The sequence below is a fragment of the Pseudoalteromonas sp. G5_S1_54_S4 genome (assembly GCF_054968565.1).
This window is the reverse complement of sequence record NZ_JBQKUL010000006.1, coordinates 1-57,671: the sequence shown is the minus strand read 5'-3', so window position 1 is coordinate 57,671 and position 57,671 is coordinate 1. Positions and strand designations below refer to the sequence as shown.

Sequence of the window (57,671 nt, the reverse complement as noted above, 5' to 3'; positions counted from 1 at the left end):
TTAAAAATTTAGGAGAGCGCCAGCGTTCATTGCGAGATACAAAAGTATTAAGCCACTCTGCTAGATATTTTATATCGGCATTCACACCAAAAAATAACTCTTTTTGTTTATCCTTTGCTAGAAGGTTACCATCTTTATCTTCAACGACACGCGAATAACCCGTGTTTACAGGGTTTACGTAAACGATGTCGGCTACGTCTAAAACCGAGTAAGGGTTATCTTTAACACCGTAAGGTTGAATAGGGTAGCCTTCGTCGTCAATTTTTAAAACGCGTGGGCCGGTGTATGCTAAATGCATCCAAACTGACGCTGAGCCTGGGCCACCATTGAATGAAATAAGTAATGGGCGCTTTGTTCTATCATCGACCTTATCGCGCGTGTAGTAAGTGTATTGAAGGGTTGCGATAGCATCTCCCTTGTCATCCCATACCGGTTGTGTGCCAGTTGCTACTGTGTAAGAAAATCGTTCATTATTTATTTTTGCTTTGTGCTGGGTAACCACTTTACTGTCAATATCAATGCGACGTTGATTATCGGCAAACGAGGCGCTACTTAGGGTGAGCGCAATAGCGGCAATGGGTAAAAATAGACTTCGACTAAATTTCATAAGTGACCCTTTTTATTTTATGTACTGCAGTTATAGCGATATTTGAGTAAAAAACAAAAGTAATGAGACTAGCTGCCGATAATAATCGTTGAGTTTATGTAATTAAGATTAATCTGATCACAGCAAACAGGCGAAATATGCTTTATGTGTATACCGCACTGTAAGTTTAAGGCGATTAAAAAATTTAATTATTAATTAAGTTTTTAAGTAGTTGGTCGCTTTACTTGTTTCTATATGGATGATTGAAAGTGATTTCTTTTTAGGTTTATAACCTTAAAGAGTGAGCGCAAATAAAAGGGAGTTTATGCAACGGGTTTTAATTGTTGAAGATAATATAAGAGTACAGCAGGTACTCAAACATATTGCTGCTCAATACCTTGATGTTTTGGTTGATTTTGCCTCGTCACTTACTCAATGCAAACAACTCCTGAGCCAAACAAGTTATTCACTCGCCTTAGTTGATTTGCCACTTAGTGGACAAACCGATATGGATGTTGCTCGCTATATTTTATCGCAAGGTATCCCTACGCTATTAATGACAACGCAATTAGAAGAGTCCACGCGCTTAAAAATACTGGAATTAGGGATTATTGATTACATTATTAAAGATAACCGTGATTCTTATCTTTACGCTATTAAATTAGTTGCACAGTTACTGCGTAATCAAGGGCGTAAGGCGCTAATTGTTGATAATTCCTTGTTAAGCAGTAGTTTGATTAAGCAAATGCTCGAAAAACAGTTATTTGATGTTATTACTGCTGATAATAGCGCTCAAGCATTGCATATACTTAACCATAATAGGGCAATTAAGTTAGTCATTACTAATCATAATTTAACTGATATGAATGGGTTTGAATTAATTAGAGCAATTCGAAATGTTAAAAGTCGTGAGCAATTAGCTATTATTGGTCTGGCCGATGTATATAGTTATGGTGTTGCCACGCAGTTTATTAAATCGGGTGCAAATGACTTTTTAACTAAGCCCTTTACTCATGAAGAGTTTCATTTTCGAGTGGTAAAAACTATGGAATCGCTATGGCTGGGTGAAGCTGTAAGAGCTGATTTATCCCTCGACGCGACTGAGTAAGTCATTATGCTTAAAAAATTAATTAGTACTTAGAACGTTGTGCAGCGGGTCACTAGAGATGACGTCTTGCTTTTAACCACCTCGCACCAATGCAGTATTTTGCATAAAAAAAGCGCACCTAAATGGTGCGCTTTTTTGTTTTATATATTATTTATTTTTTTAAGTTTATGTTTTTATTATTAATTTAAAAATGGCACAAAGGTTGGATTGTATAGAGGAAATACAATAACAAGCTAGCGTCCTAAGGGGGCCTTTGTGAAAATGATCAGTGCAATAATAAAGCCATTCAAACTAGATGATGTGCGTGAAGCACTCGCTGATTTAGGCATCGAAGGAATGACAGTGGTTGACGTTAAGGGATTTGGACGTCAAAGAGGGCATACTGAGTTATACCGTGGTGCTGAATATCAGGTTGACTTTATACCTAAAATTAAACTTGAAATTGCTACTCGTAGTGAAAATTGCCAACGCGTTGTAGAAACCATTACCAAAGTCGCTGGAACGGGCAAAATTGGTGACGGCAAAATTTTTGTTTACGACCTAGACCAAATCGTCCGTATTCGTACTGGCGAGCTTGATGATGATGCAATTTAAGGGGGCAACATGGAAAATACAATTATAGAGCTGAAGTTTTCGCTCGATACGTTTTACTTTTTAATGTCTGGCATCTTAGTCATGTGGATGGCAGCCGGTTTTGCAATGTTAGAAGCGGGTTTAGTGCGCTCTAAAAATACCACAGAAATTCTAACTAAAAATATCGCGCTTTATTCTATCGCGTGTACTATGTTTTTGTTGATAGGCTACAACATTATGTACGTAGATAATGTTGAAGGCGGCGTTATTCCTTCGTTTGGTGGGCTAATAGGTAGCCAAGCGGCAGATGCTAATCATTCACTAGAATCTGACTTTTTCTTCCAAGTAGTGTTTGTTGCAACGGCCATGTCTATTGTATCTGGCGCCGTAGCAGAGCGTATGAAGTTATGGGCTTTCTTAGTTTTCACAGTGGTACTAACAGGATTAATTTACCCAATTGAAGGTTACTGGACATGGGGTGGCGGCTTCTTATCTGAATTAGGCTTTGTTGATTTTGCAGGCTCTGCCATTGTACATGCAACGGGTGCGGCTGCAGCGCTTGCGGGTGTAATACTACTGGGTGCACGTAAAGGTAAATATGGTAAAAATGGTGAAATTTACCCAATTCCAGGTTCAAACTTGCCACTTGCTACATTGGGTACGTTTATTTTATGGATGGGTTGGTTTGGCTTTAACGGCGGATCACAGTTATTAATTTCAGATAAAGAAAACGCAACAGCGGTAGGTCAAATATTACTTAATACCAATGCTGCTGCAGCTATGGGGGCAATTTCAGCCTTGTTCTTATGTAAACTGTTATGGGGCAAAGCTGATTTAACCATGGTACTTAATGGTGCACTTGCAGGCTTAGTGGTTATTACTGCAGACCCATTATCACCATCACCATTAATGGCGTGCTTATTTGGCTTACTAGGTGGCTCATTAGTAATACTCAGTATTGTCGCATTGGACAAAGCGAAGATAGATGATCCCGTGGGCGCTATTTCTGTTCACGGTGTGTGTGGCATCCTAGGTATAGTGCTAATACCTGTTACTAATGCTGAGGCTAGCATTGTTAATCAGTTGATTGGCCTACTATGTATTATTGGTTTTGTGTTTATTGCTTCATTCATTGTATGGGCAATCCTCAAGCAAACCATGGGTATTCGTGTTACCGAAGAAGAAGAGTTAAACGGTATGGATCAACACGATTGTGGTATTGATGCTTATCCAGAGTTTGTATCAGTTAGAAGTAATTAATTTAAAGTATTGTGTGTTCAATCAAAGCCCTACTCTGTTAGGGCTTTTTTGATTTCAGGGGAGGTTAATTTTTCAGGTGCTAGAGTAATGTGATAAGCTCCTCGCGTTAAATTAACCTTCGGAATATATTACACTTAAATGGCTGAAAAAAAGAAAACATCGACCAGTAAACCCTCGACTAAGCGCGCTACTAAGTCATCTGCGCGAAAAAGTGCGACTAAAAAAACTTCAAGTACCACAAAACGGCCACTTTTTAAAACGTTGTTTTCTATTTTTTGGAAACTGAGTCTGGCGACGTTTATCGCCATTGCACTTTATTTTATTTACCTTGATGCAAAAATAACTCGCCAGTTTGAAGGTAATAAATGGCAACTTCCGGCACAAGTGTATGCTCGCTCAATGACGTTTTTTCCAGGCCAGTTTTTATCAGAGCAAGAAGTTTTATGGGAGCTTAAGCGCTTAAACTACACGGCGGTTAATCGCTTAAGCCGGACTGGGCAGTATATTAAAACAGCCAATAGTATTAAGATTTTTCGTCGTGACTTTGAATTTTATGATGGTTTAGAGAGCGCTCATGTTATTGAGTTGCGTTTCTCTGGAGAGAAGGTAGCCAGTATTAAAGATAAGTTTGGCCGTCGCTTAAACACTGCCAGATTAGAGCCTGTACAAATAGCCCGTATTGGTAATGACTCAAAACAAGATAGAGAGTTTGTACCATTAGATAAATTTCCTGACATGCTTAAAAATACCTTATTAGTAGTTGAAGACCGCGATTTTTATGATCATCACGGTGTATCGGTATTTTCAATTTTACGCGCTTTGTATACCAATATTCGCGCAGGGCGCACCGTGCAAGGGGGGAGTACATTAACCCAGCAGCTGGCTAAAAATATTTACCTTACCCGTGAGCGTTCGTTAGTCCGTAAAATTAATGAAGCCTTTATTGCGCTTATTCTTGATTACCGTTACTCAAAAGATCAGATTCTCGAAGCCTATTTAAACGAAGTGTACTTAGGTCAGTCATACAACCAAGGGGTACATGGAATGGGGCTGGCCGCCGAGTTTTACTTTGCCAAACCTGTTGATGAACTCGAGTACGACCAAATTGCCTTGCTGGTGGCTATGGTTAAAGGCCCATCTTATTACAATCCTAGACGTTACAAAGAACGTGCGATGGAGCGTCGTGACCTAGTGCTGCGTTTAATGGTCGATAACAAACTTATTTCTACTAAAGAGTATAGAGCCTCGTTAAAGCGCGCAATTGATATTGCACCAATGAAAGCCAGCTTACAAAAGTCTTATCCAGGTTACTTAGAGTTGGTTAATCGCGAGTTGAAACAACTGCTACCTGATCAAGACGTATTGGATGCAGGGGTGCGCGTATTTACCTACTTCGATTTGCAAAAGCAAACAGCAATGGAAGAGTCGATTAAGGCCAGTTTACCTTATTTGGAAAGACGTCCAAATACCAAAGAATTAGAAGCGGCGATGATCTCCGTTAATGTTGAAAAAGCTGGTGTATCAGCGTTAGTGTCTGGGCGCGATGTGCGTTACTCAGGGTTTAACCGGGTGCTTGATACCAAGCGCAATATTGGCTCATTAGTTAAACCGGCAGTGTATTTAAGTGCACTGCAGCTTCCTCATTATAATTTAGCGACATTGCTTGATGATTCACCCGTGCAAGTCACCAACGAAGAAGGAAAAATATGGCAGCCAGAAAACTTTGATCATCAATACCGAGGTGCCGTGCCTCTTTATAAAGCATTCAGCCATAGCATTAATATTCCGGCAGTTAACTTAGGGCTTGATGTTGGGGTTGATAAAGTTGCTAATACACTCAGAGGACTAGGTGCTAAAGGCCATATTAATGAATATCCGTCGCTGCTATTAGGGGCTATTGAAATGTCGAGTTTTGAAGTGGCTCAGCTTTATACCACAATTGCTGCTGATGGCGAATACAGAGAGCTGACGTCTATTTCTGCGTTAACCGACTCTGTTGGTAAAGTACTTTATAAGCATAAAGTGAGTAACGAACAACGATTTGATAAAGATGCCATGTACATGACCAAATACGCTATGAAGCGAGTAACTAAAGATGGCACCGCTAAGCGCTTAAACTTACATTTTCCGTCAATCCAGTTGGCAGGTAAAACAGGCACCAGTAATGAATTACGCGACAGCTGGTTTGCTGGATTTGATCAAAATACAGTGACGGTTGCATGGATAGGCCGTGACGATAATAAAAGCACCGGCTTAACTGGCAGTGTTGGCGCGCTTGAAACCTATATTCGTTATTTAAAACCGCTAAACCCGCAAGCAATTGCCGATACCCGTCCGCCTTCAATTAGGTGGGCATTTGTAAACGAGCAAACTGGGAAGCAAGCACCACCGGGCTGTGGCAAAGTGATTCAACTGCCACTTAGAGCCAGTGAGTTTAAACCAAGACCAGAATGTATTCGTTAAATAGTAAAAACAAAAAAAGCCCGAAAGGGCTTTTTTTATGGATTTCTTTAATAAAGGACTAGTGAAATGCTTTTATTTATTTTTATAGTATAAATATCGTTCACCTGTTATTAGTTTAAAGGAATGGATACTTGTTTGTTTTTTTGTTAATTTTGTTGATATTTTTGTTTGCATTTTTGTTTCATGAGCATATTATAAACATGCCTTTAAGGCATATAATTATAATTTCAAACAGGGATAAATAATGAAATCAATATTTAAGAAAAGTATAACGGCTATTGCCGTATCAGCATCCTTAGGTCTAGCATTACCTGCTGTTGCATCTGATGTAATAGGAACTGTTAATAATATTAATGATAATAGTTCTTACACTGTAAAAGTTAAAAACCCTGCAACTGGTTTAGAGCGTACTCTAAATATCTCTAGTGAAGGTACCTTTCGTTTTGCCTCCCTGCCTACAGGTAGTTACGAGATACAAATATTAAAAGGCGATGCTGTAGTTGCTGAAGACCGCGTTAGAGTATCTTTAGGTGCCAATTCAAAAGCTAATTTTGATCTTAACAGTTTCGACTCTTCGGGCCCAGAGGTAATTCAAGTCGTTGGTGCTCGTATTTCATCAATAGATCTTTCAACAGCAGATTCGGGCCTAGTTATTACAGATGCTGAAATTGACAGAATGCCAATTAATCGTGATTTGACATCAGTTGCATTATTAGCACCTGGCGCAGTAAAAGGCGATAGCGCGTTTGGTAATACAGCATCATTTGGCGGTTCCTCTGTTGCAGAAAATGCGTGTTATATTAATGGATTAGAAGTTACTAATACTCGCCAAGGTTTAGGGTGTGGTGAAGTTCCGTTTGAATTTTATGATCAATTTCAAGTTAAAACAGGTGGTTATTCAGCCAAGTTTGGTCGAGCTACTGGTGGTACTATTAATACAACTACAAAAGGTGGTACTAACGAGTGGGAATTTTCTGCTGTAGTTCAGTACCAACCTGATTCTTTGCAAGAAGAGGGCAGCATTTCTCGTGGCAATAATGGAGCAGGTCAAATTTTCAGAGATGAAAGCTATGACTCTGATAATAAGACTGACGTTACACTTGCCGTTGGTGGCCCACTTATTGAAGACACACTTTTTTTCTATGGTTTAATAAACCCTCGTGATACTGAGTCGTCTTATACTTGGGGTGGAGATGAATTTTCACCGAACGATCAGTACCGAGAAGAATCTGCATCTGGCGGAGATAATTTATTCTGGGGTGGTAAACTCGATTGGGATATTAATGAAAACCATCGCTTAAGCTATTTTGCTTATTCAAATCGTCGTGATATTGAGCGCTCTGTTTATGATTACAACAACGGTGTTATAGGCGACCGCAAAGATGGTGCATTACTTAAGCGTGGTGGCGAAGCGCAAAGCTTGAGTTACACTGGTGTACTAACTGAAGATTTAGTTGTCACAGCAATGGCTGGTACAATTGAGACTGAGTATGAAACGCAATCAGAAAACTTAATTTGCCCAAGTATTACAGATTCTCGTGGTACTTCTAATCCAATCACTGGTTGTGGTGCTGGTGGTAGCTTTGGTGCAAATAATGATGAAAATACTCAGTACCGCCTTGATATTGAGTATGTTTGGCAAGACCATCAGATTAGCTTTGGTATCGATTATCAAGAGCGTGAATCTGAGCGTGTGAGTCGTCCTATCGGTGGCCACAGTTATGATTACCGTACACTAGCGGCTAACGGCAGTTTTCAAGCTGATAATGGCGCATTAACAAACAATACTGGTAATGTATTGCAATACGTTGAAGATCGAGTGTTTGATGGTGGCGGTAGCTTTAAGTCAGAGCTTACGGCTTATTACATAGAAGATAATTGGCAAGTAACAGATGATTTTGCGGTAACTGTTGGCTTACGTATAGATGAGTTTGATAGTTGGGGCACAACAGATAAGCTACTTACAAGCTTCAAAACGGATGTTGCTCCTCGTTTAGGTTTCACGTGGGATCCAACGAGCACTGGCGACACTAAAGTATATGGTACTTATGGACGTTATTACTTACCTGTTGCAAATAACACTATTTTCCGTGCAGCTTCTGGGGTAAGTGATATTACTACTGCTTACACGTATACGGGTGTTGATGCAACGACAGGAGCACCTACAGGTTTGGCTCCTTTGGCGGATACTCTTGGCTCAGGCGGTTTAGCAAACTCACAACAAGTAAGTGGTGTTCCGGTTATCCCAGAAAAAGATATTTTCCAAGCGCAAGAAGCCGAACCATTTTCAAAAGATGAATATATTTTAGGTGTACAGCAAGCACTAAATGATGAGTACACTGTTGGTATTAAAGGTGTTTATCGTGAAGTTGCTACTGCATTAGATGATTACTGTGGTCGTTATGCTTACCCATATTGTGTGATGATTAATCCTGGTTCATCTTCTAGCTGGTATAGTGACGGATATTACTGGAATGGTACTGATTGGGGTGATTCAAGCTTTGATAACGACGGTGTTCCAGATGAAGGTTCACTAACGACTTACTCTGCCGACACTATTGGTTTACCTAAGGCTAATAATGAATATACCGCCGTAGAGTTTAACTTAAATTATCAGGCTGATACGATTCGTTACCAGTTTGGTTATACATGGGCACGAAGTGTTGGTAACTTTGAAGGTGCTGTTAAATCCGATATTGGTCAAGCAGATGCGGGTATTACACAAGACTTCGATTTCCCAGCTGTAATGGATGGCTCTCAAGGTTATCAACCTAATGATCGTCGTCATACATTTAAATTCTTTGGTAGCTGGGAGCTAGTTGAAAACTTAACTGTAGGTTGGAATGCAACATTACAAAGCGGTCGTCCTAAAAGCTTATTCGGCCAAGGTTACCCGTCAAAAGATCCAAATCTAAATGGTGGTTGGGGTGATACTTTCTACATTTATACAAATGAGTGTCCTGATACCAATGGTAATGGTGAATGTGAGCAAGAAGAAAAAATCTATGAAAAGCATGACCGTGGTACAAATGGTCGTACACCATGGACATTTAACTTAGATTTATCAGCTGCATATGACTTTACAGTGTCGGATATTGATATGAGAGCATCAATTAATGTGTTCAACATATTAAATAGCCAGTCAGAAGCTTCTGTAAATGAGCATTACGAGCAAAATGAAGGCGAAGTAAACGCTTACCATGATGCTGCGTATTCTTGGCAAACTCCACGTTATGTTCGTATAGGGTTTGAAGCTCGATTCTAATCAACTGCATAACGATTCAATAGCGTTAAAAAACAAAAAAAGCCCGAAAGGGCTTTTTTTATGGGTAAGCGTTTTTAAAAACTAAACGTTATAGCTTAGCAAAAGCGCGCTCTGCTGCTTCAATCGTTGCTTGAACTTCTTGCTCTGTGTGCGCAGCACACACAAAACCAGCTTCAAACGCTGAAGGCGCTAAATAAACCCCTTCTTCAAGCATTAAGTGGAAGAACTTTTTAAAGCGCTCTAAATCACATTCAGTGGCTTGTTTGTAAGTAGTTACTTTTTCTGCATCGGTGAAGAAAAAGCCATACATACCGCCAGCGTAGTTAGTCGTTAAGGCAATACCTGCTTTTTTAGCTGCGGCTTCAAAGCCTTCACAAATCGCTTTACTAATGGCTTCTAACTTATCATGCACGCCAGGAGCGCTTAGTAGTTCGAGTGATTTTAAGCCTGCTGCCATCGCAATAGGGTTACCTGAAAGTGTACCCGCTTGATAAACAGGGCCTACAGGAGCTATGTAATCCATGATTTCTGTTTTACCACCAAACGCGCCTACTGGCATGCCACCACCAATTACTTTACCTAAACAGGTTAAGTCTGGTTTGATGTTGTAATACGCTTGAGCGCCACCAAGGGCGACACGAAAACCTGTCATTACTTCATCAAAAATAAGCACGGATTGGTATTGATCACATACTTCACGCAGTCCTTCTAAAAAGCCGGGTACTGGTGGAATACAGTTCATGTTACCGGCAACTGGTTCAACAATAATACACGCGATTTCATCGGCGTATTTAGCAAAAATCGCTTTCACTTCTTCAATATTGTTAAACGAAACGGTGAGTGTGTGCTTAGCTAAATCTTCAGGAATACCTGGAGAGTTAGGTACACCCATAGTTAATGCGCCAGAGCCGGCTTTTACTAGTAATGAGTCTGCATGGCCGTGGTAACACCCTTCAAATTTTAAGATTTTGTCACGACCAGTAAAACCACGGGCTAAACGAATTGCACTCATTGTTGCTTCAGTACCAGAGCTTACCATGCGTACTTTTTCGATTGATGGTACTAGCTCTTTTACTTTTTCAGCCATTAAAATTTCAGCTTCAGTAGGCGCTCCGTAGCTTAAACCATTTTCTACCGCGTCATGCACTGCTTGTTTAATTTCAGGGTGATTGTGGCCCATAATCATTGGACCCCAAGAGCCTACATAATCGATGTAACGGTTGCCATCAGCATCAAATGTAAACGCGCCCTGTGCTTTAGTAATAAACAGCGGAGTACCACCTACACCATTAAATGCACGCACTGGCGAATTTACGCCACCAGGAATAGAGTCTTGAGCTCGTTTAAATAAGTCTTGGCTAATTGTCATGAAAAATCCTATTGTTTTATCACTTTAAAATTAAAGCTTAGCTGTCGCGTTTGCGGCTAAACCAAGGAACGTCTACTTCATACTGCTCGACTTTGTTTTCTACGTCGAGGGTTAAAGCAAACAGTGCCATACGAATGAGTACGCCATTTTGTACTTGGCGGAATATCGCTAGATTGTCGTTAGCATTTAAGTCGTTATCAAGTTCGTTTGCCTCTAGGCGACTATCGCGAGGAAGCGGGTGCATTAATACTGAATTAGGTTTGCAATGAGTATTATAAATAGACTGGCTAATTCTAAATCCACCACGATACTTATTAGCTTCTTCTTGTGATGGAAAACGCTCTTCTTGGATACGTGTTTGATAAACGATATCGGCTGCTAAGTTACCTTCCATTTTATCTACCAGTTCAATTTTATGACCGGCATTTTCAACCGCAGATAAAATTGAGTCAGGCATTTGCAAGCCATTAGGGGCAACCATCGAAAACTTAATGTCTTTGTAATGACACAGTAACTTAGAGAGTGAGTGAACAGTACGGCCATATTTTAAATCGCCGACTAGCGCAATATGCATACCATCGATATTTTGATCGAAGCGGTTAAGTTCACGCTCAATAGTTAATAAATCAAGCAATGCTTGGGTAGGGTGCTCATTGGGTCCGTCACCACCGTTTATTACTGGTACGCTGCAACCTGTTGCAAATTCAGCTACCGAGCCTGAGTCAGGATGGCGCATAGCAACTGCATCAGCATACGCTGAAATAACACGTGCGGTATCATAGAGTGATTCGCCCTTAGCAAGCGCAGAGCTTTGCATGCCGGTGGTTTCACGAACTAGTCCACCGAGTAAGTTAAACGCAGTGCCAAAACTAACACGAGTACGTGTACTGGGTTCAAAAAATAGATTTGCTAAAATAGCGCCTTCAAGCACGTTGGTCCGCTTTTGTTTTTTAGCGTATGGCTCCATTTTTTTTGCCACAGCAAATATGCGTTCAATACAGTCTCGGTCGAGTTGATTAACAGAGAGTATATTTTCACCTTGGAAACTGAACATGGGGGTTATTCCTAGTTATTCAAAAAGGCGCGATAATCCACAAAGGAGCACGCAATCGCGCGTATTATACAAACTTAGTATGCGACTTGGCAGCGTAATTTATAAGCCTTTGCTAAAAGCTTGGCTTAATAATCGCCAAAGCGACAATAACGAGTAGCGCTAAAACAGGTAGTTCGTTGAAAATGCGATAAAACCGATCGCTTTTAGTATTTCTATCGTGTTTAAAATCAGCTAACAATTTGAAACAGTAGCCATGATAAATATATAAAATAATCACCAGCACGAGTTTGTAATGCAGCCACATGCTGTAACGAAACCATTCTCGGCCGTATTCAACAATAGTCAATACGCCAAATACTGCGGTAAACACCGCAAAGGGTGTAACAAAATAAAGTAGCCGACGTTCCATTACTTTTAGCATTGAGTTACACGATTTTTCTTCACTCATAGCGTGATAAACAAAAAGTCGAGGTAGGTAAAAAATACCGGCAAACCAAGCAATCATAAAAAATACATGCAAGGTTTTGTAGATTAATAATGCGCTCATATTGTTCTCATTATTGTTAAAGTAGACTGTTACGTATGGTTAAAATATGGTGGATTTGATCCCACCTTAGTAATCCCATAATTTGTTGATTATCTAATAAGTTATATACATAAAGTGCACCACTGCGTTTATCATTCAAAATTTCAAATGCATCTGCAAGGGTGGCTTGGCTGCTAATACCTTGTAAGCTAATGTATTTTATATTGACCGCCTGATCAGACATTAAACTTAAGTCATATTCAGCTAGGCGATAACCATTTTCTTCATCAAATACAATTAATGGTGTTTGACTGTCCATGGCATCTAGACTGTTTTTTATTTGCTCTTTATCGTCGGAGTAGAGCAGTTTAAAGTCTTCATCCATGTCATCCATCACTCCTACTTTCTGTAAGGCTTCAGTGGCGGGAGAGACATGATAGGGAAGCCCTTGAAAGTCTAATTGCTGTAAAAATATGGAGCGGTTACCAAATACCTGTAAAGCTGTAACGTAGGCGGTAGTAATGACGATCATCGCAGGCACAATAATTTCCGGTGACGAGGTCAGCTCCATCACAGTGGTCAGTGCCGCTAAGGGGGAGTGTAGTGTGGCCGCTAATAATCCTGCCATGCCCAGCACCCCGTAAGTGCCGGCTATATCGGTGCCGGGGCTAATAAATTGAGCAAAAAATGCCATTAAAGTACCGGTTAAAACGCCCAGCCCAATAACCGGACCTATCAACCCACCAGGAATACCTAAGCCAATAGCAAATAAGGTGGCTAATAACTTAGCAATTAAAATAGTGGTGAGTAGTTGAATATTTTCAGGTGACTCAACCGCAATAGTGATAGCGCTCATACCCGAGCCCATTGCTTGTGGAACTGCATAGGCAATTAAGCTGGCAATACACCCTGCAATCATTAAACGTGGAAACATACTAAGTGGTTTAAAGGTTTTAATAATTAACATTAAATTCTGATTAAAAGCATAAGCCACCGCGCCTAATCCCATGCCGCATAAAATTAAATAGGGGTAATGCCACCCACTTAAGGGGGCAATGGTTATTAGCGCAAGTTCTGAGCCCTCACCAAATACAAACTGTGTTGCTAATGCGCCGGTAACGGCTGCGAGCATAATCGGCACAAAAATATGCACTTTGTATTCTCTGAGCACCACTTCCATTACAAAAATAACCGCAGCCAGGGGGGTGTTGAACGATGCAGCAATGCCCGCGGCAACACCACAACCACTGAGGGTACGCATAGCGTTGTGGGGTAAGTGTAGTTTATTTGCTAATATGCTTGCCCCCGCTGCTCCCATATGAACTGAGGGGCCTTCGCGGCCAACAGAAAAACCGCTGATCAGTGCCAGCGCGCCGCCTACAAACTGGTTAACCGTATTATAAAGTGGCATTTGCCCGTAATGACGTTTTATTCTGTGTATTACAAAAGGGATACCCAAGCGGTAATGTTTAAAGCCGGTAAAAGCCGCAAATGTGGCTATCAGAAGTGCAGCAATCAAAGGCATTAATACCCGTTCTAGGGTAGGGAGAGTAGTAAAGTCGTCAGGGGTTTCTAAAAATAAGCTTTGAAAAAATAAAATGGTTAGGCGAAACAGTATAATGAAAAATGCAGCAATTAATCCGGCACTTACGCCCAATAAGCATAATTGTACGGATGTTTTTGGTTTTGCTAATCGACGTCTCAGTCGCTCAAGCCACATGCTTTATTTCCCCGTAGCATTTTTAGGCGTCAAGTTTATCAAAATAGTCTAGGGAAGTCCTTGAGATTTTTAACAACCGATTAATTTAAATTAAATTTATAGTATATTGATTCACAGAACAGATTAAACGCGCATTGTTTTAATTAAAGCTTATAAACGCGAGCTTACTATACTTGATTAAAACACTCAGGTATTAGATAATCTGGTGCATTAGTATAAAGGTATTGAGGGTTATAAAATGTCTGAAGAATTACCCATTAAGTTTAGCGACGCAGCCGCTGTGCGTGTTAAACAGTTAATCGACGAAGAAGAAAACCCAGATCTAAAACTGCGTGTTTATGTCACAGGCGGTGGTTGTTCAGGTTTTCAATACGGTTTTACTTTTGATGAAAAAGCGAATCCTGGCGATTTAGAAATTGTTAAAAACGGGGTTACCTTAGTCATTGACCCAATGAGTATCCAGTATTTAGTTGACGGTGAAGTAGACTACACCGAAGGGTTAGAAGGGGCACGCTTTTTTGTCTCTAACCCTAATGCCACAACAACGTGTGGCTGTGGCGCTAGTTTTAGCGTGTAAAGATACCGTTATTTGAAAAAAAACCGCTTAATTAGCGGTTTTTTTATGTGTTTAAAATCATAACTCAGTTGGTCTGTATTCTGTTATTTGCATTATTAACACAAAAAAACCAAGTACGAATGCAGAGAAAGCTAAAATATAGATAAAGCCTTTTTTACCCTGTTTGATTGGAATTGCATAATGGCGCAAAAAAAAGTACCAGCCCAAGCATAAAATAATAGGCAGTAAAAAAAGTAGTCTAAACATGATTTAGCCTTTTTAAGCAAATAATAAGTTAATAATAAACGGCTTATATTTAAATGAAACAAAAAAGTTATAAAATATTTAACCTTATTCAGAGTTAGTAAATATTTGTTGTTAAACTTTAATCGCATAATTACTAATTAATCATTCAGATCAACGATGAATGGTATATAATGTATCCAAGAGTGAAACGGGCAAGGTTTCATTTTTCACAATAATAAAGTGTTAATACATATTTGAGCGTTTTTATTGGTTGAATTGTAAGCGTTTACACTGCGCTTTTGTGAGTGGTTGTAGGTTTACAGTGTTGGCGATTTTAAGCGCTTAGCTATATGTATATTTAAACAACGAGTAGGAGTTGTATATGATGGGTAAAACCGTATCTTCGGAAGAAAATGCAAAATTAACAAAGTGGCTTAAAACTAAGCGCCATGAAAAAGGCTACACCATGCGTAGCTTAGCGCAAATCTTGGGTACGCCACATTCTTTTATTGGCAAAATTGAAAATCAGGAACGTCGTTTAGATGTAATTGAGTTTGTTCGCTACTGTAATGCATTAGAAGTCGACCCTTATGAAGCATTAAGCTTAATTAAAGCTGACTAACGCTTTCTTTTTGGCTGTAATCGTAAAGTTAAATTAGCGTCTACAGCCAATACTAGTGCAGGGATGCATTAGGTATTTTTATGATAATTTTGCTCTAGTGCATATAGCTTGTGCCTAATTAGAAATAAAAACACTAATGAGGGTAAAACCATAAGTGCAGTTAATACAAAGAACAATGACCAATTCCCCATTAGCCAATCATCAATAACCACGCCGCTGTAACTCGATAATAACGTACGCCCTAAATTACCCAATGATGCCAATAGCGCATAATGGGTGGCGCTAAATGCTCTGTCACACAGCATAGATATAAAAGCAACCATTGCCACTAAAGACCAAGCTTGGGTAAAGCCATCAACTACAATTGCCATTGCATATAAGTGCTCTTGTGGACCAGCTAAGGCAATCCAAGAAAACATTAAGTTAGATGCTGCCATGGCTATGCCACTAATAAATAAGCCTTTCACAATGCCATATTTATGGTTAAAAATACTGCCCAAAAAGGCAAATACAATGGTGATTAACCCCGTGCCGAGTTTTGAGTAATTTGCTATTTGCGTATTACTAAAGCCAACTTCTTTATAAAATACAATCGACATCCGCGCTAAAAATGCTTCACCAATCTTAAATAAGAAAATAAACGCCAGCAGCGCCAACGCGGTTTTAACGCCATTTTTAGCAAAAAAGGTTTTAAACGGATCAACCACGGTAACGCCTAGCCATGCAAGCGTTTTTGTCAGTGGTGTTTGTTTAGTGGCGGCGAGTTTTTCAAGATAAACACGTTCTAGTTCGGCATGTACGGCTTCGCGATTTGATTGTGGCTCTTTAGCCCAAAATACACAGCTAATTAATAACAGCATAATCGCGGATAAAAAATAATATACCTGTGGCCAGTCAATATTTGGCATATCAGCCATGTAAAAAGGCACAGCTCCTAATAAAGCATAGCCAGTCCACCAACCTGAGGTGGCCATTGCAGCAGCCGCGGTGGCTTTGTGAGATTCATTTTCACTAAGGGTATCTATTCGAAAGGCGTCAATTGCAATATCTTGCGTGGCAGAGGCTATGGCGATTAATAAGCAAAGTGCGGCGGCAACCGCTAGGTTTGCTTTCAAATCAAGTCCTGCAAGTAGCAATGTGCCAAGCAAAATAAAGCTTTGGCAAAACAGTATCCAACTACGGCGCTGACCAAGCCAATTATATAAAAAGGGCAGTTTAGTGCGGTCGATTAAAGGTGACCATAAAAAGTTGATGCTGTAGGCACCAAACACAATGCCAAATAGGCCAATCATGCTGCGGCTCAAACCTTCATCTTTAAGCCATGCCGACATTACTGAGCCAATTAATACCCACGGAAAGCCACTGCTCATTCCAAATATAAAAACATTAATCAAACGTTTATCTTTAAAATAAGAAAAGTATTCGCTAACAGAAAGTGTGCTATTCATAGGGGCTCATTGGCTTATACAAAGAGCAGCTAAGGCTGCTCTTATTAAAAAAGTTATAAAGGAACTTGCTCAAGCACCTTAATATTTAATATAACGACCGGTTTTTCGGGTACAAAGTTGTAGCCAATTTTGTCATTAAATCCGGTTTTTACAGCCATGATTTTATCGAGTGTTTCATAGCCTTCCATCACACTGCCAAACACTGCAAATCCCCAATCACGGCCAGGGTTTAAATGATCGTTATCATCCATATTAAAAAAGAACTGACGCGTTCCTGAGTGTGGTTCACGGTCTTGATAAGCCATCGCAATGCTATACATATCGTTTGTTAAGCCGTTACCGCTTTCATTAAAAATAGGGTCGTTTTCATGTAGGCCATCGTAATCTTTATCATAACCACCGCCTTGAATTACAAAGTCACGATCATTTTCTACGTCGCGTTCTACACGATGAAACACACTACCTTGATAGCTTTTATCCGACACGTACGTTAAAAAATTATTGACCGTAATAGGAGCTCTTGAGCGGTCTAACTCAACCACAATGCTGCCCAACGATGTCACAATTTCTACCCGAGGAAAAATGTTATCTTTTTGCACAAAACGACCCTCTTGAGCCGCTAAGCTACTAACGCTAAATAATAAGCTTACGCAGATTAAAAAAAGTTGCTTCATTGTTAACCTTCTAAAAATGCAATTAATTCTGGGTCAGATACAATGCGGGTAATTAACTGCTCAGTCAACTTATTGAGCTGACCTTCAACTTTTGCCCTATCGTGACCAAGCGGGCCAGATAAATTAGCATTACCGCTGTAGCGTTTACTAAAATTACTGGTCGGGCGAATCACCCGCACTTCAAATTCAATCTTGGCTTCACTGGTATGGCTCATTAGCGTTTCTGTAACTACCGCTTGCAGCGTGTGAATATCTAACTCAAAACGCAATTGCGCTAAATTAGAAATGCTGGCGCCATTGCGACTCAGCGCACTGTCTAGCGCACTTTTAACCGATTCAGTAATACCCGTACTGGCAATGGTTTTGGTTTTGCTCGATTCAATCAGCTTTAAGGTTGCACTGTCACCACGTAAATCAATCACGCTGGTGTTTAAGCTGCTGTTTATTGAGCTTATTTGACCACTTTTATACACAGGGTTAAGAATAAGCTGATTAGGCTGATTGGCACATCCCGAAAAAACCACTAATGTACAACAGCTCAATAATGCTTTTAAGAGTTTCATTTATAACGTCCCACTATTTTTAGTTGCGCTGAGTACCACAAACTTTTTATTAGAGCCTAATAAAGTACAGTTACCAAACATACGGTTTAGTTTGTCGTGGTAATCTAGATGACGGTTACCAATAATACGCAGCTCGCCACCTTCTTTTAATGTGTCTTTTGCTTGCTTGAACATTTGCCATGCTATGTGGTCGGTAACCGCTTGTGCTTGGTGAAATGGCGGATTACACAATACAATATCAGCGCTTTCACGTTCAAAGTCAGTTAAACAATCATTCTCTATAAAGGTACATTGTTCAAACTTGTCTTCCATGTTGAGCTCAATGTTGAGTCGAGCTGATTCAACCGCCATATACGACTCATCAACAAAGCTAATATGGGCATTAGGACAGCGCGCTAATGTCATTAAACCAACTACGCCATTGCCACAGCCTAAATCAATAATATTTTTGGCTTTATTTGTTTGTGGCAAATAATTAAAAAAGAAACGCGCGCCAATATCAAGTGAATCACGTGAAAACACATTGGCATGATTACTTATTGTAAAATCAGTGCCTTCGAGCGGCCAGCTCACTGGGAAATCTGCACCTTTATAACCGCCAGCGGCCTGGCTAATAATTAAACGTGATTTTTTTACTGCGAGGCTTGTTTTCGTCTCACCAATAAAATCTTCAAATGCTTTAATCGTAGAGTTATGCACGTCTTTAGTTTTTGCAGCACCAATAACCGGTGTACCGGGCGCCAGTACTTCGCTTAATTCAGATAGCTGATACTGTAAAAAAGCCAACGTGCGTGGTACTTTTACCAACACTAGGTCTACTTGTTCGGGCAAAGCCGATAAACTATCAAGCTGGCTAAACGCAGTTGTTGCGATTTTGTTTTGCGCTAAGTTATAAGCCGCCGCCTGATGGCTAATATATGAGTCGTTTACTGAACAAACTGTTAATTGTTGCTTGCTAAAGTAACAGCTAAGTGCACCAAAGCTGTCGTTTAAGATCAGCAATGAGCGACAATTAGGGTAGTGTTCATTAACATAGTCAATGAGGTATTCGTCTGCTGAATCCCACGCTTGTAAGCTGCGGTTTTTTTGATCCAAAGGAAAGCGTTCAAGAGTAAAGGTGTTATCGCCGAGCGTAGCTTGCGTAGTCATAATAGTTTAATGATCGGTAATCAAATGATAGGTAAATTCTAACATGCAACCGCCAAACGCCAACCCCCAACTGTTACCAAATGGCTTTTCTTATCAAAGTAGGGTGCTTAGTGCGCAAAAAAGCCTCGATTTATTTTATTATTTGCAGCAAAACTTAAATTGGCAACAACCAAATATCACGGTGTTTGGCAAAACGGGGCCAATACCAAGGCTGCAATGTTTTATCAGCGAAGAGAATCTTGAGTACGGCTATTCTGGGCATAAACTCGATTTAGAGCCTTGGCCAGACGTATTACTTGCTATGCGAACACGATTAGAAAATCACCTACAGCAACCGTTTAATTCAATTTTGGTTAATTATTATCGTGATGGCCACGATAGCATGGGCTGGCATAGCGATGATGAGACGCAGCTAGGGCCTGAGCCTACAATAGCCTGTGTATCGCTTGGCGCAGAGCGATTATTTAAACTTAAACACAAAGTAAGTAACAGCATTACTAACATTAAATTACAAAGTGGTAGCTGTTTAATAATGAGCGGCCAAAGCCAACAAAATTACCAACATGCATTGCCCAAACAAACAACGCTTAAACACCCTCGAATAAGTTTAACGTTTCGCTATATCAGGGTCTGTTGATCTTTGCGGATTATAATTTGTTCAAACTAGGAGCGGTTTAATCGCGGCGCGAGGTTTGTAACCTAGTGGGCTCGATAACTACTCCTGCGTTATTCTACTGGCTTACATCCATGTAAGAATAAGTAAAAACCGAGCAAAGCTTCCGCGTCCTGCTCACGCCCCTTACCTACATCCATGTAGGTAACAAAGAGTTAATTGCCCCTAGGCAGAACCCTTAAGGGCAGCGCCTGTTTGGCATTGATGCTGCGTTATCGCCTATTTATGGGGAATAACCACACCACATAGGCTCTGCCTTGTCTAAATACCAAACAGGCTGCTGCAAATTTAATCTTGAAAGGTCAACAGACCCTAATAATGGTTTCAGTTAAATAGCATTAGCCATGGTATAGCCGCAGTTGTTATAGTAAGGACATAACTGAATTTTGAGGATGGTTTTTATGTCAATGCAAGAACAAATACGTAACAAGCTAGCCGATGCGATTGCGTGCAAGCATTTAAATGTGATCAACGAAAGCCATATGCACAGTGCAGGCACTGAATCACACTTTAAAGTGATTGTAGTTAGTGAGGAATTTGCTGGTAAGCGATTATTGCAGCGTCATCGTGAAATTAACGAAATTTTAAAAGATGAGTTAGCAAATCATATTCATGCGCTTGCGATGCACACTTACACCCCTGAAGAATTTACCGAGCACGACGGTGAAGCGCCGCAGTCGCCTAACTGTATGGGTGGCTCAAAAATTGGATAACAGGTAGCTAGAAGGTGGTTTGAGCAGAGCGTAACTGATCAGATCAGTTTTTTTTGTTTTAGCCTTTAAACTAGCGCTAATTTTTATTGTAAAAGATATAGGATGATCAATGGTCATTAAGCCTAAAATTCGCGGATTTATCTGCACCAATGCACACCCAGTAGGCTGTGCAGAGCATGTACAAGAACAAATTAATTATGTTAAGCAGCAAGGGGCATTAAAAAATGCACCTAAAAATGTATTAGTTATTGGTGCGTCTACAGGTTATGGCCTAGCGTCTCGCATTACCGCTGCATTTGGTGGTGGCGCTAAAACATTAGGTGTTTTCTTTGAAAAAGAAGGCACTGAGCGTAAAACAGGCTCTGCGGGTTGGTATAATACGGCGGCGTTTCAAGCAGCTGCTGAAGCTGAAGGTTTATGGTCAAAAAATATTAATGGTGATGCGTTTTCTAACGAAATTAAACAAAAAACAATCGACACCATTAAAGCTGAATTAGGTAAAGTTGACTGTATTATTTACAGCTTAGCATCACCACGTCGTACTGATCCAAATACCGGCGAAGTGTTTTCTTCAACGCTTAAGCCAATTGGTAATGCGGTAACCACTAAAAACTTAAATACGTCAAAGCGTGAAATTGATGAAGTAACTGTTGAAGCGGCAAACCAAGACGATATCGACAACACCATTAAAGTAATGGGTGGCGAAGATTGGGAAATGTGGATTGACGCACTTAAAGAAGCGGATGTACTCGCAGATAACTTTAAAACCACGGCTTACACTTATATTGGTAAAGAACTAACGTGGCCAATTTACGGTCATGCAACAATTGGTAAAGCCAAAGAAGATTTAGACCGTGCCACTGCTGCTATTAAAGCTGCTACCCAAGATTTAAATGGTGAAGCCTACGTTTCATCGCTTAATGCGGTTGTTACTCAAGCAAGCTCAGCAATTCCAATCATGCCACTTTATATTTCTGCCTTATTTAAAGTGATGAAGGCTGATGGCACGTATGAAGGCACCATTGAGCAAATTCATGCGCTATTTAGTGAGAACTTATACGGTGATTCTCCACGCTTTGACGAGGGCGGGCATTTATTCCAAAACTATAAAGAACTGGAAGATGACGTTCAATCTCGCGTTCAAGCCATTTGGGATAGTGTAGATACAAACTCAATTGATGAGTTAACCGATTATATTGGTTACCATAATGAATTTTTACGCTTGTTTGGTTTTGGTGTTGACGCGGTTGATTATGAACAAGATGTAAATCCTGTTGCACCTATTGCCAATATGATTGACTAACTTGTCGCTGTTAGCGCATTTTTGAAAAAGTCGCCTTGTGCGGCTTTTTTGTTTTTTAGCTTTGATTTGAAAAAATATTTGCTAATTGTTGGCTAATTTACCACTTTGGTCTAGCTTGTATTTTATTAATTGTTAATTACAAAACTAAATAAACGTTTCTCTCGTATAATTTTCATAAATACACTCGCATAGTCAGCCACAATAATGTTAAAATCAAAGCAATATGTGAGGAGTTTTACTGCGCTGCTTGTTTGGTATTTATAGCGAGTCATTTTATAGCTTGCAATAATACAAATAGCGGCGTGGTTAGTACGATTTTTCAGTTTCTTTCCGTTAATGTAGTGCAAGTGCGTATGATCAATATAAAAAAAGGTCTGGATTTACCCTTAGAGGGCGCACCTCAGCAAGTTATTCATGATGGTTCTGCCGTCAAACGTGTAGCTGTGCTAGGTGAAGAGTTTATCGGTATGCGTCCAACCATGCATGTTCGTGTGGATGACCAAGTCAAAAAAGGCCAGGTACTTTTTGAAGATAAAAAGAACCCAGGCGTATTATTTACTGCACCAGCTTCTGGTACAGTAAAAGAAATTAATCGCGGTGCTAAACGTGTTCTGCAATCTGTTGTTATTGAAGTAAACGGCAGTGAGCAAATCACCTTTGGTTCTTTCTCGGAAACTGAGCTTAACAGCTTAGACCGTGAAAAAGCTAAAGAAGTACTAGTTCAATCGGGTCAATGGACAGCACTTCGTGCCCGCCCATTTAGCAAAGTAGCGGCATTGGATGCAAATCCTAGCTCTATTTTTGTGACAGCTATCGATACCAATCCACTTGCTGCAGATCCTGCAGTAATTATTGCTGAAAATGCGAAAGCGTTTGAAGCAGGTTTGGCTGTTGTGTCACGTTTAACCGATGGCAAAGTATTTGTTTGTAAGCAAGCAGGTAGTCAAGTTCCTAGTTCACCTATTGCTCAAGTAGAAGTACATGAGTTTGGTGGCGTGCATCCGGCTGGCCTTGTTGGCACTCATATCCATCACCTTGACCCAGTATCTGCTAGTAAGCAAGTTTGGCACATTGGTTACCAAGACGTTATTGCGTATGGTCACCTTTTCCTTACTGGTGAAATTTACACAGACCGTGTGATTTCGCTTGCAGGTCCGCGTGTTAAGAATCCTCGTTTAGTGAAAACACAATTAGGTGCTTCACTTGATGACTTAGTTGCAGGTGAATTAGAAGACGGTGATAACCGTGTTATTTCTGGTTCTGTACTTGCAGGTGCTACGTCTTCTGGCGTTCATGCATTTTTAGGTCGTTACCATGTTCAAGTATCTGTATTACTTGAAGGTCGCGAAAAAGAATTTTTTGGCTGGATTGCACCAGGTAGTGATAAATTCTCTGTAACGCGTACATTCTTGTCTCACCTTACACCGAGTCGTTTATTTAAAATGACAACGTCTACGGGCGGTTCAAAACGTGCTATGGTTCCACTTGGAAGCTATGAGCGTGTTATGCCACTTGATATTTTGCCAACGCTTTTATTACGTGACTTATTGTCTCGTGATTTAGACAGTGCAATTTCATTAGGTGCGCTTGAATTAGATGAAGAAGATTTAGCGTTATGCACCTTCGTTTGTCCTGGCAAATACGAGTACGGCGCAGCCCTACGCGATTGCTTAACTACGATCGAGAAGGAAGGCTAAAATGGGCTTAAAAACTTTCTTAGAAGATATCGAACCGCATTTTGAACCAGGTGGTAAGCATGAGAAATGGTACGCGCTGTATGAAGCCGCTGCGACTATTTTTTACACGCCAGGTTACGTAAACAAAGGTTCAACTCACGTTCGTGATAACATCGACCTAAAACGCATGATGATTTTAGTGTGGATGGCGACGTTCCCTGCCATGTTCTTTGGTATGTTCAATATTGGTCATCAAGCGGCAATCGCGCTTGGTAATGGTTTTGAACTAGCTAACATTTGGCAAGTAGGTTTATTCCAGTTATTAGGCGGTGAGTTAACCGTTGATGCTGGTTGGGGCGCAAAAATGTTCTACGGAGCATGTTTCTTCCTACCTATTTATGCAACAACCTTTATTGTCGGTGGTTTTTGGGAAGTATTGTTTGCTTCTGTGCGTAAGCATGAAGTAAATGAAGGTTTCTTCGTAACCTCTGTATTATTTGCATTAATCCTGCCTGCAACGATTCCTTTATGGCAAGTTGCGCTAGGTATTACTTTTGGTGTAGTTATCGCAAAAGAAATATTTGGTGGTACAGGTCGTAACTTCTTAAACCCTGCGCTTGCTGGTCGTGCGTTTTTATTCTTCGCATACCCTGCACAAATTTCAGGTGACACAGTATGGACTGCCGTAGATTCATTCTCTGGCGCGACGATGCTTGGTCAAGCGTTTGCTGGTACGTTAAATTACGCGACTGATATTGAGCTTTGGTGGAATGCGTTTTACGGATTCATTCAAGGTTCTATGGGTGAAACGTCTACACTAGCTGTACTTATTGGTGGTTTATTCCTAATTTACGTGCGCATCGCGTCTTGGCGTATCGTGCTAGGTGTATTCCTAGGTATGGTAGTAACCTCATCAATACTAAATACTATTGGTTCTGAAACCAATGCTATGTTTGCTATGCCTTGGTACTGGCATATGGTATTAGGTGGTTTTGCATTCGGTATGTTCTTTATGGCAACTGACCCTGTATCTGCTGCATTTACTGATAAAGGTAAATTAGCATACGGTGCGCTTATTGGCTTTATGGTTATCATGATCCGTGTTGTTAACCCTGCATACCCAGAGGGCATCATGCTAGCAATCTTATTTGCTAACTTGTTTGCACCTTTATTCGATCACTTTGTAGTGCAAGCTAATATCAAGCGGAGGTTGGCACGTAATGTCTAGTAATAACGAATCAATTGGCAAAACGCTAGCTGTTGTTGTCTCATTATGTTTAGTGTGTGCAGTTATTGTGTCGCTAACGTCTGTGCAACTTCGCCCTCTGCAAAAAGCAAATAAAGCAAAAGATATTCAAAGTAATATCTTAGCTGCTGCTGGTATTGGCAAAGTTGATAACGTTGCAGAAACGTTTGAAGCTAAAATCGAAACCCGCTTTGTTGATATGCAAAGTGGTGAGTTTGCTGAGCCGGTAGAAGATTTCGACTTTGAAAAAAGCAAATATGATGCTGATTTAAGCAAGTCTCTTAAAGAGAATGGTATTAAGGACATCGCCGGTATTCAACGTATTACCAAGCGTGCGCCTGTTTACATCTCTAAAAAAGACGATGGCTCTACTGATGCAATCATCCTTCCTATTCAGGGTTATGGTTTATGGGGTTTAATGTACGGTTTTATCTCGCTTGAAAGCGATGGCGAAACTATTAAAGACATTATTTTCTACAAACATAACGAAACACCTGGTTTAGGTGGTGAAATTCAAAACCCACAGTGGACTGCAACGTGGGAAGGTAAAGAGTTACCAATCCAAATCGTTAAAGGGACTGCAGCCGGTGATGAGCACAAGATCGACGGTCTTTCAGGTGCTACATTAACGTCTAATGGTGTTGACCATGCAGTTGACTTTTGGACTGGCGAAAATGGCTTTGGCCCTTTCCTTGCGAAAGTACGTAAAGGAGCATTGAACTAATGGCTGATACTAAAGAAATGAAGGCGGTCCTATTCGGTCCAGTTTTCGCTAACAACCCAATCGCATTACAAGTACTTGGTATTTGTTCTGCGCTAGCGGTAACGTCTAGCTTAAAAAATGCATTAATCATGTCAATTGCATTGACCTTGGTAACTGCATTCTCTAGCCTTTTTATCTCGACTATTCGTAACCATATTCCATCATCAGTACGTATCATTGTACAGATGACGATTATTGCATCATTGGTAATCGTGGTTGACCAAGTACTACAAGCTTTCTCTTACGCTACGGCAAAAGAGTTATCAGTATTCGTTGGTCTAATCATTACTAACTGTATCGTAATGGGTCGTGCTGAAGCTTATGCAATGAAGTCGCCGCCATTAATGTCTTTCCTTGATGGTATTGGTAATGGCTTAGGTTACTCTGTTGTGCTTCTTACTGTTGGCTTTATTCGTGAGTTATTCGGTAAAGGTTCACTGTTCGGTGTTGATATTATTCCATTAGTACAAAATGGTGGTTGGTACCAACCTATGGGTCTATTGATCTTACCACCGAGTGCATTCTTCATTATTGGTTTATTCATTTGGGTACTTCGTACTTATAAGAAAGACCAAGTAGAAGCTAAAGCGTAAGGGGCGATAAGTGGAACATTATATTAGTTTATTTGTAAAAGCCGTTTTTATTGAAAACTTAGCGTTAGCATTCTTCCTAGGTATGTGTACTTTCTTAGCCGTGTCTAAAAAAGTAACTACATCAATTGGCCTAGGGGTAGCGGTTATTGTTGTATTAGGTATTTCAGTACCGGTTAATAACTTGGTTTACCATGCGGTATTAGCACCAGGTTCACTTGAGTGGCTTGGTTACCCAGAAGCGGATCTTAGCTTTTTACGTTTCTTAACTTTCATTGGTGTTATTGCTGCACTGGTGCAAATTCTTGAAATGGCATTAGATAAGTTCTTCCCACCACTGTACAACGCATTAGGTATTTTCCTACCACTAATCACAGTTAACTGTGCAATTTTTGGTGCGGTAGCCTTCATGGTTGAGCGTAACTATAACTTCGGCGAGTCTGTTGTTTATGGTATTGGCGCTGGTGTGGGTTGGGCGCTTGCAATTACATTACTTGCAGGTATCCGTGAGAAAATGAAGTATTCAGACGTACCAGATGGTTTACGTGGTCTAGGTATTACCTTTATCACTGTTGGCTTGATGGGTCTTGGCTTTATGTCATTCTCTGGTATTTCACTGTAATAATAGCGAGGTCAATCATGGATATTTTCTTAGGCGTTGGTGTTTTTATCGCTATCGTTGTAATACTAGTTTTAATCATCATTGGTGCTAAATCTAAGCTAGTTGCAAGCGGTGACATCATCATCGGTATTAATGGCGATCCAGACAAAGCCATTAAAACATCAGCAGGTAGTAAGCTATTAGGTGCACTATCTGAGTCAGGTATTTTCGTATCTTCTGCATGTGGTGGCGGTGGCTCTTGTGGTCAGTGTCGCGTTCACATTAAAGAAGGTGGCGGTGATATTCTGCCAACTGAACTTGACCACATCTCTAAAGGTGAAGCACGTGAAGGTTGTCGTTTAGCGTGTCAGGTTAATGTTAAAAATGACATGGAAATTGAACTTGAAGAGTCAATTTTCGGTGTTAAAAAATGGGATTGTGAAGTTATCTCTAACGATAACAAAGCAACGTTCATCAAAGAACTTAAGCTACAAATTCCAGATGGCGAGTCAGTGCCGTTCCGTGCGGGTGGTTACATCCAAATCGAAGCGCCAGCTCACCATGTTAAATACGCTGATTTCGATATTCCTGAAGAGTATCGTGGCGATTGGAACCATTTTGGTTTCTTCGACCTGGAGTCAAAAGTAGACGAAGAAACAATTCGTGCTTACTCAATGGCTAACTACCCAGAAGAAGAAGGCATTATTATGCTTAACGTGCGTATCGCTACGCCGCCGCCAAGAAACCTAAGCCTACCATGTGGTAAAATGTCATCGTACATTTGGTCACTGAAAGAAGGTGATAAAGTAACTATTTCTGGTCCATTTGGTGAGTTCTTCGCTAAAGACACAGACGCTGAAATGGTATTCGTAGGTGGTGGTGCAGGTATGGCACCAATGCGTTCACATATCTTTGACCAACTTAAGCGTTTAAACTCTAAGCGTAAAATTAGTTTCTGGTATGGTGCACGTTCTAAGCGTGAAATGTTTTATGTTGAAGATTTTGACGGCCTAGCTGAGCAAAACGATAACTTCGTTTGGCATACAGCGCTTTCAGATCCGCAACCAGAAGATAACTGGGAAGGCTACACTGGCTTTATCCACAACGTGTTATTTGAGAACTATCTTAAAGACCACGAAGCGCCTGAAGATTGTGAGTTCTACATGTGTGGTCCTCCAATGATGAATGCGGCAGTTATCTCTATGCTTAAAGATTTAGGCGTAGAAGAAGAAAACATCTTATTAGATGATTTCGGTGGCTAATACCCAAACTAAATAAATTTAGTTAAAATACCAGCCTCATAGCACTAAGTGTTATGAGGCTTTTTTATATCAACTGATTGAGTTTGGCTTTACCGCTGATTTTAGTTGATACTCTATTTAACCTTTATAAGTAGGCTATTATGAATCGATTAAGTACAGTTAAAGGCGTGGCAGCCTTATTTTTAATCATATCCACGTTACTTATTACCGGTTGTGGCAATTCACAACACAACGAAGAAGCTTACCTTGAAGGTAAAACGATGGGGACAACTTACCACATCAAGTTTTACGCTGATCAAGTGGATCCTCAAGCAGTTCAAGCAGAAATAGATGCGGTTTTAGTTGATATTAACCAGTCTATGTCGACCTATATTGAAGAGTCAGAAATAAACACCTTTAATCGTTTAGATGCTAATCAAGTAATGCCAATCAGTGATGATTTTAGAGCGGTTATTGCAGAATCTATACGAATTGGTGATTCAACTAAAACACTCGATGTGACTATGGGACCGCTAATCGATTTATGGGGATTTGGTCCTGATAAAAAACCAACAAAGCGCCCAACGGATGAAGCACTGGCAAATATGGTCAGTAACATTGGTATAGATAAGCTAGTCCTTAATGAGCAAGGGTTAGCTAAAACAGTTGCTGATTTAGAGCTGTCGTTTTCGGCTACCGCAAAAGGCTATGGTATTGATAAAGTTGCTGAGCTATTACAAAGTAAAGGCATTACAGATTACATGGTTGAAATTGGTGGAGAACTGCGTATTGCTGGTACAAAACCAGACAATCAAGCATGGCGAATAGCAATCGAACAACCTGATGCAAATCCGGGCGAGCGCAAAGTACACCGCGTATTAACACCGGGTAATAATGGCATTGCCACCTCAGGCGATTATAGAATATTTTATACTATGGATGGCGAAACTTATACGCATCTCATTGATCCGATGACAGGTATGCCGATTAAGCACGACTTAGTCTCTGTCACAGTTTTGCACCCAAGTGCAATGACGGCGGACGGTTTAGCGACTGCTTTAACGGTAATGGGCATGGAAAAGGCACAACGTTATGCGCAGCAGCATGATTTACCTGTGTATTTAATTGCGAAATCGGCACAGGGGTTAGTCACCTATTCAAGCCCTGCGTTTAAGCCTTATTTATAGTCTTTAGGTTTATATCCTTATCATGAGGGTATATAATGCAATGAGCTCAGATATGATGTTTGGGCTCATTTTATTGCTGAACAATAGGGGCTAAGCAATGTCACTTTTTTTTCTAACCTTTGGCTTACTTATTTTAATTGTCGCTGCAATGGCGATAGGCATGATAGTACAAAGAAAATCGATGGCGAGTAGCTGCGGAGGCCTAGGCTCTGTAGGTATTGATAAAGCATGTGATTGCGATGATCCATGTGATAAACGCAAAAAGCGTCTAGCCAAAGAGCAAGTATGGAAAGAAAACCAAATTCTTTAAATAGGGTATCCCTGTTTAAACAAAAAACCTCTCGTAGCTCACTACGGGAGGTTTTTTATTTATATCGGCATAAATAAATCACCAGCCGATAAAATAATCGTGTTTTTATCTTGAACAGAAAATTCTCTTTGTTATACTCATGCCCGAACTTTCAGTAAGTTTTGAAAGTTCTATTGATGCGGATCAAAACTAGCTTGGCAAAATAGTGCTAATGCGTTGAGACTGTATTTCATGTCACTGTATAAGGCTTTACGGCTGCAACCTTTTTTGTTGCCACGGTGTACACCGAATTTTGTTATTAGTCATTTTAATAGGTTAATGTTTTTGAACTCACTTTCTTTGTTTCATACCAGCGCTTTGCTTACCTTAGGTAAGTCAGTGTTGCATGAGCGCTTTAAAAAAGCGAAAAAGGGCGTGAGTGTGGCTGTAACATTATTAGTTTTTAATGTCGTTATGTTGCTTAGTGGCGCTATTGAGGATGCCTTTAGGCTTGAAGCATTGGTCAGTGATGGCTTTTTTATAGAGCCATTATTACTGACAATTGCCGAATTTTTAGCTCATCCCATCTTATCGTGTCAGTTACTTATTGGCCTTTGTTGGCTATTGTTCCACATGTTTCCAGCGCGTCGTGCTGGGATAATCCTCCGTAAAGCAGCCTTTGCTTTTAGCGAGGCTAAAGTTCAGCAACCAGTGCAAGCTGCGCATGGTTGTCGTGCTCCACCTAGCTTTACAGGTTGTCTGTTTACCCATTAATTTTATGGGTATAGGTTACACCTGTGGTATCTAATTATTTATTCTTGCTGTAAATAACGATTACTTTCATTGTAGCTTAGTGTTTTTACACACTCTCAGCCAACCATACCTCACCCAAGTTAATTTTTATTGCGTTATATTAATGTGTTTAAAAAAGCTGGGTTGGTTCTGCTAGGTGGTTTTATTAAGCCAGTGGTCAATACTTCATGCTTGCATTCGCTCTGCATTATTTGTAATTCAATCTTAATTAACTTGGATTTTTATCAAATATCGTTGCTAAATATTTTTGGCAGCTAATAAAAACTCTTTAGGTTTTAGGATAGTCCCTTGTTAATTCGTAACCTTTTTAATATTGCTTTAGCTAGTATGGCGCTGATCTTATCAGGCTGTAATGGCGGGGTACTCGACCCAAAAGGGCAGATAGGTATTGATGAGAAAAATCTGATCATCATCGCCACTGTGCTTATGTTGTTAGTTGTGATCCCCGTTATTGTGATGACTTTATATTTTGCTTGGAAATACAGAGACACACAAAACCATGAAATTTACGCACCAAAATGGGCTCACTCTAATAAGATTGAGGCTGTTGTATGGGCGGTTCCTATTGTTATTGTTGTTATTTTAGGTGTGATCACCTGGCAGTCAACTCAAGAGCTTGACCCCTATAAACCGATAGAAGGTAAAGGTGAACATCTTACTGTTGAAGTGGTGTCACTTAATTGGAAATGGTTATTTATTTACCCTGAACAAGGTATTGCCACGGTGAATGAATTGGTATTTCCAGCCAATGTTCCGGTTGAATACAAAATCACGTCAGAAAGCACCATGAACTCGTTTTTCATCCCTCAGTTAGGTAGTCAAATCTACTCAATGGCGGGCATGGAAACTAAGCTGCATTTAATTGCTAATGAGCCAGGCACGTTTAAAGGCTTTTCGGCTAATTACAGTGGTGCGGGTTTTACTGGTATGAAATTTAATGCCATCGCAACGCCAACAAAAGCTGACTTCAACCAGTGGGTTGAACAGGTAAAAACTAACGCTAATAACCTTACTCATGCCAATTATGTTGAGCTTGCAAAAGCAAGTGAGAACAACCCAGTCGCTTACTATGGCAAGGTTGATGACGGTTTATTTCATACCATAGTGATGAAATACATGCAGGCGCATGGCGATATGAATAAAAAACATCATGTCATGGGTAAACATCAGCAGATGAGTAATGAGCATCAAGCAATGGGTAATCATTCAATGCCATCATCACACAGCCAGGGCGAGGAATAATCATGTCGTTTTTAGGTAAATTATCTATAGATGCAATTCCGTTTCATGAACCTATTATCATGGTTACCATGGCGGTGATTGCTGTTGTCGGGCTTATTATAGCTGGGCTAATAACAAAATATAAAAAATGGGGTGTGCTTTGGCGTGACTGGATCACCTCGGTTGATCATAAACGCTTAGGCGTTATGTACATTTTATTAGCACTAATCATGCTGTTTCGTGGTTTTTCTGATGCCATTATGATGCGTGCGCAGTTAGCGCTTGCTACCAGTGGCGCGCCAGGCTATCTGCCGCCAGAGCATTACGACCAAATATTCACCGCTCATGGCGTTATTATGATCATCTTTATGGCGATGCCATTTATGATTGGTTTAATGAATATTGTTGTACCACTGCAAATTGGTGCCCGTGATGTGGCTTTTCCATTTTTAAATAATTTAAGTTTTTGGTTTACCGCTAGTGGCGCCATTTTAATAAATTTATCACTTATATTTGGTGAATTTGCTAAAACAGGCTGGGTTGCTTACCCACCGTTGTCGGAGTTGACCTTTAGCCCTGGGGTGGGGGTCGATTATTATATTTGGGCCTTGCAAATATCGGGGCTCGGTACGCTATTAACCGCTGTTAACTTTCTAGTGACTGTATTTAAAATGCGTGCCCCTGGTATGACTCTGATGAAAATGCCAATTTTCACATGGGCATGTACGTGGGCAAATATCTTAATTGCGGCATCATTTCCAATTTTAACCGCAGTGCTCGCCATGCTAACGCTAGACCGTTATTTAGATTTCCACTTCTTCACTAATGAAGCCGGCGGAAACGCCATGATGTATATCAACCTGTTTTGGGCATGGGGTCACCCAGAGGTATACATTTTAGTATTACCAGCTTTTGGTATCTTCTCTGAAATAGTGTCGACTTTCACTGGTAAACGTTTATTTGGTTATAAATCGATGGTATATGCCAGCGGTGCCATTTCTATTCTTGGCTTTATTGTATGGTTACACCACTTCTTTACTATGGGTTCAAGTGCCAATGTAAATGCCTTCTTTGGGGTAATGACCATGGTCATTGCTGTCCCTACTGGGGTTAAGTTATTTAGTTGGTTGTTTACTATTTACCGTGGTCGCTTGCGCATTACTGTGCCCGTACTGTGGACGCTTGGTTTTATGGTTACCTTCAGTATTGGTGGTATGACGGGGGTATTACTAGCAATCCCTGGTGCCGATTATGTATTGCATAACAGCTTATTCTTAATCGCTCATTTTCATAACACCATTATTGGTGGCGCAGTATTTGGCTACTTAGCTGGTTTTGTTTTTTGGTTTCCAAAAGCAATGGGCTTTAAGCTTGATGAGCGTTGGGGTAAAGCGTCATTTTGGTGTTGGTTAATCGGTTTTTTCGTAGCCTTTATGCCATTGTACGTACTCGGCTTTTTGGGCATGACGCGTCGCTTAAACCACTCTAATAATCCTGATTGGAATATCTGGCTTTATATTGCTGCAGTGGGGGCCGTGATTATTATGTTCGGTATTATTTGCCAAATTATTCAGCTATATGTGAGCTTTAAAAACCGCGAAGCGCTTGATGATACCACTGGCGATCCTTGGAACGGTCACACCCTTGAATGGTCAACGTCATCACCACCGCAATACTATAACTTTGCTGAAATCCCGCATGTTGATGATATTGATACATGGACTGATATGAAAGAAAAAGGCCTAGCTTATCAAGGCAAATCTAGCTATAGCCCAATTCATATGCCAAAAAATACCGCATCGGGTGTGCTTATTGCTGCGAGTTTAACGGCGTTTTGTTTTGCCATGATCTGGCATATTTGGTGGCTAGCAGGGCTTGGTTTTATTGGCGCGATTGCGCTGTTTATTAACCGTGCTTACACCAGTGATGTAGATTACTACGTGCAAAACGATGAAATATTACAAATTGAAGGCGCGCATATTGCCAGTAACACGAAGGAGGTAAGCGCATGAGTACGTTATCTGCAACTCAAGGCCATGTAAATTTAGAGCCTCATAGCGTAAGTCATACGCATGAACATCACGATACCTCAGGCGATACAATCTTTGGCTTTTGGCTTTATTTAATGACCGATTGCCTTTTATTTGCCTCATTTTTTGCAACCTACGCAGTGCTTTATATGAACACCGCAGGCGGTGTATCGGGCAAAGATATTTTTGAGCTTGATTTTGTTGCCGTTGAAACTGCGGCGCTACTTATAAGTAGTATTACTTTTGGTTTTGCCATGATTGCCGCTCAAGGGCAAAAAAAGGCGCTGACGCTTGGTTGGCTCGCGGTCACTTTTTGTTTAGGCGCGGTGTTTATTGGTATGGAAATTTATGAGTTTCATCATTTAATTGTTCATGGCAATGGCCCACAGCAAAGTGCTTTTTTAACATCGTTTTTCTCATTAGTGGGCTTGCATGGTTTACATGTAACTGCAGGCCTTATCTGGATGAGCATAATGATGATAGAAGTGATTAAGCGCGGTTTAGGTAAACAAACCGTCACGCGCTTAAGTTGCTTAAGCTTATTTTGGCACTTTTTAGATATTGTGTGGATTTGTGTATTTACCGTTGTTTATTTAATGGGGGCAATGTAATGAGCCATAGCGAAACACATGCTTTAGAGAAAATGCAAAGCCAACATCATGATCAGTCACACGGTAGTGTTAAAACCTATCTTATTGGCTTTGTATTGTCAGTGATTTTAACGGCCATTCCATTTTGGATGGTGATGGAGGGCGACTTTTCAAAGGTCACCACGCTTTGGAGTATTGTTACTTTAGCAATCGTGCAAATTTGGGTGCATTTAAAATACTTTTTACACCTTAATTTCACCACTGATGAAGGTAAAGCGAATACCTTTACCTTCTTGTTTAGCGCGTTGATCATCGTCATGGTGGTTGGACTGTCTGTTTGGATCATTTATGAATCAAACGCAATGATGATGTATTAGAGGTTTCAGATGTTTCGTCGTTATTTAGCTGTTACTAAGCCAGGTATTATTATGGGGAATTTGATCAGCGTTGCCGGTGGTTTTTTACTTGCCGCCCGCGGTGATATAGACCCATGGTTAATGTTGGTTACCTTGGTTGGTTTATCGCTTGTTGTTGCATCGGGATGTGCCATAAACAATGTTATAGATAGAGACATTGATGCTGCTATGGCACGTACTCGCTCACGTGTAACTGTAACGGGCGAAATGTCTGCAAAAGCCGCTTTAAGCCATGGCGTGTTATTAGGGCTAATTGGCTTTGGCTTATTAATCGCCTTTACCACTCAAGCGGCGGTATTTTTTGCCGCCTTTGGCTATGTCATTTATGTAGGGGTGTACAGCCTCTACATGAAACGCAACTCTGTTTACGGCACCTTTATTGGTAGTCTATCGGGCGCAGTTCCACCTGTTGTTGGCTATTGCGCCGTTACGGGTGTATTCGATATGGGTGCATTAATACTGTTGGTGATGTTTAGTTTGTGGCAAATGCCTCACTCATATGCGATTGCTATTTTTCGCTTTAAAGATTATCAAGCCGCTAATATTCCAGTATTGCCCGTGGCGCAAGGTGTTAACAAAGCTAAGCGCCATATTGTGCTTTATATTGCGGTATATGCTTTAGTGGTGATGCTATTGCCAATCAGTGGTTATACCGGTGCTGCCTTTATGGCCGTTGCCTGTATTACCAGTTTTTGGTGGTTACTCATGGCACTTAGAGGGTATCGCTACAACATAGACACCACCCGTTGGGCACGCCAAGTGTTTGCGTTTTCAATTATTAATATTACCGCTTTGAGCATTGCCATGGCGGTAGATTATCAAACAATTGCGCCACAATTAGTTGCGCTAAACTGATCTTAAACGATCAATGAACCGAGTTAATTCCCAAAGTTAACCAAAGGCTCTGAGCATTGCGAGGAGCCTTTTTTCGTCCCTAAAACAAGGCTAAGTTATTTACTTAAGCTTTCAGCATCATAAAACATCGGTTTCAATGTGCCACAATTTATAAACTTATAATTGAGCTCACCAGCAGAGGGCACTTCAGTTGAGGTGCGAAACTTTTGTAAACAGGCACCACTTAAATCAACAAACATAATATGATGATAGCTTGGTGGCTGAGTTATTTGGTGAATATAAATACGCTCATTATTTTTTAGCGTAACCATATCGTACTGTTGCCATTTTGAGGCTGGGCTTAAATCAGTTAGCTCACGAGTAAATAACTGCTCGCTAAGCTCTATTAATTTATCACTGTAAACTAAGCTACCTCCTTGTCTAAAATCTCCAAGATACACATCTGCGGTAATCGCGACTTCTTCGCCTCGCATTAAGCGTTGAATATTAAACGGCTTTGATTTTACGGTAACTAACTCAGCGTCACGTACTAAATCTAAAAATGGAATATCAGATACATCTACCTTGTACATAACATGTACATCATAAGGAAGCTCAAAGCTTGGAATGTTAATCGCGTATACACTTGAACCCTTATTAACTAATACCATGGCATGCTCTGCTTCATACTTGGGGTTTAATGGCGGAAGTTCTGGTGGCTCTTCGGCATTAGCAAGCGAGCTGGTACAAAATATAATGCTGATAAATAAATATACGAAGTAGGGTAGCCGCATAATAACCTCAATTAATTTATAGATATAAAGTGTAGTATACATTTATACAAAATTATCTTTAGTTATATTTTAGTAAAGCTTAAACGTGATACACACTAAAGCTTTAGTGTGTATCAGTACATTTAGGGTTAGCTATTATCTAATTGCTTTTTTCACTTCGCGCCAGTCAATAATTTTAAAGTTTTGTGGTTGTAGGGGCATGCGATTGTAGCCATCTTGTACTATAAGCATGCCTTCAGGATAACCAGGCAAAGCCGTTGCTGTAACGGTTAAACCGTCAGTTTCACCTACGCCATCAATGCCTTTATCTAGGTTTGCAATTACATTAAACTTACCTGCAAAGCTTAGACTAGGCTGTGTGCCATCTGAGATTTTATAAAGCACATAGCTATTATCGCCTTGGCTTGATACTACTAAATAGCGAGCATCATTAGCATGATAAATTTCCATACCTTCAACATCTGTCACCAGTTGCTCATTAACACTTTGTAGCTTTACTGCTTTGTTACCAGCGGTAGGCTCTGCACCGATATACCAAATGCCTGCATCTTCTTCACCTGCAAATAGTTGGCCTAGATTATCATCAGCACTACAGCCTTCAGGTTGGCTTGGTAGAGTAAACTCTCTAACCAGTTCACCACTTAAATTACTTTGCTCACCGGTGAATTTATACTGCTGAAATAAACCTGATTTATCATTAACAAACACGTAATGGCCAGACTCAGAGGAATACATACACATACCGTAAATCTCAGATAGGTTAGTGGCTATTTCTGTCACATGGTTTACTTGGTTATCGCCATCTACAGTAAATACGCTAATGCTATTAAGAGTACGGTTACTGGCTGTGATCCACGTATGGGTCTGGTTGTTTATACCTTGATGTTGACGCACATCAACATTATTTAAACGCCCTATATTTAGCGATTGTACTTTGCTGCCAGCAAGGTCATAAACCATCAAGCCGCGACGTTTATCAGTGCCTAAAATTAAGCTTTTTTTAGCGTCTTGCTCATTAATCCAAATAGCCGGATCATCTGCTGCATCACCAAACGCAGCAACCGGTGTAGTTTGTGCGCTGGCATGAAGGTGAGTCATCGCGACATTGTTTTGTGAAGTCGCTGTTTGCGCTGTGTAGTTAACGTTTGCTTGAATGTAAGCGCCTGTTTCATCATCAATTAATACCAGCTGGGCTTGACTGTCATTGATAAAGCTCGCTGCAACAGACTCTATTGTGTGCTCACCTGCCAGTGACCATTGGCTTAGCTTATCTGTTTGAGCTTGGTAAGCATAAACCTTATTACCATCAGTGGCACTGAGCCATAAAGTACCGTCTTGTGATACCGATAGAGCCCCGATTTCACTGTTTAATTCGCCGTATGGCTGTACTAAAGCCACAGGTTGCTTATTGGCATCAGATTCTGCATTCGCGTTAATGGCCCACACTCCGAGCTCTGCCTCACTCACATACAGGGTTTTTGTGTCGTCATTTACTGCACAACCTGAAGCCTCAGTGACCGCAGAGAATTCACGTACTGCGATATTTTTAGCTTGGTTAGTTGCTAAATCATAAATAACCGTTTCGCTGATCAAGCCGCGAACATCTGGCACAAACGCTGATACAGTTTTGTTATTGCTGTTTTTAAATAAACATACGGCATCGGGCTGGGCTTGAGGCGGACTAATACGAGTAAGTTCATTAAGCTGCCAAGTTTGGCCATTTTTTATAAGTTTAAAAATAGCTACGTTGTCTTGGCTTTTATCAAGACTGGCGAGTAAAAACTGCTGCGCTGATAATTGCTTTAGTGAAATTGACTCAAAGTTACCGGCTAACAACACACTGCTTTTCTCGTTATCGGTAAGTAATAAGCCCTGTCTTTCGCTCGCCATTAGCCATTGATTATTACCTAGCGCTGCTGCTTGTGAGCCTTGCATGTTTTGTTGTGGGCCAAATAACTTAGCCTCAACAGCTGGTTTTGCTATTTCTGTCGTGTTTTGGGTATCGTCATTACTTGTACAACCGCCAAGCGCAGTTACAAGCACAGCACTTGATAGTACCGCTGAAATTGTATTTAATTTAAAGTTCATTATTTTATCCTTTACTTATCTATGTGCTTTTCAGTGCTAAAACGTACTTCACCAAGGTGGTTAATCGCGCTCATTGTTAGCGTTTCGCCATTGATAGAGATACTTAAAAAACCCGGTGTTGCTTCTGCGTAGCGGGTAAATTCACGTTGTTTTACAAACCTGCCACCACCAGAGACAAAGTGAGCCACCTTGCTATTTTTTGGTTGATTGTATTGCAAGTCATGCTCGTGCCCTGCGATATAAACGTGCACGTTATGGCGTTCTAAAATAGGTTCTAAAATGTCGCGAAGACCTTGGTTGCGACCAAAGCGTTTACCGCTAGAGTAGAGCGGGTGATGGCCAACAACAATTTTCCATTTTGCGTTACTGCCAGCTAGTTGGGTTTCAAGCCATGCCAATTGTGTTTGATAGTTTTGACTTTGGGTTGAGCGGTATTTTTCACGGGTTTTATATTCAGGTTGAATCGGGTTGGTATCTAAAAAAACCATTAACATTTGCTCGTTGTTTTCAAGTGCAAATGTTTTACTGTAGTACCTTGCTGGTAATTGCCAGCGCTGACTTTTTGCTGTGTAGTCAATTTGTGCTTGAGCATTACCAAGGTAATCGTGATTACCCAAAACAACATACCAATCTTCAAATGTGTGAGGGCCGTGGTATATGTTCTCAAAGGCTGATTGCCAAAGAGGATCGTTCACACTTGCCACACCATTTGGGTAAAAGTTATCGCCGGTCGAGACAACAAAATCGGCATCGGTTTGGTACATGGCGATTTCTAGCTGATGAGCCACCTCTTTTTGATAAAAGTGGCCGTTGTGTCCCCAATCACCAATAACCATAAAGTTAAGGCTATTAGGTAACGTAGTTAACTTGGCTATTTTTTGTTGTTGATATAGCGCATCTTTATAAATAACGGGCTCACCAGCACTAAGCGCTGATGAGCACAGTAGCGCGGCCATTATGAAAGACAATTTAAACATGTTTTAACTCCAAAAAAGCACGCGATGGCTTGCCATTACGTGCTTAAAATGACAATACGTGTGATTAGAATGCGTAACGCAGCATTACTTGAATCACAGGGCCTGCTTCTTCCGATTCAAGCTCGTACTCATCAAAGGCACGATTGTTTTGATCATCAAGCGAGTCAAACTTATTGAAAACTTCGTCTTTGCTGGCATCCAGTAAGTTTGAACCAACTAGGCGTAGAGTGATGTCATCCCAGCGCTTTTCAACGAAAAGCTCTAAATCAGCTCCGTAAGAAGTTGTCACTTCTTCACCCACGAAGCGCCCGTATGCATCACCTTGATTACGGTACGTTGCCCCAAATGATGCGCGTAGTGTTGGTAAATCTTGGATAAAGCCAACGTTATAAACATAATCTGATTGGTCGTTAAATTTACGCTTACCAAAGCTGTCTTCAACTTCACTGTCGAGCCAAGAGTAATTTAAGAAGATACCAGTGTTAGGCATGTTTAATGCGCTCAGTGGCGTTGATAAATCAAATTCAACACCTTGTACTGTGCCGTCGCCGGTATTTTGTGGTTGCAGTACAAATGTGCCTTCGCCTTCTGAGCCTTCAACACCGGTACTGGCAATTTCAATAAGGTCGCTAACGTCACGGTAAAATACGTTTACACCTACAACGCCACTTTTACCTAAACGGTATTCGTAACCTAAATCGATACCCCAAGATGATTCTGGTTTAAGGCTTGGGTTGCCTAAAAAGTCATTATCAGCGAGCTCTTCTTCAAGTAGGGCGGGTGTCATGTAGTCAAAGTCAGGGCGTCGTAAGCTGCGAGCAACAGAGGCGCTGACTCGTCCGTTATCACTGACGCTGTAACGAAAGTGAGCCGACGGTAAGAAAAAGTCATAATCATTTTCGGCAGTAACGCCTTCATTGGTATCGGTAATACTTGAGTCAGTTGACTCCCAGCGCACCCCCATCTCCCATGAGAACACATCCGCTTCATGCTTGATTAGCGCAAACAAGTCAAAACGGTCTTCTTCAAGTTTATTAACACCGCCGTCTACTGGTTCAAATTCGTTATTAAAACCGGCAAGAATCAGTGGATTCTGAGAGAATTGCTCCCAATTGGTAAAGTCTTTTTCCAGCTCATCTTCAGCGACAAAAATGGCGGTATCGCGCTCTTTTCCTTGCACAAAAGCACCAAATTGAACTTCTTTCGAGTCACCTACCAGTAAGCTGTGCTGCCATTGTAATGACCATTCTTTATCATCGATATCAACGGTTTCTTCTGCTTCTTCAAACACCATTGGGAGCTCTGAGGTATCAAGCTCAACTTCTTGTTCGTAAACAGACTCTTCAAAGCTGGCATAACCTAACTTAAATTTGCTGGTACCGCCCAGTAGTGGTAACTCATAGCCAGAATTAATGTTGTAGTTGGTTTGATCAATAAACGAAACGTTTGCGTTATCTGAGATTAAATTACCACCCTCAACGACAGAGCCTGAGGTTGCAGATGCGTCGTCGTATTCAAAAGAGCGCTCATCTTCGGTACGGTCGGTATCAACCCACATGGCGCTAATATCAAACTTGCCACCGTTATCAAACACCTTTTCAAAGCTGGCATTTAAAGAGGTGTCATCGCCATCACGGGTATCAGATTGATCTTCACGGTTATCAAAATCGTCTGTAGCGTAATTAGGGTTATTTTCAGGGCTATCGCCATAACGTCTGCTTGATTTTTGTTTTGGGTTATAACGACCTTGTAAATTGGCACCTACTAGTAAACGGCCACCTGCAAATTCAGTACCGTAAACGCCCGCAAAGCTTTCTTTTAGTTCGCCGTCATCGTAACGTAAGCCACCAGCGCGAATATAACCACCGTCTAAGCTGTAGCCATCGCGAAGTACAATATTAAGTGTGCCTGCTATGGCATCGGCAGAGCGGTTGGCACTAGATGAACGAATAATTTCTACACGCTCAATTAATTCTGCTGGGATACGGTCCACAAAAAATGAACGGTCAGCACCGGCACCCGGAACTTCTTCGCCATTAATAAGTACTTTTGTGTAAGCAGGGCTTAAGCCGCGCATACGAGCGCCGTCTGATTCAAGTACGTCAGATAAAAAAGTCACACTAGGAACACGCTTTAGTGCATCACCGGCGGTAAGTGGCTCAAAGCGTTGAAAGTATTATTGTGAGTATTCCAGCGTGGGCGCTAGTTCTTGCGAGCGGTTGCGATAACCAATCTCGCCATAGACCACAAGCTCTTCAGAAACCTTTACTTCAGGTTCCCTTGGCGATGTTTGTTCCTCTGCATTCACGCTAACACTAAATTGGCTCAGTGCTAATGCCGCCACAACAGCATTTAACTTAAATTGTTTCATTGATTTGCTCCGGTTGTCCTTGGTTTGGTGAGCAAACTAAAAAAAGTTAATGACGCTAATGTGACAGTTTTACAGTTAATTCCTGACAAAACGCCAACTTAGTACTTTTCAAACAGACATTTGAGCTGTTTAAACACGGCTCCAGAGCACTAAAAATGGTTATTACTAGGTTAAATACTTATAAATTTTAATCTCAATGTCATATCAATGAGCCAAAATGACTCTGCCTAATAAATCAGTACCGCGCTAGCATACGTAATAGTGTAAATCTTAGAAGACTTAAACAATGCGATATAACCCATTTACCAGCCATGCAAAATTAACTAATACCATCATTTTATTATTAGTTATTGCTGTAGCAATATGCGCTTACTTTGGCGAACTTAAGCAATGGCAAGAAATTGCGTGGCTCGATATTGTTGGTGAGGGCGGTATTGTGTTGATGACCCTCAGCTGGATAGTTGCGTTACTTATTTCACGTCCGCCAGGCAAAGTAACTACCTTATTAGTGTTAGGTTTAGGTTTGTTTATGTTCTCAGCTACACTCGATTTACTTGATGAGTGGTTAAAACAACCTTCACAATTATGGCTCACCTGGTTTGAGTCACTACCAGCGCCGTTTGGTATGTCGCTTACCAGCGCAGGGCTTTATTATTGGCATCAAGAGCAATTTGTTTTAAATCGTCAATTGCGTCGTCGTGAAGCGCATCTTCGCGAACATGAAAAGGTCTGTCCGGTAACAGGGTTATACCGAGTTAACTACTTACATTCACTCATGCAGCAACAACAAACAGAGCAGCAAGGGGGTACTTTAGGTGTTATTGATATTCGTGATTTTGCAAAGTTTAATGCGCAGTTTGGTTTTAGTGAAGGTGATAGGTTACTAAGAGAAATTAGTGATTTATTAGTAATGAATTGCCGGTTAAATGATGTGCTTTGTCGCTATGCCGGAGATTGCTTTATTGTGCTTATGCCGAATACCAGCCAAAGCCAAGCCAAAGAATTACTAGCGCAAATGAAAGCGGCGCTTAACCATTGTGCGTTTAAAGTCGCAAAAAGCAAAGGCGCACAGTTTCAGCATATTTTAACCGCCACCATGGCAATGGATTTAGCGCAAGATCCAGTGCAGCAAACCAGCCAGTTACATCAACAATTACAACAAGAAAAGGCGCTTGTAGGTGCAGCAGTATATTAGCCTAGATGATAAATACCTCAGCGCGGAGGGAATGATCACTGCGCTGGTGGAGCTTGCTCAAGGACGAGGGATCCCGCTGCATAAATTGCTGCGTGGTACGGGTATTTTTGAGCAAGATTTATATGATCTATCACAGCGCTTTAGTTTATCGCAGTTATTGGCTTTAATTAGCCAGTTTAAAGCCTTAATGAAGAGTAATGATAGTGGCTTTTTACTGGGTCATCAATTGGTTAATGACGTTAGCCCAGCAGTGCAAAGTGTGCGTTTAAGCCCCAGTTTAGGTATGGCTTTGAAGCAATTACAACAAATTAGTACCGTTATTGCCCCTTTATTATTTACCCGTAGGCATATATTTAAAGACGATTTATATCTGTACTTGCAACCGAGTATCGGTATTGACGAGTCATTAAAAAATTATTGTTTTGAAATATACAGCGCTGCGTTAATGAGCTTACTAAAACGAGTATGTAATGTGTATCCACATTGTTATTTTGACTTTACCTGTAAACGCCCGAGGCATATTCAAGAATATGAGCAGCACTTAGGCTTACGAATACGGTTTGAACAACCCTATACCCGTTGGCACTTTAATAAACAACTACTTAAGTGCACAAACCCAGAGGCTAGTCAGCTTAGATGGCAGCAGTGCATAGCGCAAAGTGAGTTACATAAGAATGTATCACAGTCTTTTGTTGAGGCTGTGTGCCAGCGCATTTACCGTGATAAAAACAACAGCCTTGCTAACAGTGCTGAGCATTTTGCCATGAGCTCTGCTACGTTTAAACGTAAGTTAAAACAACACGGTGTCAGTTACTCTCAATTACAAGATGAGCAAAATAAACTAAAAGCTCTGCATTTACTGGGGGTGTGCCAGCAAGGTAATGAACGTGTGGCTGATCGGCTTGCATTTTATGATATTCCTAACTTTCGCCGTGCATTTAAGCGTTGGACCGGCATTACGCCAAGTCAGTTAAAAATATAATTAAAAACTAGCCGCTTGCTCTATAACAATGCCATGGCGCTTTGCTAGGCGCTGATGATCTCTGTCATAGCCTCCACCAATCACAGTGGCAACAGGAGTATTATTTGCAAGGCAGCGTTTAAGCACTAAGTGATCGCGCTTTTCTATCCCTTGCCAACTAATATCCAGTTTGCCTAAGCCATCCTCTTGCCAAATATCAACGCCAGCATCGTATAAAACAAGATCCGGGTTAAGCTCGTTTAATAAAAATTGCAGCGTATCGTCAACAATACCTAAATATTCAGCGTCTTGCATATTATTGGCTAAACCAATATCTAAATCGCTAGGGGACTTTCTAAATGGGAAGTTTTTCTCACAGTGTATTGAACAGGTAAACGCATAAGGTTGATGAGCCAGCATGGCTGCCGTGCCATCACCTTGGTGAACATCTAAATCAAAAATCAGTACGTTAGTCACTTCACGGTTTTGAATTAACGTCTGTGCGGTAAAAGCTAAATCGTTCACCATACAAAAACCCGAGCCAAAATCACTGTGGGCATGGTGAGTGCCGCCCGCTAAATGGCACGCAAGCCCATTTTCAAGTGCTAAACGCGCAGTTTGCAGTGTTCCCAGCGGAGCGGTAAATGTGCGGTTCATTAGTGCTTGTGACCAAGGCAAGCCAATACGGCGCATGGCTCTTTCATCTAGGCGGTTATGCCATAAATCGTGAATGTAGTTTTCACAATGTACTATTTCTAGCTCTTCTACACTACCATGTGGTGGTTCTGTGATATTACTGCCAGCAAGTCCAAGGGTTTTAACATGCTGGTGTAGCTGAGCAAATTTACTCATTACAAAGCGATGCTTGGGATCAAAACTAAACGAGTAGTTAGGATGATAAACTAAAGGTAGATTGGGGTTTAAACTCATATCTGCGTCGTTTAATTATTTTTGGTTATGGTAATCAACTTCACGCAGTGCGTCTATTTATGTTTGGTGAATAAGCGTTTCAAGCTCGCGGTGTAATAATGTTTCATCAGCAAGGTTTAGCTCAACTAAACGCTTTAAATGCGTGATACTGTCTATATCAATACTATGGCATTTAAGACCAATATGGTTTTCTTCTATGTGACGAATAACCACCGGCATTTTTATTTCAATATCGCTTTGTGGCAAAGTAAAACGTAGTACTGCTTCGTCATTTTTGTTCCCAGTAAATGCATCGCTTTTAGTAATAAGCGCACCATGTAAAGAGATATCTAATAGAGTGCATTCATACTGGCTGCTAGCCATAACTAATTGCGCTGCAGTAGAGAACATAATACGAGAAAATTGCCGACGGTTTTGCATAATAATCTTATAAAGCTGTTATTTATAATAAGCATAGCTGGTAATGCCCAACACGCCAATTTGCTTAAAGATAAAAATAGCTCGCATAAAAAAGCCCCGCATTAAATGCAGGGCTTTTAACTTATTCACTGTGGCTGTTAGCCAATTTTTTTATACTTTATGCGCTTAGGCTGTGCAGCTTCTGCGCCAAGAGTCTTTTTAAGCCACTCTTCGTATTCAGTGTAGTTACCATCAAAGAAGTTAATTTGGCCTTCGTCGCGGTAATCTAAAATGTGTGTAGCAATACGGTCAAGGAACCAACGGTCATGCGAGATACACATTACACAACCTGGGAATTCTAAAATTGCATTCTCAAGGGCACGTAATGTTTCAACGTCCAAGTCATTGGTTGGCTCATCTAGAAGTACCACGTTGCCGCCTGCTTTTAACAGCTTAGCTAGGTGTAAACGGTTACGCTCACCGCCAGATAAGTCTTTAACAAACTTTTGCTGATCGTTACCTTTAAAGTTAAAACGGCTAACATAAGCACGGCTTGGGAACTCAAAGTTACCAATTTTTAGTACATCTTGGCCATCAGAGATTTCTTGGAATACCGTTTTGCTTTCGTCCATGTTGCCACGGAACTGATCAACAGTTGCCAGTTCTACTGTTTCACCAATGCTGATATTACCGCTATCTGGCTGTTCTTCACCGCTTAACATTTTAAATAGCGTTGATTTACCTGCACCATTGGCACCAATAATACCCACAATAGCGCCTTTAGGCATGCTAAAGCTTAAATCATCAATTAAAACGCGGTCGCCAAAGCTTTTACGTAAGTTGTTTACTTCTAATACTTGGTCACCTAAACGTGGGCCAGGTGGAATAAACAATTCGTTGGTTTCGTTACGTTTTTGGTAATCAGACTGTTGTAGCTCGCTAAACTGCGCCATACGTGCTTTTGACTTAGCTTGACGACCTTTAGGGTTTGAACGCACCCACTCAAGTTCTTGTGCAATTGATTTTTGACGTGCTTTTTCAGATTTTTGCTCTTGTTGTAAGCGGGCATCTTTTTGCTCAAGCCAAGAAGAGTAGTTACCTTCCCACGGAATACCTTCACCACGGTCAAGCTCTAAAATCCAACCTGCTACATTATCAAGGAAGTAGCGGTCATGCGTTACTGCCACAACAGTGCCTTCGTAGTCATGTAAGAAGCGCTCTAGCCAGGCAACCGACTCAGCATCTAAGTGGTTAGTTGGTTCATCGAGAATCAGCATGTCTGGTTTTTCAAGTAACAAACGACAAATAGCAACACGACGGCGCTCACCACCCGATAGGTGCTCAATTTTAGCATCCCACTCAGGTAAACGAAGTGCATCGGCAGCACGCTCTAATACGTTATCGATATTATGACCATCGTGCGCTTGAATAACCGCTTCTAATTCACCTTGCTCTTTAGCCAGTGCGTCAAAGTCAGCACCTTCCATTGCGTATTCGTTATACACTTCGTCAAGGCGGTTAAGGGCATGTTTTACTTCACCTACAGCTTCTTCAACAATTTCACGAACTGTTTTGCTTTCGTCTAAAACAGGCTCTTGCGGTAAGTAACCAATTTTAGTGCCTGGTTGAGGGCGAGCTTCACCTTCAAACTCTTCATCAACACCCGCCATAATGCGAAGTAGTGATGATTTACCAGAACCATTTAAACCTAACACACCAATTTTTGCGCCTGGGAAAAAATGCAACGAAATATCTTTTAAGATAGTGCGTTTTGGTGGCACAACCTTAGATACTCGACTCATCGAGAATATAAACTTATCAGGTAAAACCATGGAAGGAGCCTTCAAATAATAATAAAAATTTCAATGCTGTATTGTAGTGGCTCACAGGTGAAACAGTCAACGAATGGCACTGTTTTAAAGTACATATTCAATTTATACAAACCGCGTGAATAAATTTCATTTAGACATCTATACATCTAGAGGTTGATATTTTTGGCATTCTGTTCATAATGAGAGCGTATTAACTCTCGGTTTTTATGAGCAGGAGCTTTAAGAATGCCAATTACAGTAGAAGACGAATTGCCAGCTATTGCACGTTTACGTCATGAAAACGTGTTTGTAATGCCAAAAACGCGTGCAAAAACCCAAGAAATACGCCCTATGCGTTTGGCTATTCTTAATCTGATGCCTAATAAAGTAGAAACCGAAGTACAGTTTATTCGCTTGTTGGCTAACTCTCCGCTGCAAGTAAATGTTGAGCTATTGCGCCTAGATACGCACCGCAGTAGTAGCAACTCAGAGCAACACTTAGATACTTTTTATCGTTACTTCTCAGAAGTAAAAAACAACAACTACGATGCACTGTTAATTACCGGTGCACCGCTCGCACATTTAGAGTATGAAGAAGTAGCGTATTGGGAAGAGCTCAAAGTAATTATTGATTGGGCCGAGCAACATGTAACTTCTACCTTGTTTTCGTGCTGGGCTGCCCACGCGGCTTTATACCACCGTTATAATTTAAAGCGCGATTTAAAAGACAATAAACTCTGCGGGGTGTTTACCCACCAATGCTACTTTGCCCATGGTGCACTTACCCGCGGCTTTGACGATACCTTTTTAGTACCCCACTCACGCTATGGCCACATAGATATTAATAAAATAAACGCCTGTGAAGAGCTGGTGGTATTAGCGGGCTCTGAACGAGTAGGGGCGTATTTACTTAAAAATAAATCGGGCAGCCAAGTGTTTATTACCGGCCACCCCGAATACGATGCCGACAGTTTAAAAGCCGAATATGAGCGCGATTTACAAAAAAGCCCCGATGCGCCAAAGCCTGAAAACTATTTTCCTGATGACGATGCCAGCAAACAACCGTCTAAAACATGGCAAAGCCACGCGTTTTTACTGTTTTCAAACTGGTTAAATTATTACGTTTACCAAACCACACCCTATGATATTAACTTAGTTAGCCAAGACGTAAGGACTAACAACTATGCCGAATAATCCTCAAAACAATAAGCATGAACAGCTGAGCGCTGCGCTCAAACAGCGCATTTTAATTTTAGATGGTGCAATGGGAACCATGATCCAAGCGCATAAGCTTGAAGAGCAAGACTACCGTGGTGAACGTTTTAAAGATTGGCATGTGCTCATTAAAGGTAATAACGATTTATTAAGCCTAACCAAGCCTGAAATTATTACTGATATACACCGCAGCTTTTTAGCCGCCGGTGCCGATATTATCGAAACCAACACCTTTAACTCGACCACCATTTCGATGGAAGATTACGACATGGCGAGTATAAGCCGTGAAGTTAATTTAGAGTCAGCTAAGTTAGCCCGTGCTGTATGTGATGAATTTAGCGCTAAAACCCCAGAAAAACCGCGCTATGTAGCGGGTGTGTTAGGGCCAACATCTAAAACCTGTTCGTTATCGCCGGATGTAAACGACCCTGGCTATCGTAATATCACCTTTGATAAGTTAGTGACTGCGTATGTGGAGTCTACTCTTGCATTAATGGAAGGCGGCGCTGATTTAATACTTATAGAAACCATATTTGACACCCTAAATGCAAAAGCCGCCTCATTCGCAGTAGAAGAGGCGTTTGAACAAGCAGGGCGTACATTACCAGTGATGATATCAGGCACTATCACCGACGCCTCAGGCCGCACGCTTTCAGGGCAAACCACCGAAGCATTTTATAACTCTATTCGCCATATTAAGCCGCTTTCAATTGGCTTAAATTGCGCTCTTGGGCCAGATTTACTGCGCCAATACGTTGAAGAGCTATCGCGCGTGTGCGAAACCTTTGTCTCTGTTCACCCTAATGCGGGCTTACCCAATGAGTTTGGTGAATATGACCTAGAAGCAGACGACATGGCAAAAGAGATCATAGATTGGGGTAAATCGGGCTTTATTAATATTGTTGGCGGTTGCTGCGGCACTACGCCTGCGCACATTCGTGCCTTTGCCAAAGGGCTTGAAGGCGCAGCACCACGAAAATTACCAGAGCTTGAAGTGCGTATGCGTCTGTCAGGCCTAGAAGCCTGTAACTTAAATTAAGGAGCCGCCAATGACCCAACAAATTGCAGTATTTACCAATGTCGGCGAGCGTACTAACGTAACTGGCTCGGCCATGTTTAAACGTTTGATCATGGAAGAAGACTACGAGACCGCCCTTAATGTGGCCCGCGAACAAGTAGAAAATGGCGCACAGGTTATTGATATCAACATGGACGAAGCCATGCTGGACTCAAAAGCGGCCATGGTGAAGTTTTTAAACTTAATTGCCTCAGAGCCTGATATTTCTAAAGTACCTATAATGGTCGACTCCTCAAAGTGGGAAGTTATAGAAGCAGGCTTAAAGTGTATTCAAGGCAAGGCCATTGTTAACTCCATTTCACTTAAAGAGGGTGAAGAGCCGTTTATTCGCCAAGCTAAAATTATAAAACGCTTTGGCGCCGCCGCTGTTGTGATGGCGTTTGATACCGAAGGTCAAGCCGATACCGCCGATCGTAAGTTTGAAATTTGTGAGCGCAGCTACCGTATTTTGGTCGACGAAATTGGCTTCCCGCCAGAAGACATTATATTCGACCCCAACATATTTGCCGTTGCCACCGGTATAGAAGAGCACGACAACTACGCCGTAGAATTTATTGAAGGCACCCGCCGTATTAAGCAAAATTTACCGCACTGTAAAGTCTCGGGTGGGGTGTCAAACGTATCGTTCTCGTTTAGAGGTAATAACCCAGTACGTGAAGCGATTCACTCGGTATTTTTATACCATGCGATAAAAGCGGGTATGGATATGGGCATAGTAAACGCAGGGCAGCTTGCGGTTTACGACGACATCCCCGAGGAACTTCGTAAAGCAGTTACTGATGTAATACTTAACACCGACCCAGGTGCCGGTGAGCGTTTAGTAGAGCTTGCGCCTAAATATTCGGGCATGGCACAAGCTGAACGCGTAGAAGATTTAGAGTGGCGAACATGGCCTGTTGAAAAACGCCTAGAACACGCTCTAGTTAAAGGCATTACCACTTTTATAGATGAAGACACAGAAGAGTGCCGTGCTGGCGCAGATAAACCTATTCACGTCATTGAAGGGCCACTCATGGACGGCATGAACGTGGTTGGGGATTTATTTGGCGCGGGTAAAATGTTTTTACCCCAAGTGGTTAAGTCGGCCCGTGTAATGAAACGCGCGGTCGCCTACCTTGACCCATTCATTGAAGCCGAAAAAGAAGAGGGCGCGACCAACGGTAAAATTGTTATGGCCACCGTAAAAGGCGACGTGCACGACATAGGTAAAAACATTGTAGGCGTAGTACTACAATGTAATAACTACGAAGTAATCGACTTAGGCGTAATGGTACCTGCCGAAAAAATACTGCAAACAGCAATTGACGAAAAAGCCGATATTATAGGCCTTTCGGGCTTAATTACCCCATCGCTTGATGAAATGGTACATGTTGCCAAAGAAATGAAGCGTCGTGGCTTTGAGCTGCCGCTAATGATTGGCGGGGCAACCACCTCAAAAGCGCATACCGCAGTTAAAATAGAGCCGCAGTACGACAAAGGCGTGGTGTATGTAAATAACGCCAGCCGCGCCGTGGGTGTGGTGTCTAATTTATTATCAAAAGAGCATAAAGCAGAGTTTTTAGCTAAAACCACCGCCGAATACGACAAAGTACGCGAACAACAAGCACGCAAAAAGCCGCGCTCAAAACCGGTTACCATACAGCGCGCCCGTGATAATGCAGCACAGCTTGATTGGGATAACTACACGCCACCCGTGCCTAAAAAGCTGGGCGTGACTGAGTTTAAAAATGTATCAATCGCGACTTTACGCAAATACATAGACTGGACGCCGTACTTTATGACCTGGTCAATCGCCGGTAAATATCCGCGCATAATGACCGACGAAGTAGTGGGCGAACAAGCACAAAGCTTGTTTAAAGACGCCAACGACATGCTCGATGAACTTGAAAAGTCAGGCAGTTTACAGCCATTAGGTGTTATTGGTTTATTCCCAGCTAACCGTGTGGGCGATGATATAGAAATTTACACCGACGAAACGCGCAAAGAGCTATTAACTACCTCATGTCATTTGCGCCAGCAAACCGAAAAAACCGACTTTGCTAATTACTGTTTAGCCGATTACATTGCGCCAAAAGGCACGCCTGATTACTTTGGTGCGTTTGCGGTAACAGGTGGCTTAGAAGAAGACGACCTAGCCAATGCGTTCGACGCACAGCAAGATGACTATAATAAAATAATGGTAAAAGCTGTTGCCGACAGGCTCGCCGAAGCCTTTGCCGAATACCTGCACGAACAAGTGCGTAAAGAGTATTGGGGATATGCACCGGATGAAAACCTGCCTAACGATGAACTCATTCGCGAAAACTACCAAGGTATTCGCCCAGCGCCTGGTTACCCAGCGTGCCCAGAGCACACCGAGAAAAAGAAAATTTGGCAGTTACTCGATACCGAAAAACGCATTGGCATGCAGCTCACCAGCTCATACGCCATGTGGCCAGGTGCTGCGGTGTCGGGCTGGTACTTTTCACACCCACAAGCGAAATACTACGCCGTTGCTGCAATACAGAAGGATCAGGTTGAAGACTACGCTAAGCGAACAAATATGACGCTCGCAGAAGCCGAAAGATGGTTATCGCCTAACTTGGGGTATGAGCCGGAGTAAAGCGAAGTGGTTAAATAGCGAAGCGGTCAGTTTTTAGCGGTCAGCTATCAGTTAAAACAAAAACGAGCCAAGGTAGGCTCGTTTTTTATTTTAAGAACTAGGTTGTTTACAAAGAGTTTATTTAGTGGAATTATTAATCAATATATAAATTCCCGTTTTAGGGGGCACTAACTAAGATAATGGGTAATGTTAAGCTATTAGCTTTTTTAAAAGGATTTACATGAATAAAAAAACTTCAAACTTAGTCATTATATTTTTATCTGCATTCATTACATCGTTTGTTAGCCGCTATTTAACTGATTCAATAATAAACCTAAAAGATCTACCTTTTTATATGGAGTTTTTACTTTTCCTAGCTATTTATTTGGTAATTTATTTCCCACTAAATTGTGTATTCGAAAAATTCGTTGTTAAGTCAACATCTGATAGTTAGCAAAACAGTAAGACAGAATTAAGCATAATGAGTCAGAGGGCTCGCTATATAAGACTTTACAGGTATTTTAGCTTATTGTTTTGTCGCATAGCTGTGTAGCAATTGGCTTGCTCTTAACCACTTTTAAACAAGGCAATTTTATGAAAACGATTGGCATGCTCGGAGGCATGAGTTGGGAGTCAACAGCCAGCTATTACAAAGCTTTAAACGAAGGCGTTAAAAACTCGTTGGGTGGACTGCATAGTGCTAAAATTGTATGGTGAGCGTCGATTTTGCGGAAATTGAAGCGCTACAGCATCAGGGCGATTGGCAACAAACAGCTAAGTTACTTACCAAGGCAGCTAAATCGGTAGAGGCTGGTGGTGCTGACTTTTTACTTATTTGTACCAACACTATGCATAAAGTGGCCGATGAGATTGCCAGTAATATTACCATTCCTATTTTGCATATTGCCGATGCCACCGCCGAGCAACTAAAGCACGATAACATTACGCGAGTAGGGTTGTTGGGAACGCAATTTACAATGGAGCAAAACTTTTACAAAGAGCGTTTAATCGATAAGCATAACATTGAGGTATTAATACCTGAGCCTATTGAGCGAAAGCGAGTGCACGAGGTTATTTATTCGCAGTTATGCCAAGGGGTTATTGATGAAGATTCGCGAGCTGATTATATACGCATTATAGAGCGCTTATTTGCACAAGGCGCGCAGGCCGTTATTTTAGGCTGTACTGAAATAGCCTTGTTGGTAAAGCCACAACATACGCAGGTTCCGCTTTACGATACCACCAAACTACACGCAGAGGCGGCAGTGAAATTGGCTCTCGCTAAATAAATTGTATTAAGCCTAACTTAAAACCGCCAATTGGCGGTTTTTTTGTGTATGGCGTTTTAATAAATAGTTTTAAACGCAGCCACTGTTTTGCATATAAATTGATATGCACCAAGGTTTAAATTAATAGTTCAATTATATAAATTGTTAATTTTAGTAAAAACAGCAAGTTGACTAAGCTAGGTAAAATCACCTATTTACCAACGCTATAAATAGGTCAATAATCTTTTGAAGTATATCCAATTAACCTTAACCCCTAGGATTATTAGTATGAAAAAAATGAATAAACATATATTCACTTTAAGCGCATTGACCATATTGACCGCTTGCGGTGGCTCTAATCAAAGTGAGCAGCCAGACTCTATTGTTGTTAACCCGATAACCCCTCCCGTTTCAATTTCTCCTAAGCTTGTTGTAACGCAAGGTATGATCACCGGATTTGGGAGTATTTATGTTGATGGCATTAAATATAATACCGACACCAGCAATATTAAAAAAAATGGCCTAAACACTCAATTAAACGCACTGAGTGTGGGCATGAAAATTAGCTTTTCAGCGCAAGAAAATGACTCTGGTGAATGGGTTGCTCAAGACGTTGAATACGATACTGAGGTGGAGGGGGTAATTCAGAGTATTGACCGAAATAATAGCCAAATAACGATTGCGAATACCGTTATATTTTATAACGATTTAACGCATTTTATTGATACCTCAGAAGCGCTAATAAGTGTCGGGCAGCGAGTTGAAATAAGCGGCTATCCGCAAGCGGATGGTACTTTTTTAGCGTCATACATTGAATTAGACACCGATACAGACAACGACGATTATGAATATACTGCTGGGATCGTATCTAATTTAGATGAGACCGCATTACAATTTACTATTAATGATGTGGTGATTGATTATCGGCTAGCTGAAATTGATGGGGTATTGGCAAATAACAGCTATGTAAAAGTTGAAGGTAATTTAGTTGATGGCGTGATGGTTGCCAATGAGGTTGATGCGAGAACGGTTAAAGAGTCGCTCGATGTTGATGACGATAGCGTATTACGCTATGAAATAGAGGGACTAATTACTCAAATTAGTGCGACCTCTATAGGGGTTAACGGCCAAGTATTTGACTATGCAAATAATGTTGAGGTTGAAGGTGTTGCACTCAATAACTTAACGGTGGGGATGTTTGTTGAGCTTTATATTGATAATAGTCAGATCATTAAAGTTGAATCAAAACAATCATCTTACTCATCAGACGGCAAAGTAAAAGGCGTTATTGAAAGCATAGACCGTGATAACAAAACGATTACCGTTAATGGCGTGTTATACGTATTCAACGAATTTAGTCGTTTTGAAGATGACGACGAGCAATACTTTAGTTTCGACACCTTAAATATTAATGATTATGTTGAGATTGCTTATCTACAAACGTCACCGTTATTAAGTGTGTTAAAAATCGAAAAAGAAGACCAAGACGAATACCAGCAAGAATGGGAAATGAAGGGGCAGATCACTGCAATTTCAAACAATACAATAACGGTTAATGGAGCTGAAATTGTGTTAGATGCCAATGCAAAATATATCATAAATGATGTATTGGTTTCTCTAACAACGTTTATAGAGCAGCTTGTCGTTGGCGATAGAGTTGATGTTGAAGGCCTATATGATATCAATAACGTATTTGTGCTTGGTAAAGTTGAGCTTGAGAATAAAAGCGACGATGGAGACGACGACGGTGGGGACGCTGGAGATGACGATAATGGCGGTGATGATAACAAAGTTGGCTATGTTGAATTAGAAGGTACGGTTACTGAACTTTTAACAGCAAATAGCTTTATGTTAAACGGCTATGAAGTGCAATTATCTGAAAATGCAGAGCTTGAAGTGAATGACCAAGATGTTAATTTAGCAACGTTTATGAGTGCCTTAACCGTGGGGGCCGCAATTGAAGTTGAAGGCCAATGGGTTGAAAATAAATATATCCTTGCTGATGAAGCTGAACTAAAGTAAGTGAACGTATAACAATAATTAAGGCCACGCTGTTGTGGCTTTTTTTATGGCTAGGTGAAAATGCATAAAGACAAGTTGATTTCATTTACATTGATTCTAATCATTATTTTTAAATTAATTGATTTATCAATCGATATTTCAAGCAATGTAGAACCTAAGCATATTTTTCAAGAAATAATGCTAATTGTTGTATCGTTAGCTTTGTTCGTTTATTTAATGATTGATATCCATAAGCGTACTACGAATGAAAAACTCAATTTGGCGCAGTTAAAAGCGTCAAAAGAAAATATTAGGCTGCTTAACCAGCAACTAGAGGACTCAAAAGTTGCATTTTTTAGTAAAATTGAAGAGCAGTTTCAAAAGTGGGGGCTAACGGCAGCTGAAAAAGAAGTTGCTCTATTTTTAGTAAAAGGATTATCAACTTCAGAGATTGCCAACATTAGAGATAAATCTGAAAAAACCATCAGTAATCAATCTTCGGCTATTTATAAAAAAGCGGATGTAACAGGAAGGCATGAGCTAGCAGCCTTGTTTTTTGAAATGTTGTTGTAGGGTATAAAAAGGGCTAAGTTTGACAGAGGGAGGGCGCTCAGAATTCTGAACACTCTCCTTACCCATTTTAAAAATTAATAAAGCAACTACCCAATGCTAGGCTTATTGTTAATCACCTATTTAACTTTTTTATTTCCAATCGCTTAAACCATACTTTTCCATTATTTGAGATAACTTGCCTGATTCTCTCATTGCTTTTGTGCCTTCATCTACTATCTGTGTTAGCGCTTTACCTTTGGTATTCGGTGAACATGCTATGTAAATTGAATCAGAGGAAGGATTTTGGCCTCCAAGCTTCACTTTACTTTCTAAGTTCATATCCTTAATTTTAGCTTTTCCGACGGAAACTGATTCTATAACGACATCGATCCGATTTGCGGCTAACTTTTTAAAGTTTTTCTCTAGCGCGTCATTCCCTGGAATTGATTTAAAAATATCCTTTCTTGATGCGATTAATTTATCTAAATCTTCGCCATAAGCATAACCTTCAATTACGCCAACTTTTTCTGTTAGTAGAGAGTCTAGGTTATTGAAAACCCATGAAGAGGAATTCAATATAAAGTAACCTGTTATATCTTTTCCCCATTGTTCAGCAGGGAAATTAAAGTCAGGCGCATCTTCAGTATAAGCACCAACAACGCAATCAGAGCTACCTTCTCGGGTGGATACAATGGCACGTTCCCAAGGCATGATTTTGTAATCAACATCATACCCAGCAGCAGAGAAAACCTCGCGGGCAAAATCAATCATAAAGCCTTCTTTTTCAGAGTCAGGTTCTCCATTCATTGGATACCAGCTATCAGCCCGAATACTGACAGTTTTAGCCATTACATTAGCTGATAATATTAAGCTAATTATTAACGCTGGGATGCTCATGCTTTTCATATTTATTACCTTTGAGGTTTTATCTTAGTAAATTTTGTAGAAACAATTTAATAAACGATAACTTATTTGTATGAGATTAATTTTGAGTTTAGGAAATAGTTTGGATTTATCAAATTAAATACAAATATAAGTTAGCTCCAATCATGAAAAAATACTGAGCACTTCAAAGCTCAATTAAAGTTTAAGGCATAAAAAAACCCGCCAGCTTGCAGTTTTTATTAGCAAGTAAAGCTGTTAATTCGCTTTATATTAATGTCCTTTCTCAAAGTCATTTACTTCGCGCTCAGCTTCTCTTTCGATTTACCTATACATCTAAAGTTTTAATTATTGTATTTTATATAGGCTTGTTTATCATGTGAGGCCTATTTACAAAGGCATGTGAATATTTAAGCTTGATAGGGAATCATGTAGCAACCCTCCAAAAAATGTTCACGGCCTATTTTTAAGGCTTCTTGTTTATGTCATTTTTAACAACACTTAAAAAGTTTGGTAATCATATTGGTGCTTACAAAGTGCACTTGTGCTCTGAGGTAAAAGGCAAGCCTTTTACTAATGTGAGAATAGGGAGAGTATTAAATTTTTAAATATATAGCGATGCTGATAGTAAAGTAATCTGGGAGTAGAAATGAAAAAGCTTACTATTTTTTTGTTCCTATTGTTATCTGTTGGATATTCTTCAGTTGCTTTGTATTCGCTTATTAATAGTGATATTGAAGATGTTACTATTTGCAGCACTGATGATAATACTCGCTATATACCAAGTGACGTTTGTGAATATTATTTACTTAATTATAGAGCAGATAAGGGTGATATCGAATCACTTGAATCAGGCGCTGGTCTAGCATTTTTATTTGAAATTAAAGATATAGATAAGCGCGATGCTTATATCGAATACTTTATTTCTAAAGGAATCAAAGTAAATACGTTAAGTCACATAGATGGTTTATCACCTCTACACTCGGCTATTTTGCTTAATGACTTTGGTTTAGTGCAACTTTTAATGGATAAAGGCGCGAGTATTACCATTAAAGAAAAATCACATGGGCTTACACCTTTAGAGTTTATTCATAAACTGAGTGAAAAAAATGCTCAGATAGATAGGCAGCTGATATCTGAACTTTTGGCGTCGATTTCAAATAATAAACAGGCAGGTTAATTCAAAGAATTACCGAATAT

51 protein-coding genes and 2 pseudogenes (1 of these 53 running past the window's edge) are annotated in these 57,671 nt (G+C 40.7%); 33 read left to right on the top strand and 20 right to left on the bottom strand.

Features of this window, described 5'->3' with window-relative positions:
• Window positions 1-607, bottom strand: partial view of a S10 family peptidase gene (locus ACTRWE_RS04160; RefSeq protein ID WP_033104050.1) — the 5' portion only. Its footprint begins 911 nt before the window's first position; only the first 607 of its 1,518 coding nucleotides appear in the window; the start codon lies at window positions 605-607; the stop codon falls past the left edge of the window.
• A 304-nt stretch (window positions 608-911) separates the two neighbouring features.
• Between ACTRWE_RS04160 and ACTRWE_RS04155 the strand changes: the two genes are divergently transcribed.
• The 5 genes from ACTRWE_RS04155 to ACTRWE_RS04135 all read left to right on the top strand — a co-directional run bounded on the left by ACTRWE_RS04155 (window position 912) and on the right by ACTRWE_RS04135 (window position 9,255).
• Complete coding sequence (locus tag ACTRWE_RS04155) at window positions 912-1,694, top strand: response regulator (protein ID WP_033104051.1); 783 nt, start codon at window positions 912-914, stop codon at window positions 1,692-1,694.
• A 255-nt stretch (window positions 1,695-1,949) separates the two neighbouring features.
• Window positions 1,950-2,288: a P-II family nitrogen regulator gene (locus ACTRWE_RS04150; protein ID WP_010391070.1), complete on the top strand. Its 339-nt coding sequence runs from the start codon at window positions 1,950-1,952 to the stop codon at window positions 2,286-2,288.
• Window positions 2,289-2,297: 9 nt separating this feature from the next.
• Window positions 2,298-3,527: an ammonium transporter gene (locus tag ACTRWE_RS04145; RefSeq protein WP_462879546.1), complete on the top strand. Its 1,230-nt coding sequence runs from the start codon at window positions 2,298-2,300 to the stop codon at window positions 3,525-3,527.
• Window positions 3,528-3,665: 138 nt separating this feature from the next.
• Window positions 3,666-5,990, top strand: coding sequence for a penicillin-binding protein 1B (gene mrcB, locus ACTRWE_RS04140; protein ID WP_462879545.1), 2,325 nt, complete (start codon window positions 3,666-3,668; stop codon window positions 5,988-5,990).
• A 244-nt stretch (window positions 5,991-6,234) separates the two neighbouring features.
• Entirely contained in the window at window positions 6,235-9,255 is a 3,021-nt protein-coding gene (locus ACTRWE_RS04135; RefSeq protein ID WP_462879544.1) for a TonB-dependent receptor, read from the top strand.
• A gap of 88 nt (window positions 9,256-9,343) precedes the next feature.
• On the opposite strand, the gene hemL is transcribed toward ACTRWE_RS04135, so the two are convergent.
• The 4 genes from hemL to ACTRWE_RS04115 form a co-directional block, all read right to left on the bottom strand.
• The gene (hemL, locus tag ACTRWE_RS04130; protein WP_024601882.1) at window positions 9,344-10,624 is read right to left on the bottom strand and encodes a glutamate-1-semialdehyde 2,1-aminomutase; all 1,281 of its coding nucleotides are present in this window, start codon (window positions 10,622-10,624) and stop codon (window positions 9,344-9,346) included.
• Window positions 10,625-10,661: 37 nt separating this feature from the next.
• The gene (locus ACTRWE_RS04125; protein WP_462879543.1) at window positions 10,662-11,678 is read right to left on the bottom strand and encodes an aspartate carbamoyltransferase; all 1,017 of its coding nucleotides are present in this window, start codon (window positions 11,676-11,678) and stop codon (window positions 10,662-10,664) included.
• Window positions 11,679-11,790: 112 nt separating this feature from the next.
• A complete protein-coding gene (locus ACTRWE_RS04120; RefSeq protein ID WP_462879542.1) occupies window positions 11,791-12,225 on the bottom strand; it encodes a CopD family protein in 435 nt (144 codons plus the stop codon).
• Window positions 12,226-12,241: 16 nt separating this feature from the next.
• Window positions 12,242-13,924 carry a chloride channel protein gene (locus tag ACTRWE_RS04115; protein WP_016899367.1) on the bottom strand — a complete coding sequence of 561 codons (1,683 nt, stop codon included), beginning with the start codon at window positions 13,922-13,924 and terminating at the stop codon, window positions 12,242-12,244.
• A 238-nt stretch (window positions 13,925-14,162) separates the two neighbouring features.
• Here ACTRWE_RS04115 and erpA point away from each other — a divergent pair, with 238 nt between their 5' ends.
• The gene (erpA, locus tag ACTRWE_RS04110) at window positions 14,163-14,501 is read left to right on the top strand and encodes an iron-sulfur cluster insertion protein ErpA (RefSeq protein ID WP_002958911.1); all 339 of its coding nucleotides are present in this window, start codon (window positions 14,163-14,165) and stop codon (window positions 14,499-14,501) included.
• A gap of 57 nt (window positions 14,502-14,558) precedes the next feature.
• Here the strand turns inward: erpA and ACTRWE_RS04105 are convergent, their stop codons facing one another.
• The gene (locus tag ACTRWE_RS04105) at window positions 14,559-14,747 is read right to left on the bottom strand and encodes a hypothetical protein (protein WP_013464338.1); all 189 of its coding nucleotides are present in this window, start codon (window positions 14,745-14,747) and stop codon (window positions 14,559-14,561) included.
• Window positions 14,748-15,108: 361 nt separating this feature from the next.
• Here ACTRWE_RS04105 and ACTRWE_RS04100 point away from each other — a divergent pair, with 361 nt between their 5' ends.
• Window positions 15,109-15,348, top strand: coding sequence for a helix-turn-helix domain-containing protein (locus ACTRWE_RS04100; protein ID WP_008111877.1), 240 nt, complete (start codon window positions 15,109-15,111; stop codon window positions 15,346-15,348).
• 68 nt (window positions 15,349-15,416) lie between these two features.
• On the opposite strand, the gene ACTRWE_RS04095 is transcribed toward ACTRWE_RS04100, so the two are convergent.
• From ACTRWE_RS04095 to ACTRWE_RS04080, 4 genes are read right to left on the bottom strand one after another with little or no spacing between them, the layout of a single operon-like run.
• Window positions 15,417-16,796, bottom strand: a complete 1,380-nt coding sequence (locus ACTRWE_RS04095; protein ID WP_033104055.1) for an AmpG family muropeptide MFS transporter — start codon at window positions 16,794-16,796, stop codon at window positions 15,417-15,419.
• 53 nt (window positions 16,797-16,849) lie between these two features.
• Window positions 16,850-17,470, bottom strand: coding sequence for a peptidylprolyl isomerase (locus ACTRWE_RS04090; RefSeq protein WP_013464341.1), 621 nt, complete (start codon window positions 17,468-17,470; stop codon window positions 16,850-16,852).
• A 2-nt stretch (window positions 17,471-17,472) separates the two neighbouring features.
• The gene (locus ACTRWE_RS04085; RefSeq protein WP_013464342.1) at window positions 17,473-18,033 is read right to left on the bottom strand and encodes a YajG family lipoprotein; all 561 of its coding nucleotides are present in this window, start codon (window positions 18,031-18,033) and stop codon (window positions 17,473-17,475) included.
• Window positions 18,034-19,182: a methyltransferase gene (locus ACTRWE_RS04080; RefSeq protein ID WP_033104056.1), complete on the bottom strand. Its 1,149-nt coding sequence runs from the start codon at window positions 19,180-19,182 to the stop codon at window positions 18,034-18,036.
• A 43-nt stretch (window positions 19,183-19,225) separates the two neighbouring features.
• Here ACTRWE_RS04080 and ACTRWE_RS04075 point away from each other — a divergent pair, with 43 nt between their 5' ends.
• From ACTRWE_RS04075 to cyoE, 17 genes are all read left to right on the top strand, one after another.
• Window positions 19,226-19,819 (top strand): alpha-ketoglutarate-dependent dioxygenase AlkB family protein, encoded by a 594-nt coding sequence (locus ACTRWE_RS04075; RefSeq protein WP_033104057.1) that lies wholly within the window; start codon window positions 19,226-19,228, stop codon window positions 19,817-19,819.
• Window positions 19,820-20,256: 437 nt separating this feature from the next.
• Window positions 20,257-20,568, top strand: a complete 312-nt coding sequence (locus ACTRWE_RS04070; protein ID WP_013464345.1) for a BolA family protein — start codon at window positions 20,257-20,259, stop codon at window positions 20,566-20,568.
• 109 nt (window positions 20,569-20,677) lie between these two features.
• The gene (fabV, locus tag ACTRWE_RS04065; protein WP_033104058.1) at window positions 20,678-21,871 is read left to right on the top strand and encodes an enoyl-ACP reductase FabV; all 1,194 of its coding nucleotides are present in this window, start codon (window positions 20,678-20,680) and stop codon (window positions 21,869-21,871) included.
• A 353-nt stretch (window positions 21,872-22,224) separates the two neighbouring features.
• Window positions 22,225-23,568, top strand: coding sequence for a Na(+)-translocating NADH-quinone reductase subunit A (locus ACTRWE_RS04060; protein ID WP_028835482.1), 1,344 nt, complete (start codon window positions 22,225-22,227; stop codon window positions 23,566-23,568).
• 1 nt (window position 23,569) lies between these two features.
• Window positions 23,570-24,775 carry an NADH:ubiquinone reductase (Na(+)-transporting) subunit B gene (locus tag ACTRWE_RS04055; protein WP_008111893.1) on the top strand — a complete coding sequence of 402 codons (1,206 nt, stop codon included), beginning with the start codon at window positions 23,570-23,572 and terminating at the stop codon, window positions 24,773-24,775.
• Complete coding sequence (locus ACTRWE_RS04050; RefSeq protein WP_024601889.1) at window positions 24,768-25,517, top strand: Na(+)-translocating NADH-quinone reductase subunit C; 750 nt, start codon at window positions 24,768-24,770, stop codon at window positions 25,515-25,517. Before ACTRWE_RS04055 ends, ACTRWE_RS04050 begins: the two co-directional genes overlap by 8 nt.
• Window positions 25,517-26,149 carry an NADH:ubiquinone reductase (Na(+)-transporting) subunit D gene (locus tag ACTRWE_RS04045; protein WP_006791491.1) on the top strand — a complete coding sequence of 211 codons (633 nt, stop codon included), beginning with the start codon at window positions 25,517-25,519 and terminating at the stop codon, window positions 26,147-26,149. The genes ACTRWE_RS04050 and ACTRWE_RS04045 overlap by 1 nt, the downstream gene beginning before the upstream one ends.
• A gap of 10 nt (window positions 26,150-26,159) precedes the next feature.
• Entirely contained in the window at window positions 26,160-26,768 is a 609-nt protein-coding gene (gene nqrE, locus ACTRWE_RS04040; protein WP_006791490.1) for an NADH:ubiquinone reductase (Na(+)-transporting) subunit E, read from the top strand.
• A gap of 17 nt (window positions 26,769-26,785) precedes the next feature.
• Window positions 26,786-28,009 (top strand): NADH:ubiquinone reductase (Na(+)-transporting) subunit F, encoded by a 1,224-nt coding sequence (gene nqrF, locus ACTRWE_RS04035; protein WP_013464349.1) that lies wholly within the window; start codon window positions 26,786-26,788, stop codon window positions 28,007-28,009.
• A 140-nt stretch (window positions 28,010-28,149) separates the two neighbouring features.
• Window positions 28,150-29,175, top strand: a complete 1,026-nt coding sequence (locus tag ACTRWE_RS04030; protein ID WP_033104059.1) for an FAD:protein FMN transferase — start codon at window positions 28,150-28,152, stop codon at window positions 29,173-29,175.
• A 97-nt stretch (window positions 29,176-29,272) separates the two neighbouring features.
• On the top strand, window positions 29,273-29,485 hold the full coding sequence (gene nqrM, locus ACTRWE_RS04025; protein WP_010391098.1) for a (Na+)-NQR maturation NqrM: 213 nt from the start codon (window positions 29,273-29,275) through the stop codon (window positions 29,483-29,485).
• A 324-nt stretch (window positions 29,486-29,809) separates the two neighbouring features.
• Window positions 29,810-30,238 (top strand): hypothetical protein, encoded by a 429-nt coding sequence (locus tag ACTRWE_RS04020; RefSeq protein ID WP_013464351.1) that lies wholly within the window; start codon window positions 29,810-29,812, stop codon window positions 30,236-30,238.
• 327 nt (window positions 30,239-30,565) lie between these two features.
• Window positions 30,566-31,519: a ubiquinol oxidase subunit II gene (gene cyoA / locus ACTRWE_RS04015; RefSeq protein WP_013464352.1), complete on the top strand. Its 954-nt coding sequence runs from the start codon at window positions 30,566-30,568 to the stop codon at window positions 31,517-31,519.
• Window positions 31,520-31,521: 2 nt separating this feature from the next.
• The gene (gene cyoB, locus ACTRWE_RS04010; protein ID WP_010391101.1) at window positions 31,522-33,510 is read left to right on the top strand and encodes a cytochrome o ubiquinol oxidase subunit I; all 1,989 of its coding nucleotides are present in this window, start codon (window positions 31,522-31,524) and stop codon (window positions 33,508-33,510) included.
• Window positions 33,507-34,139, top strand: a complete 633-nt coding sequence (gene cyoC / locus ACTRWE_RS04005; protein ID WP_008111916.1) for a cytochrome o ubiquinol oxidase subunit III — start codon at window positions 33,507-33,509, stop codon at window positions 34,137-34,139. Before cyoB ends, cyoC begins: the two co-directional genes overlap by 4 nt.
• Window positions 34,139-34,495 (top strand): cytochrome o ubiquinol oxidase subunit IV, encoded by a 357-nt coding sequence (gene cyoD, locus ACTRWE_RS04000; RefSeq protein ID WP_036956792.1) that lies wholly within the window; start codon window positions 34,139-34,141, stop codon window positions 34,493-34,495. Before cyoC ends, cyoD begins: the two co-directional genes overlap by 1 nt.
• 9 nt (window positions 34,496-34,504) lie before the next feature.
• Window positions 34,505-35,389, top strand: coding sequence for a heme o synthase (gene cyoE, locus ACTRWE_RS03995; RefSeq protein WP_462879540.1), 885 nt, complete (start codon window positions 34,505-34,507; stop codon window positions 35,387-35,389).
• Window positions 35,390-35,484: 95 nt separating this feature from the next.
• Here the strand turns inward: cyoE and ACTRWE_RS03990 are convergent, their stop codons facing one another.
• From ACTRWE_RS03990 to ACTRWE_RS03965, 6 genes and pseudogenes are all read right to left on the bottom strand, one after another.
• On the bottom strand, window positions 35,485-36,162 hold the full coding sequence (locus ACTRWE_RS03990) for a hypothetical protein (protein WP_013464357.1): 678 nt from the start codon (window positions 36,160-36,162) through the stop codon (window positions 35,485-35,487).
• Between the two features lie 135 nt (window positions 36,163-36,297).
• Window positions 36,298-38,250, bottom strand: a complete 1,953-nt coding sequence (locus ACTRWE_RS03985) for a phytase (RefSeq protein ID WP_462879539.1) — start codon at window positions 38,248-38,250, stop codon at window positions 36,298-36,300.
• Window positions 38,251-38,261: 11 nt separating this feature from the next.
• Window positions 38,262-39,227 (bottom strand): metallophosphoesterase, encoded by a 966-nt coding sequence (locus ACTRWE_RS03980; RefSeq protein ID WP_462879538.1) that lies wholly within the window; start codon window positions 39,225-39,227, stop codon window positions 38,262-38,264.
• A gap of 64 nt (window positions 39,228-39,291) precedes the next feature.
• Entirely contained in the window at window positions 39,292-41,085 is a 1,794-nt protein-coding gene (locus ACTRWE_RS03975) for a TonB-dependent receptor domain-containing protein (protein ID WP_462879560.1), read from the bottom strand.
• Window positions 41,086-41,142: 57 nt separating this feature from the next.
• A pseudogene (locus tag ACTRWE_RS03970) lies at window positions 41,143-41,373 on the bottom strand (TonB-dependent receptor plug domain-containing protein); the annotation flags it as partial.
• Between the two features lie 30 nt (window positions 41,374-41,403).
• Complete coding sequence (locus ACTRWE_RS03965; protein ID WP_462879537.1) at window positions 41,404-41,598, bottom strand: hypothetical protein; 195 nt, start codon at window positions 41,596-41,598, stop codon at window positions 41,404-41,406.
• Window positions 41,599-41,884: 286 nt separating this feature from the next.
• On the opposite strand from ACTRWE_RS03965, the gene ACTRWE_RS03960 reads away from it, so the two are divergent.
• Window positions 41,885-42,793 carry a GGDEF domain-containing protein gene (locus tag ACTRWE_RS03960; RefSeq protein WP_010391112.1) on the top strand — a complete coding sequence of 303 codons (909 nt, stop codon included), beginning with the start codon at window positions 41,885-41,887 and terminating at the stop codon, window positions 42,791-42,793.
• Window positions 42,777-43,775: an AraC family transcriptional regulator gene (locus tag ACTRWE_RS03955; RefSeq protein WP_248527695.1), complete on the top strand. Its 999-nt coding sequence runs from the start codon at window positions 42,777-42,779 to the stop codon at window positions 43,773-43,775. The genes ACTRWE_RS03960 and ACTRWE_RS03955 overlap by 17 nt, the downstream gene beginning before the upstream one ends.
• Here ACTRWE_RS03955 and ACTRWE_RS03950 read toward each other — a convergent pair whose 3' ends face one another.
• From ACTRWE_RS03950 to ettA, 3 genes are all read right to left on the bottom strand, one after another.
• Window positions 43,776-44,684: a histone deacetylase family protein gene (locus tag ACTRWE_RS03950; protein ID WP_109875603.1), complete on the bottom strand. Its 909-nt coding sequence runs from the start codon at window positions 44,682-44,684 to the stop codon at window positions 43,776-43,778.
• A 57-nt stretch (window positions 44,685-44,741) separates the two neighbouring features.
• The gene (locus ACTRWE_RS03945) at window positions 44,742-45,104 is read right to left on the bottom strand and encodes a PilZ domain-containing protein (RefSeq protein WP_008111924.1); all 363 of its coding nucleotides are present in this window, start codon (window positions 45,102-45,104) and stop codon (window positions 44,742-44,744) included.
• A gap of 137 nt (window positions 45,105-45,241) precedes the next feature.
• Complete coding sequence (gene ettA / locus ACTRWE_RS03940) at window positions 45,242-46,915, bottom strand: energy-dependent translational throttle protein EttA (protein WP_008111928.1); 1,674 nt, start codon at window positions 46,913-46,915, stop codon at window positions 45,242-45,244.
• 225 nt (window positions 46,916-47,140) lie between these two features.
• On the opposite strand from ettA, the gene ACTRWE_RS03935 reads away from it, so the two are divergent.
• From ACTRWE_RS03935 to ACTRWE_RS03910, 6 genes and pseudogenes are all read left to right on the top strand, one after another.
• Window positions 47,141-48,088, top strand: coding sequence for a homoserine O-succinyltransferase (locus tag ACTRWE_RS03935; protein ID WP_008111930.1), 948 nt, complete (start codon window positions 47,141-47,143; stop codon window positions 48,086-48,088).
• Window positions 48,078-49,148: a homocysteine S-methyltransferase family protein gene (locus tag ACTRWE_RS03930; RefSeq protein WP_033104063.1), complete on the top strand. Its 1,071-nt coding sequence runs from the start codon at window positions 48,078-48,080 to the stop codon at window positions 49,146-49,148. The genes ACTRWE_RS03935 and ACTRWE_RS03930 overlap by 11 nt, the downstream gene beginning before the upstream one ends.
• Window positions 49,149-49,158: 10 nt before the next feature.
• Entirely contained in the window at window positions 49,159-51,789 is a 2,631-nt protein-coding gene (gene metH / locus ACTRWE_RS03925) for a methionine synthase (protein WP_033104064.1), read from the top strand.
• Window positions 51,790-52,362: 573 nt separating this feature from the next.
• A pseudogene (locus tag ACTRWE_RS03920) lies at window positions 52,363-53,057 on the top strand (aspartate/glutamate racemase family protein).
• A gap of 267 nt (window positions 53,058-53,324) precedes the next feature.
• Window positions 53,325-55,058, top strand: coding sequence for a DUF5666 domain-containing protein (locus ACTRWE_RS03915; protein WP_008465503.1), 1,734 nt, complete (start codon window positions 53,325-53,327; stop codon window positions 55,056-55,058).
• Window positions 55,059-55,118: 60 nt separating this feature from the next.
• Window positions 55,119-55,610, top strand: coding sequence for a helix-turn-helix transcriptional regulator (locus tag ACTRWE_RS03910; protein WP_008465505.1), 492 nt, complete (start codon window positions 55,119-55,121; stop codon window positions 55,608-55,610).
• Between the two features lie 129 nt (window positions 55,611-55,739).
• On the opposite strand, the gene ACTRWE_RS03905 is transcribed toward ACTRWE_RS03910, so the two are convergent.
• Complete coding sequence (locus tag ACTRWE_RS03905; RefSeq protein WP_008465255.1) at window positions 55,740-56,495, bottom strand: substrate-binding periplasmic protein; 756 nt, start codon at window positions 56,493-56,495, stop codon at window positions 55,740-55,742.
• Window positions 56,496-57,120: 625 nt separating this feature from the next.
• Between ACTRWE_RS03905 and ACTRWE_RS03900 the strand changes: the two genes are divergently transcribed.
• Window positions 57,121-57,651: an ankyrin repeat domain-containing protein gene (locus tag ACTRWE_RS03900; protein ID WP_008465259.1), complete on the top strand. Its 531-nt coding sequence runs from the start codon at window positions 57,121-57,123 to the stop codon at window positions 57,649-57,651.
• The last annotated feature ends 20 nt before the right edge of the window (window positions 57,652-57,671 follow it).

Excerpts from the sequence above, each read along its gene's own strand:
- nqrM (WP_010391098.1), top strand. The coding sequence starts at position 29,273 with ATGTCACTTTTTTTTCTAACCTTTGGCTTACTTATTTTAATTGTCGCT.
- ACTRWE_RS03945 (WP_008111924.1), bottom strand. The coding sequence starts at position 45,104 with ATGCAAAACCGTCGGCAATTTTCTCGTATTATGTTCTCTACTGCAGCG.
- ACTRWE_RS04060 (WP_028835482.1), top strand. The coding sequence starts at position 22,225 with ATGATCAATATAAAAAAAGGTCTGGATTTACCCTTAGAGGGCGCACCT.
- ACTRWE_RS03900 (WP_008465259.1), top strand. The coding sequence starts at position 57,121 with ATGAAAAAGCTTACTATTTTTTTGTTCCTATTGTTATCTGTTGGATAT.
- ACTRWE_RS03980 (WP_462879538.1), bottom strand. The coding sequence starts at position 39,227 with ATGTTTAAATTGTCTTTCATAATGGCCGCGCTACTGTGCTCATCAGCG.
- cyoE (WP_462879540.1), top strand. The coding sequence starts at position 34,505 with ATGTTTCGTCGTTATTTAGCTGTTACTAAGCCAGGTATTATTATGGGG.
- ACTRWE_RS03905 (WP_008465255.1), bottom strand. The coding sequence starts at position 56,495 with ATGAAAAGCATGAGCATCCCAGCGTTAATAATTAGCTTAATATTATCA.
- cyoC (WP_008111916.1), top strand. The coding sequence starts at position 33,507 with ATGAGTACGTTATCTGCAACTCAAGGCCATGTAAATTTAGAGCCTCAT.
- ACTRWE_RS03910 (WP_008465505.1), top strand. The coding sequence starts at position 55,119 with ATGCATAAAGACAAGTTGATTTCATTTACATTGATTCTAATCATTATT.
- ACTRWE_RS04135 (WP_462879544.1), top strand. The coding sequence starts at position 6,235 with ATGAAATCAATATTTAAGAAAAGTATAACGGCTATTGCCGTATCAGCA.
- hemL (WP_024601882.1), bottom strand. The coding sequence starts at position 10,624 with ATGACAATTAGCCAAGACTTATTTAAACGAGCTCAAGACTCTATTCCT.
- metH (WP_033104064.1), top strand. The coding sequence starts at position 49,159 with ATGACCCAACAAATTGCAGTATTTACCAATGTCGGCGAGCGTACTAAC.
- ACTRWE_RS04075 (WP_033104057.1), top strand. The coding sequence starts at position 19,226 with ATGCAACCGCCAAACGCCAACCCCCAACTGTTACCAAATGGCTTTTCT.
- ACTRWE_RS03985 (WP_462879539.1), bottom strand. The coding sequence starts at position 38,250 with ATGAACTTTAAATTAAATACAATTTCAGCGGTACTATCAAGTGCTGTG.
- ACTRWE_RS04145 (WP_462879546.1), top strand. The coding sequence starts at position 2,298 with ATGGAAAATACAATTATAGAGCTGAAGTTTTCGCTCGATACGTTTTAC.
- ACTRWE_RS03935 (WP_008111930.1), top strand. The coding sequence starts at position 47,141 with ATGCCAATTACAGTAGAAGACGAATTGCCAGCTATTGCACGTTTACGT.
- ACTRWE_RS04105 (WP_013464338.1), bottom strand. The coding sequence starts at position 14,747 with ATGTTTAGACTACTTTTTTTACTGCCTATTATTTTATGCTTGGGCTGG.
- ACTRWE_RS04125 (WP_462879543.1), bottom strand. The coding sequence starts at position 11,678 with ATGTTCAGTTTCCAAGGTGAAAATATACTCTCTGTTAATCAACTCGAC.
- ACTRWE_RS04070 (WP_013464345.1), top strand. The coding sequence starts at position 20,257 with ATGTCAATGCAAGAACAAATACGTAACAAGCTAGCCGATGCGATTGCG.
- ACTRWE_RS04095 (WP_033104055.1), bottom strand. The coding sequence starts at position 16,796 with ATGAATAGCACACTTTCTGTTAGCGAATACTTTTCTTATTTTAAAGAT.
- ACTRWE_RS04115 (WP_016899367.1), bottom strand. The coding sequence starts at position 13,924 with ATGTGGCTTGAGCGACTGAGACGTCGATTAGCAAAACCAAAAACATCC.
- ACTRWE_RS04120 (WP_462879542.1), bottom strand. The coding sequence starts at position 12,225 with ATGAGCGCATTATTAATCTACAAAACCTTGCATGTATTTTTTATGATT.
- ACTRWE_RS03930 (WP_033104063.1), top strand. The coding sequence starts at position 48,078 with ATGCCGAATAATCCTCAAAACAATAAGCATGAACAGCTGAGCGCTGCG.
- ACTRWE_RS03960 (WP_010391112.1), top strand. The coding sequence starts at position 41,885 with ATGCGATATAACCCATTTACCAGCCATGCAAAATTAACTAATACCATC.
- ACTRWE_RS04080 (WP_033104056.1), bottom strand. The coding sequence starts at position 19,182 with ATGACTACGCAAGCTACGCTCGGCGATAACACCTTTACTCTTGAACGC.
- ACTRWE_RS03990 (WP_013464357.1), bottom strand. The coding sequence starts at position 36,162 with ATGCGGCTACCCTACTTCGTATATTTATTTATCAGCATTATATTTTGT.
- nqrF (WP_013464349.1), top strand. The coding sequence starts at position 26,786 with ATGGATATTTTCTTAGGCGTTGGTGTTTTTATCGCTATCGTTGTAATA.
- ACTRWE_RS04085 (WP_013464342.1), bottom strand. The coding sequence starts at position 18,033 with ATGAAACTCTTAAAAGCATTATTGAGCTGTTGTACATTAGTGGTTTTT.
- fabV (WP_033104058.1), top strand. The coding sequence starts at position 20,678 with ATGGTCATTAAGCCTAAAATTCGCGGATTTATCTGCACCAATGCACAC.
- ACTRWE_RS03965 (WP_462879537.1), bottom strand. The coding sequence starts at position 41,598 with ATGAAACAATTTAAGTTAAATGCTGTTGTGGCGGCATTAGCACTGAGC.
- ACTRWE_RS04050 (WP_024601889.1), top strand. The coding sequence starts at position 24,768 with ATGTCTAGTAATAACGAATCAATTGGCAAAACGCTAGCTGTTGTTGTC.
- ACTRWE_RS04045 (WP_006791491.1), top strand. The coding sequence starts at position 25,517 with ATGGCTGATACTAAAGAAATGAAGGCGGTCCTATTCGGTCCAGTTTTC.
- ettA (WP_008111928.1), bottom strand. The coding sequence starts at position 46,915 with ATGGTTTTACCTGATAAGTTTATATTCTCGATGAGTCGAGTATCTAAG.
- cyoD (WP_036956792.1), top strand. The coding sequence starts at position 34,139 with ATGAGCCATAGCGAAACACATGCTTTAGAGAAAATGCAAAGCCAACAT.
- ACTRWE_RS03915 (WP_008465503.1), top strand. The coding sequence starts at position 53,325 with ATGAAAAAAATGAATAAACATATATTCACTTTAAGCGCATTGACCATA.
- ACTRWE_RS04155 (WP_033104051.1), top strand. The coding sequence starts at position 912 with ATGCAACGGGTTTTAATTGTTGAAGATAATATAAGAGTACAGCAGGTA.
- mrcB (WP_462879545.1), top strand. The coding sequence starts at position 3,666 with ATGGCTGAAAAAAAGAAAACATCGACCAGTAAACCCTCGACTAAGCGC.
- cyoB (WP_010391101.1), top strand. The coding sequence starts at position 31,522 with ATGTCGTTTTTAGGTAAATTATCTATAGATGCAATTCCGTTTCATGAA.
- ACTRWE_RS04090 (WP_013464341.1), bottom strand. The coding sequence starts at position 17,470 with ATGAAGCAACTTTTTTTAATCTGCGTAAGCTTATTATTTAGCGTTAGT.
- ACTRWE_RS03950 (WP_109875603.1), bottom strand. The coding sequence starts at position 44,684 with ATGAGTTTAAACCCCAATCTACCTTTAGTTTATCATCCTAACTACTCG.
- ACTRWE_RS04030 (WP_033104059.1), top strand. The coding sequence starts at position 28,150 with ATGAATCGATTAAGTACAGTTAAAGGCGTGGCAGCCTTATTTTTAATC.
- erpA (WP_002958911.1), top strand. The coding sequence starts at position 14,163 with ATGTCTGAAGAATTACCCATTAAGTTTAGCGACGCAGCCGCTGTGCGT.
- ACTRWE_RS04100 (WP_008111877.1), top strand. The coding sequence starts at position 15,109 with ATGATGGGTAAAACCGTATCTTCGGAAGAAAATGCAAAATTAACAAAG.
- ACTRWE_RS04055 (WP_008111893.1), top strand. The coding sequence starts at position 23,570 with ATGGGCTTAAAAACTTTCTTAGAAGATATCGAACCGCATTTTGAACCA.